Source organism: Rhizobium giardinii bv. giardinii H152, from assembly GCF_000379605.1.
Classification (GTDB): Bacteria; Pseudomonadota; Alphaproteobacteria; order Rhizobiales; family Rhizobiaceae; genus Pararhizobium; species Pararhizobium giardinii.
In genome coordinates, this window is record NZ_KB902735.1 from 164,774 (window position 1) to 221,320 (window position 56,547).

Here is a 56,547-nt window from a genome sequence, read left to right on the forward strand (position 1 = left end):
CCGGCCCGGCATCTCGATTGTCAGCCTGGAGAGCCGCGACGCTTCGACGGCGAGTGAGGCGGGCGAAGAACACCTTGTGACGCTCGCGGTCCGCACCGGCGAAGGCGGCAACCGGGCGGCGCAGGAAATTGCGGCGCGGGTGCGCGCTTTGTTGGATGACGCCGCGCTCGACCTTGCCGGCTTCTCGCTCGTCAGCCTGTTTCACCGGCGCACCCGCACCGGCAGGGACGCCAAGGCGAAGGGGCATGTCGCGGAAATGGTGTTTCGGGCGGTGACGGAGTGACGTTTCGCTGAGGAGCATGTTGTCGGCGCCCTTCGCGGGCGCTTTTTTCGTTTCAGGAAGGATCAGGGCATGGTGGCGCAGAAGGGGAAGGATCTTCTGTTGAAGATCGACAATGGCGGCAGCTACGTGACGGTGGCGGGACTTCGCTCCAAGCGGCTCGCGTTCAATGCCGAGACCGTCGATGCGACGGACGCGGAATCGGCGGGGCGGTGGCGGGAGCTGCTGGGCGGGGCGGGCGTGCAGCGGGCGTCGGTCTCCGGTGCAGGTATTTTCAAGGACCAGAGTTCGGATGCGCTGGTGCGTGCTGCCTTCTTCAACGGATCGATCCTCAGCTGGCAGATCGTCATCCCCGATTTCGGCACGCTGACCGGGGCCTTCCAGGTGACGGCGCTTGAATATTCCGGCCAGTACAATGGCGAGATCCTGTTCGAGATCGCGCTCGAATCCGCCGGCGCCCTGACCTTTACGACGCTCTGACGATGGCGCGGCACAATGTAGCTACAGGCCGGGCCAACCGGCATCGCGGCGAGGTGGAGGCGGTGATCGACGGCGAGCGGCGGGTTCTCTGCCTGACGCTCGGGAGCCTTGCCGAGCTGGAAACCGCCTTTGCGGCTGAAAACTTGATGGCGCTTGCGGCGCGTTTTTCCTGCGGGAGACTGAAGGCGGACGATATGATCCGCATACTTGGCGCCGGTTTGCGCGGCGGCGGCAATCTGGTCTCCGACGAGGATGTGGCGGTGATGAGCGTCGATGGCGGCATTGCCGGGCTGGCGCGGCTGACGGCCGAACTGCTGACGGCGACCTTCGGCGGGGCGGAGGATGCGCCAAACCCTTGAGGGCCGCAGCGGGCGAGGGGTATCAGCGGCCTCAGCCTTTTCCATGGGGCGCGGCGATGCATGCCGGCCTTTGCCTGCTGCGGCTACCAGCGAAGGACTTCTGGGCGATGACGCCGCGCGAGCTGCAGGCGGCGCTGGGCGGGTTGCGGCCGCGCGCCACGGCGCCGGCGCGTGCCGGGCTGGAAGCACTGATGGGGGCGTTTCCGGATGGGCAGTAGGCAGTAGCCAATAGCCAGTAGCCAGTAGGCGTTGGGCGGCCGTTATTGAAGCGTTCGTTGCGAGCTGCTGTCTGCTCCAACTGCTGCCGGCTACCAGCCGTTGGCCACTGCCACTGCCCACTGCCTACTGCCTACTGCCTACTGCCTACTGCCTACTGCCTACTGGCTTCACAGCGGAGAAACACGATGACCGACGAGATGGGGTTTTCGGACGTCACGGGCGATGCGGAGGCGTTGAGGGACGTGCTCGACGATCTGGAGCGGCGCTCCCGCTCGTTCGGCTCGGCGCTGACGGGGGCGCTGGCTTCGGCTACGCGTGGCGGCAAGGGGCTGGAAGATGTCTTGCGCAGCGCTGGCCTCCGGCTGACGGAGATCGCGCTTTCGGCGGGCTTGAAGCCGCTGGAGGGACTGCTTGGTTCGGCCCTGTCGGGGCTCACAGGGAGCCTTGGTGGGACGACAGCCTTTGCCGACGGCGGGGTGCCGGGCAGGGTGACGCCGTTTGCCGCCGGCGGCGTCGTTTCCACGCCCACCTATTTTCCGATGGGCGGAGAGATGGGGCTGATGGGCGAGGCGGGGTCGGAGGCGATCCTGCCGCTGAAGCGCGGCGCCGATGGCGCCCTGGGCGTGGCCGCTTCCGGCGCTGCGGCGCCGATGAATGTCGTCTTCAACGTCACGGCATCCGACGCGCAGAGCTTTCGCAAGTCGGAGGGCCAGATTGCGGCCATGCTGACGCGGACGGTCGGGCGCGGGCGGCGGGGGGTGTGAGGGCGCACACTGTTTCAAATGCTTCGCCATCTAACCCCAGCCCCCAACTAGAATGTGGAAAGCTGGTGGAGTGTCTGTCGAAAGTGGCAGTCGCTGAATTTTAGAGGGTTACGCTGCCCTCGATGCATGTCGCAACATTGCCGCCGATCCAAATTTCGTCACCGACTTGTTCCACATGGACGCGCCCCGCCCTCCCCAGAACAGTACCTTGGCTCGCTACATAGGCCGAAGGCGCGATGCCGCTGCCGATCAGCCACTGAGCGATGCCGGCATTCAGGCTGCCGGTCACGGGGTCTTCAAAACCGGCAGCTGTAAAAGCGCGCACCTCGAAATCGGCGTCCCGCCCATCTTTCCCGGGATTCCAGGGTGCAACGACACCTACCCGCAGGCCCGACACGACTGAAAAATCCGGACGTAGCGCCAGAACGTCGTCCTTGGAGCGTAACAGCAGTGCCAGCCAACCGGGGCCGTTATCCACCCAGTTCGCATCGATGACCATGTCGGGAGCAAGATGCAAACCATTGATAACCTGCGTCAGAATTTCGGGCTCCAGAGGCCCGGAACGGCGCAACTGCGGCGCCGCGAAGGAAAGCCGGTCCTTGTCTTGGCGTATGCGGATAAGGCCCGCTTCGCACTCCTGGACAATCTCGCTGCCGCTGAACTTCCCGCCGCAAGCCAGCCATACGTGGCAACTTCCCAAGGTAGGGTGGCCTGCGAAAGGCAGTTCACGCACGGGCGTAAAAATCCGGACGCGATAGTCTGCATGAGCCGCTTTCGGTTGCAGGAGAAAAGTCGTCTCGCTGAGGTTTGTCCAATTGGCAAAAGCGGCCATCTCCACGTCGGTCAATGCGTCGGCACCAACGACCACGGCTAGCGGGTTTCCTCGCAGAGGCCGCGAGGCGAAAACATCAACCTGTTGAAATGTGAATTTGGTAGTGCCTTGCCTCAACATAACCGCAGCTTGCTTTTCCAGGTGATAGCGTCGCGATTTCCCGATTGAAGCGGTACTTTCGCTTCTGATTTTCGCAACATCGCAAAATAGGACTTTTGCTGCAAGCTGGTGTTCAACTCCCCATTGCGCGTCGTTTGCATTGTCCCTCCTTTCAGCAGCGGAAGAGAACGTGCTTGATCAGGGGCTTGCCGCTGCCGTTCACGCAGCGATCTGTGAAGACTTTCGGCCAACCGATTCCAGACATAACGGAAAAACATCATGGCAACAGGATTTCACGAGGTCCGGTTTCCCTTGCGCCTGGCGCTGGGGACGAGCGGCGGGCCGGTCAGGCGGACGGATATCGTCAGCCTTTCGAACGGGCGGGAAAACCGCAACCGGCGCTGGCGCGATGCACGCCGGCACTATGATGCCGGTTCGGGGATCAGGTCGATCGCCGACCTTTATGCCGTGCTTGAGTTTTTCGAGGCGCGGGCGGGGCAGCTTCATGGCTTCCGGTTTCGCGATCCCGTCGATTTCAAGTCCTGTCCGCCCGGCGGCACGGTGAACGCGAACGACCAGGGGATCGGGACGGGGGACGGCGTGACTGCCACGTTCCAACTGATCAAGACCTATGGCGATACAGGCGGCGCGAGCATTCGCGAGATCGCAAAGCCGGTGGCGGGGAGCGTGGCGGTTTCGGTGGGTGGCGTGCTGGCGGGGCCGGGCGACTTTGCGCTCGATGTCACGACCGGCCGCGTGACGTTCATCCCCGCGAAAATTCCGGCAAGCGGTGCGGCAATTCGTGCCGGTTGCGAGTTCGATGTGCCGGTGCGCTTCGACACCGACCGGATCGATATCGATCTGGCGCAATTCCAGGCCGGGCGTATCCCGTCGATTCCTCTGGTGGAGATCAAGCCATGAGAACGCTTCCAACGGCGCTTGCCGCGCATCTTTCGGGTGACGTCACGACGATGTGCCATTGCTGGCGGGTGACGCGGCGGGATGGCGTCGTGCTCGGGTTTACCGAGCATGACCATGACCTCAGTTTCGCCGGGACCGAGTTTCTGGCCGCAAGCGGCTTCCAGGCGGCCGACAGCGAGGCAGCGAACGGGCTCTCGGTGGAGGCCGGCGAGGTTACGGGCGGATTTTCGAGCGCGGCGATCAGCGAGACGGATGTGCTCGCTGGACGTTATGACGGCGCTAAAGTCGAGGTGTTCCAGGTGAACTGGCAGGCGCCCGGGCAGCATGTGCTGCTCAGGGTGCAGGAAATCGGCGATGTAACGCGGGCGGGTGGCGCGTTTCGCGCGGAGCTGCGGCGGATGACGCATCGGCTGGATCAGGTGCAGGGACGGATTTACGGGCGACGCTGCGATGCCATGCTTGGCGACGGACGCTGCAAGATCGATCTTGACGATCCGGCCTATCGTAGCGAGGGAGCGGTTGCCGCCGTTCTTGGCGAGACGCGGCTGCGGGTGACGGGGCTCAATGCGGCGGCAACGGGGTTCTACCGATACGGGGTGTTTCGCTTCCTGACCGGAGCGAATGCGGGGCATGTTTGCGATATCGAGGACCACCGGAAGGAAGGCGGCGCGGTGACGCTGTCGCTCTGGCTACCGCCGCCTCTGCCGCTGGCCGTCGGGGATATGTTTATGGTGACGGCCGGCTGCGACAAGAGCTTTGCCACCTGTCGTCAGAAATTTTCCAATTCCGTGAACTTTCAAGGGTTCCCGCACATGCCCGGGACGGATTTCGCGTTCGGCTATGCGGATGGGGATACGGTGCATGACGGGCGGCCGCTCTATGAGTGAAGTGAGTTCGGCGGGTCATCCTGCGCTTCGCGCCGACCCTCCCCCTCGAGGGGAGTGTGTGTCCTCCGCATTTGCGGATCGGGTTATTGAAACGGCGCGAAGCTGGATCGGGACGCCGTATCGGCATCAGGCGAGCCTCAAGGGTGTCGGATGCGACTGCCTGGGGCTGGTTCGGGGCATCTGGCGGGAGATCCATGGCGCCGAGCCGGAAACGCCGCCGGCCTATCAGCCGGATTGGGCGGAACGCAGCGGCGAGGATCGGCTGCGGGACGCGGCACGGCGGCATTTCGGGGCCGAGCTTTCGGCGGCCGAGATGCGGCCGGGTGACCTGCTGCTGTTCTGCTGGAGACCGGAGCTGCCGGCCAAGCATGCCGGAATACTGAGCGCCTCCGACCGGTTCATTCACGCTTATGAGCAGGCGGCGGTGATCGAATCGGCGCTCGTGCCCTCCTGGCGGCGGCGGATCGCCGGGGTGTTTCGTTTTCCCGAAAAGGTCTGACATTCATGGCAACCATTCTTCTGCAGGCGGCGGGCGCGGCACTCGGCAGCGTGTTCGGCCCGGTCGGCGCGGTGCTGGGCCGCGCAGCCGGCGCGCTTGCCGGGTCGGTCGTCGACCGCTCGATCATCAACGGGATGACGACGATATCCGGCGCGCGCCTCGGCGATGCACGCATACCGGGGGCAGACGAAGGAACGGCGATCACGCGCGCCTATGGAACCGTACGGATCGGCGGCACGCTGATCTGGGCGACGCGGTTCGAAGAGGAGGTGCGCGTCGAGCGGCAAGGCGGCAAGGCGAGCGGGCCTCGCGTCGAAACATTCCGATATTATGCCAATTTCGCGCTCGGCATTTGCGAAGGCGAGATCGCCTGCGTGCGGCGGGTCTGGGCGGACGGGCGCGAGATCGACCTGACCGGGGTCGAGATGCGGCTCCATCCTGGAACGGATGACCAGCTGCCCGATCCGCTGATCGAGGCAAAGCAGGGTGCCGGCAAGGCGCCGGCCTATCGGGGTCTTGCCTATGCCGTGTTCGAGCGCTTTCCGCTGGATGGCTACGGCAACCGCATTCCGGTGATCCAGTTCGAGGTGCTGCGGCCGGTTGGCAGGCTGGAAAGGGCGATCCGGGCGGTGACGATCATTCCGGGCTCGAGCGAGCATGGCTACGATTCGTCCGTGGTCACGGAGAAGACGGGCGCGGGCGCGAGCCGGCTGATCAATCGCAATGTCTTTCACGCGAGCTCGGACTGGCGGGCGTCGATCGATGAGTTGCAGGCTCTGTGCCCGAACCTTAAGCGCGTCGCCCTGGTGGTTTCCTGGTTCGGGACGGATCTCAGGGCGGGCCATTGCCGCATCGTGCCCGGCGTCGAAACCCCGGTGCGCGACGACGAAAGCCGGCCCTGGTCGGTCTCGGGAATAGCGCGCGGCAGCGCGATGGTGGTCAGCCGGAACGACGGCGGGCCGGCCTATGGCGGCACGCCGAGCGATGCGAGCGTGGTGGCGGCCATCGCCGACCTGAAGGCGCGCGGGCTCAAGGTCTATCTCTATCCCTTTGTGATGATGGATATTCCGGCCGGCAACGCGCTGCCGAACCCCTATGGCGGAGCAGGTCAGCCGGCTTATCCGTGGCGCGGGCGCATCACGTCCTATCCGGCGCCGGGTTTGCCTGATAGCGCCGACCAGACGGCTGCGGCGCGAGCGCAGGTCGAAGCATTCTGCGGGGCGACGGACGCTGGCGATTTTTCGGTATCGGGCACCTCGGTGACGTCGGCGGCTGCCGACGAGGGGTATCGGCGCCTCGTTCTTCATTATGCGTTGCTGGCGGATGCGGCGGGTGGCGTCGATGGCTTCATCATCGGTTCGGAGCTGCGCGGGCTGACACAGTTGCGCGACGGGGCGGGCGCGTTTCCTTTCGTCGAGCAGCTGATTGGGCTGGCGGGCGATGTTCGGGCCATTCTCGGCGCGGGGACCAAGCTGACCTACGGCGCCGACTGGAGCGAGTATTTCGGCTATCACCCGGCTGATGGTTCCAGCGAGGTCCACTACAATCTCGATCCGCTCTGGGCATCGGCCGATATCGACGCCGTCGGTATCGACAACTACATGCCGCTGTCCGATTGGCGTGATGGCGATTTTTCCGCGGGCAACCCGGATGGGTTTGCGCTTGCCGAAGACGCCGACGCGATGCGGGCGATGGTCGCGTCCGGCGAGGGCTATGACTGGTACTATGCCGATGATGCGGACCGACGGGATCGCGTCCGCACAACGATCACGGATGGGCTGTCGGGCAAGCCGTGGGTCTATCGTTACAAGGACATCGCCAACTGGTGGGAGCAGGCGCATCGCAACCGGGTGGGCGGCGCAGAGCAGACAATGCCGACCGCATGGGTTCCGGCCTCCAAGCCCGTCTGGTTCACCGAACTTGGCTGCCCGGCGATCGACAAGGGGGCCAATCAGCCGAACGTCTTCACCGATCCGAAATCGTCCGAGACGGCGGTTCCGTATTTTTCGAACGGCGCCCGCTGCGACGCCATGCAACGGCGGTTTCTCGAAGCGCAGTATGCCTTCTGGCAGGGGCCGGATGCGCCTGAAGGCGTCGATCCGGACCACATGTTCGTCTGGACCTGGGATGCGCGGCCGGCGCCTGCCTTTCCGGAGAATACGGATCTCTGGTCCGATGGCGGCAACTGGCAGACCGGGCACTGGCTGAACGGACGGCTGGGGGCGTCGACGGCAGCGGACGTGATTGCCGCCATCCTTGCCGATCATGGTTTTGAGGTTGGCGACACGCGGCTCGTCAGCGGTGATCTCGGCGGCTATGTGCAATCGGAGCAGGCCTCGGCCAGGGACGTGCTGGAGCCGCTGATGGCGGCACTGCAGATCGATGCGGTGGAGGACGGCGCGACCCTGCGGTTTCGGTCGCGCATGAAGCAGGCGTCAGCGGCACGGCCGATTTCGGTGCTGGCGGACATCGACAGGCAGCCGCGGTTCGAGGAGATACGCGGCCACGACAGCGATTTCGGCGGTGAGGCCATTCTCGATCATCTGAATCCGGTGAATGCCTATGAGCGGGCAACGACCAGGTCGCGGCGCGTGATGCCTGCGAATGACCGGGTTTTGCGCCTCTCCGTGCCCGGCGTGATGCATGACGGTGCGGCCGCATCGGCCGTCGAGGATGCGCTTCGGGACGCGCCGCAGTATCCGGTTTTCGCTTTCGCCGGCGGCGATCGACATCGAGCCGGGCGATGTCATTGCATTCGACGACGGGGCGCTCGGTGACGCGCCGGCAGGAAACTTCATCGTCGGCCGGATCGAGGATGAGGCGGTGCGCTCCATCGAGGCACGGGCCTTCGTGCCGTCGAGTGGTGGCGGGCCGAGCCCGCAGCAGCGCTCCGTCGATCCGCCACGCACGCCCTCGGACGGGTTTTCGCCGATCGTGCATCTGATGGATCTGCCGCAATACGAGGCCGGCGAGGCGGCCAGCTTTGCCCGGGGCGCGGTTTTCGCGCGGCCGTGGCGCACCGCTTTGCTGTCGTCGTCCGCCACGACGGAAGGGTATCAGGCACGCGCGAGGTTGGACCAGCCGGCGCAGACGGGCGTCCTGGTGGAAACCCTGGCCGCAGGGGTGCTGGGCCGATTCGACGCGGCCCGGACGATCACGCTCGACCTGCATTTCGGCGGCCTGTCTTCCGCAGATCGTCTTGCCGTTTTGAACGGGCAGAACCGCATGGCGGTCCTGGCGGCCAACGGTGTGTGGGAAATCATCGGTTTCCGCGTTGCCGAGGAAATCGCCGGCGGGCGCTGGCGGCTTTTTGAGCTACTGCGCGGGCTCAACGGCACCACGGATGCGATGATGGCGGGTGCTGCCGCAGGCGCGCCGCTGGTCGTCATGAATGGGGCTCTCAAACCGCTCGGACTGAGTGTCGACGAGGCCGGGCGCACGATCAACTGGATCGTGGAGGCGGGTGGGCAGACGACCGGCCGGGTCGGGCCGTTCGCTTTCGCCGGTGGCTTGAGGGCCGAAACGCCGGTTGCGCCGGTGCACCTGCGGGCGCGGCGTTTAGAGAGCGGCGGCATCCGGATCACCTGGACCCGCTGCGCCCGGCGCGATGCCGATCACTGGCTGGACGGCGACATCGCGCTCGACGAACCGGTGGAGCGCTATCGTCTCGAAATTCTCGACGGCGGGACAGTGAGGCGGGCAGTGGATGTCTCCGAACCGGTCTTTGACTATCTGCCTGGTTCGCAAATCGCCGATTTCGGTGCGACGCGGACGGCTTTGTCGGTCCGCGTGCGACAGAAGGGGCAGAAGGTCGCCCTCGGGGTAGCGGCGCAGGCGGTGCTGAACCTGTGACGGAAACAACCAGCAAACTGGAAAGGCAAGATGCGATGGGTGAATTGAAGAACTGGTATATGTCGAAGACGGTGTGGGGCGGCGTGGTTGCGATCCTTGCGTCGTGCAGCCATCTTCTCGGTGTGGAGATAGCCCCAGACGATCAGGGCGGGTTGGTGGACAGCCTGACCGCGCTTGCTGCGGCGGCGGGCGGGCTGGTGGCGATCTGGGGCCGGATTTCGGCGAGAAAGCGATTGCGCTAGAGAATTGCCGCAACGCCTTGGGAAACCACGGCGTTAGCACGACATTCATTTGCCATTCAGACTGCATCGTTTATTAAATTTGCAATGATGCTTCCCAAGTTGAAAGTGCGTCCATGTCCTCACCCTTGATCATAGCAACGCTAGCAGCGGGCCTTTCCGGATTCGCGCCGCCAGCGATTGTCGTGCCATCGGCGGTTGTCGAGGTGGATGGCGATTGCGGGGAGGCTGCGGCCGAGGTCGTGGCCAAGACCGGCGGCGAACTATTGTCCGCGCAGCCGACCGGCGACGGTCAATGCGTCGTGACCGTGCTCATTCCCGGGAATGGCGGCCGCCCGAAGAAGGTCACGATGCGGGTGCCGATGTAGGAGCCGCAGGCACCGACATCGAAAATGTTCTCCAACCGGACCGAATAGGATATTCATTCGAGTCTCGTGTGGCAGCGCGCAGCTCAATCCGGCGGATGAGCGCTCGCTGAAGGGAAAAGGTCAGTTCATGCGCATTCTGGTGGTCGAAGACGACGTCAACCTCAACCGTCAGCTGACGGATACGTTGAAGGAAGCGGGCTATGTCGTCGATCAGGCCTTTGACGGCGAAGAAGGCCATTATCTTGGTGATGGCGAGCCCTATGATGCGGTCATTCTCGATATCGGCTTGCCCGAAATGGACGGTGTCACCGTGCTTGAAAAATGGCGCAGCGCCGGCAAGGCAATGCCTGTCCTGATCCTGACGGCGCGTGATCGCTGGAGCGACAAGGTCGCCGGCATCGACGCGGGCGCCGACGATTATGTGACGAAGCCGTTCCACGTCGAAGAGGTCCTGGCGCGCATTCGTGCGCTGATCCGGCGGGCTGCCGGGCATGCAAGCTCGGAGATCGTCTGCGGGCCTGTGCGGCTGGACACCAAGGGGTCCAAGGCGACGGTCGATGGCGTGGCGCTGAAGCTGACGTCGCACGAATTCCGGCTGCTCTCCTACCTGATGCACCATATGGGACAGGTGGTTTCGCGCACGGAACTGGTCGAGCATATGTACGACCAGGATTTCGACCGCGATTCCAACACCATCGAGGTTTTCGTCGGCAGGCTGCGCAAGAAGATCGGCAACGACCTGATCGAGACCGTGCGCGGCCTCGGCTATCGCATGCAGCCGCCGGGCATGGCCAGCAAGGAAGCCAAATCCTGAGCGGGATCGACATGACCGAAACCACCGGGTTTTCCACAATTGCTACGCCTGGGCATGACGCTCGCCGATGCGCTGGCCAGGCGCGAGAACCGTCTTTCCCTCCCCAGGATCGATCCTGCCCATGAGGCTGCGCCCGCAATCACTCACCGCGCGCGTGCTGCTCGTCTCGACCGTCTGGGCGGTCGCGGCGCTGGTGGTCATCGGCGTTGTGATCTCGGCGCTCTACCGGCAGGGCTCCGAGCGCGGTTTTCAGGATCTGCTGCGCGCGCAGCTCTACAACGTCATCAATTCGATCGTCGTCAACGACAAATCGGAGCTGGCCGGCAGCCCGCAGCTGGGCGACCTGCGGTTTTCGCAACCGCAGACAGGCTGGTACTGGATCGTCGAGCCGATCGGTGAATTCAATACACCGCCCTTGCTGTCCACATCGCTCGGCTCGGGCAAGCTGCCGATCGCAAGCCTCGACGAGGTTCCCTTCGATATTCGCTATGAGCGCTTCTATACGACGGTCGATTCCTTCAACAACGAAGTCGAAGTGGCCGAAACGGAGGTGGTCCTGGACATCCAGGGCCATACCGCCCGCTTCCGGGTTGCGGGCAATCGTGACGTGCTGGAAGCCGACATCAACGATTTCAACCGCAATCTCTATCTGGCGCTGTCGATCTTCGGCTTCGGCGGCCTCGGCATGAATGCGCTGGCGATCCTCTTCGGCCTCAGACCGCTCGATCAGGCGCGCCGCTCGCTCGAAAAGATCCGCGGCGGCGAGAGCGAGCGGCTGGACGGCGAGTTTCCGCGCGAAATCCAGCCACTGGCGAGCGAAGTCAACGCGCTGATCGACAGCAATCGCCGCATCATCGAACGCGCACGCATGCAGGTCGGCAATCTCGCCCATTCGCTGAAGACGCCGATTGCGGTTCTCATGAACGAGGCACGGGTGCTCGAGGCGCCACACGGCGACCTTATCAGGATGCAGGCCGAAGCCATGCAACTGCAGGTTCAGTCCTATCTCAACCGGGCGCGGATCGCCGCCCAGCGCGAATCGGTGCTGGCGCGCACTGAGGTCGAGCCGGTCCTGGAGCGGCTGGTGCGGGTCATGCGTCGGCTGCATCCGGAGAAGACCTTCCTGCTGACGGTCTCTCCACCCGGGCTGGTCCTCGCCATGGAGCAGCAGGACGTCGAGGAAACGGTCGGCAACCTACTCGACAATGCCGCGCGCTACGCCACCGAGCAGGTTCGCGTCACCGTGCAGAGCGCACCGGAGGGCTTGCAAGGCAAGGACCCGGGGCGGCGAAACTGGATTTCGATCGACGTGGACGACGACGGGCCGGGGCTCGAGCCGGAGCAGATTGCCGTTGCAGTCAAACGCGGCAGGCGGCTGGACGAAAGCAAGCCGGGCACCGGGCTCGGACTGTCGATCGTCAGCGAGATTGCCGGCGAGTATCAGGGGACGCTCGATCTGTCGCGAGGCGAGCGTGGCGGGTTGAATGCCCGCATCCTGCTGCCGGCTGTTTCATGACGGAACGCCGGTTAACGCGTGGCGTGACTTTTTTGACAGAGTTACGGGCAAAATCTCGAAACGGTTGAGCTTTGAGCTCGCCCTTTGTTGCTTGCCCGGGCGCGGAATGTAAAAAGATGGTCAGCCATGGAATCGGTGTTTCGCCGGCCGCGGCCTGCCGATGCAACGGAAATCGCGAGAGCTACCCCGCACGATGAAGAACCCGGCCCGTTTCACCACGCTCTTATCCGCTCCCGCACCCGCGTGTCTGATTGCCGTGTCGCTGCTGCTCAGCGGTTGCGGCACCGTGTCGCGTGATGCCCGCAAGACCGCTAGTACAATGACACCGGAAACCTCGGCGTCCTATATCGCGGCGCTGGGCGGCGGCGTCATCGGGCGCACGGCCGGTCTTTCGATCAGCAAGGCCGATCGCCAGCGGGCGCTGGAAGCCGAATACCGCGCCCTGGAAGTGGCGCGTGGCGGACAGCCGGTCGTCTGGGAGGGATCGGGCATCAGTGGCACGGTCGTGGCCGCGGCCCCCTATCAGGTCGGCTCGCAGAACTGCCGTCAATACAGCCATACAGTGACGATCAAAGGCCAGGAAAGCGTTGCGCGCGGTGCCGCCTGCCGCAATGCGAACGGCACCTGGACGCCGCTGACCTGACATAGCGGCTGCCTATTGCGGCGAAACGCCTCAAATCTCCGTCATTTAGCGTTTTCCGATTGGAATGGCGTGTCGCGCATAGTAATTGAGCGCACATGCTGTTCTGGATCCTCGTTGCCATCCTGACCGCGGCTGTTGCCGCCGTCCTGCTCCTTCCGCTGCTGCGTGCCGCCGCCGGCGCAGAGGTTCCGCAATCCCATGACGTCGAGGTCTATCGCGACCAGCTCGAGGAGCTGATGCGCGACGAGAAGAATGGCCTGATTTCCGGCGAGGATGCGGAATTCGCCCGCGCCGAAGTGGCGCGCCGACTGCTGGCGGCGACCGAAGCGGTAAAGGCAGCGGGACCCGCACAGCCGGCACGGCGGAGCAACCGGCTGGCGCAGATCGCCGTCGTTCTTGTTCTGCCCGCCATCGGCCTCTGTCTTTACCTGCGGACGGGAAATCCGGACCTGCCGGACGCGCCGCTGGCGGCGCGGTTGGCGAACCCGGGCGACGACATGAATATCCTGATCGCCCGCGCCGAGCAGCAGCTTGTCGCCAATCCGGAAGACGGGGCGGGCTGGGATGTTCTGGCGCCGATCTACTATCGCAGCGGCCGGATCGAAGATGCCGCCGCCGCGTTCCGCAACGCCCTTCGTATTCTCGGGCCGACGCCCGCGCGGCTCGGCGGCTATGCCGAAAGCCTGATTGCGCTTGCCGGCGGCTTGATCACCAACGAGGCGCAGGAGGCGCTGCGCAAATCGCTGGCGATCGAGCCGAACGATCCGCGCGCGCAATTCTATCTGGCGCTGGCGCTGAAGCAGGAAGGCAAGGCGCCGGAAGCGCTTGCGGCATTCCAGGAAATCATCAAGGCATCGCCGGCGGACGCGCCGTGGCTGCCGCTCGTCAATGAACATATCGCCAGCCTCAAGGCTGGCGGCGCTGCCGCCTCCGCTGAGCAGGCGGGTACCGCATTGGGCAACCCGACTGCCGACGACGTCGCGGCAGCGCAGACCATGAATGCAGGCGACCGCAACGCCATGATCGAGGGCATGGTCGCGAGCCTTGCCGAAAAACTGAAGAACGATCCGAAAAACTTCGATGGATGGATGCGGATCATCCGTTCCTATTCCGTGCTTGGCCAGAAAGACAAGGCCGCCGAGGCCTTGAAACAGGGTCTGAGCGTCTTTCCAGCCGAGGGCGAACAGGGCAAACAATTGCTGGCTTTGGCAGGCGAACTCGGCCTGACGGCCGATGGAGGCGTGAAGTGACCCGCAAGCAGAAGCGTCTGGCAATCATCGGCGGGGGCGTCAGCTTCATCATCGCTGCCGTGCTTCTGGTGATGTTCGCCTTCAGCCAGGCCGTTGCCTATTTCTATGTTCCCGGCGACCTTGCCAAGGCGCATCTGGCGCCGGGCACCCGCATCCGGCTGGGCGGGCTGGTCGAGGCGGGATCGGTCAAGCGCGGCGACGGCATGACGGTGAGCTTCAGCGTGACCGATACGCTCGATCGCGTGCCGGTGACATACACGGGCATTCTTCCGGATCTCTTTCGCGAGGGGCAGGGCGTCGTCGCCGAAGGGGCTTTCGTGGCCGGCAGCCCGGTCTTTGTCGCCGATACGGTGCTCGCCAAGCATGACGAGACCTATATGCCGAAGGATGTCGCAGACCGGCTGAAGGCGCAGGGCGTATCGCTCGGGGGCAAGGAAAACATCCAATGATCATCGAACTCGGTCATTACGCGCTGGTATTGGCGCTTGGCGTGTCGGTCCTGCAGGCGATCATGCCCGTCTTCGGCGCAGCGCGTGGCGACCGGGCGCTGATGGAGATCGGCACGGTCGCGGCGAAGGCGACCTTCCTGCTCGTCGCGCTGTCCTTCGGCGTTCTCACCTATGCCCATGTCACCTCGGATTTTTCCGTGCAGAACGTCTGGGAAAATTCGCATTCGCAGATACCGCTGATCTACAAGTTCTCCGGCGTCTGGGGCAATCACGAAGGCTCCATGCTGCTGTGGATGCTGATCCTGACGTTCTTTTCGGCCCTGGTCGCGGTGTTCGGGCACAACCTGCCCGACACGTTGAAGGCCAATGTGCTTGCCGTTCAGGCCTGGATCGCGAGCGCCTTTTCGCTGTTCATTCTCTTGACGTCGAACCCGTTCAACCGGCTCGTCGACGTGCCGGGCGAGGGACGCGACCTCAACCCGGTGCTGCAGGATATCGGGCTGGCCATTCATCCGCCGTTGCTTTACCTCGGCTATGTCGGATTTTCCGTCTGTTTTTCCTTTGCTGTCGCCGCCCTGATCGAGGGCCGCATCGATGCGGCCTGGGCGCGCTGGGTGCGACCCTGGACGCTCGCCGCCTGGACCTGCCTGACGGCGGGGATCGCGATGGGGTCCTACTGGGCCTATTACGAGCTTGGCTGGGGCGGCTGGTGGTTCTGGGATCCGGTCGAGAACGCCTCCTTCATTCCCTGGCTTGCAGGGACCGCGCTGCTTCATTCGGCGCTGGTGATGGAGAAGCGCGAAGCGCTGAAGATCTGGACGGTGCTGCTTGCGATCCTGACATTCTCGATGTCGCTGCTCGGCACGTTCCTCGTCCGCTCCGGCGTGCTCACCTCGGTTCACGCCTTTGCGACCGATCCGACGCGCGGCGTCTTCATTCTGGTGATCCTGATCCTCTTCATTGGCGGCGCCTTCTCGCTGTTTGCGTTCCGCGCCGCGCATCTCAAGGCGGGTGGGCTGTTCGCGCCGATTTCACGCGAGGGGGCGCTGGTTCTCAACAACCTGATCCTGACGACCGCCGCGGCAACCGTGTTGACCGGCACGCTCTATCCACTGGTGCTGGAAGCGCTGACCGGTGCGAAGATTTCGGTCGGCGCGCCGTTCTTCAACATGACTTTCGGGCTGCTGATGCTGCCGCTGCTTCTGGCGGTGCCGTTCGGGCCGTTGCTTGCCTGGAAACGCGGCGACCTGCTCGGGGCTGGTCAGCGGCTGTTCGCGGCGGTGGCGATCGGTCTGGTTGCCGGCTGCGCGATCTACTATGCGCAGCATGGCGGGCCGGTCATGGCGCTGGCGGGGCTGGTGCTGGGGGCCTACATGATCGCCGGCTCGCTGACCGAACTGTTCCTGCGCTCGGGCATCGGCAAGGTGGCGGGATCCGTGGCGGTTCGGCGCCTTGCGGGATTGCCGCGTTCGGTTTTCGGGACGGCGCTGGCGCATATCGGCCTGGGCGTCACGCTGATCGGCATCGTTGCGGTCACCGCCTTCGAGACTGAGCATATTGTCGAAATGAAGCCGGGGATGACGGCGGACGCGGGCGGATATACGCTGCGCTTCGATGGATTGCGGGACGGCAAGGGCCCCAATTACACCGAGCAGTCCGGGCATTTTAGCGTCATGCGGGCGGGCGTGATCGTTACCGAGATGTGGTCGTCGAAACGCCTTTACACGGCGCGGCGGATGCCGACGACCGAGGCCGGCATCAAGACGTTCGGCCTGAGCCAGCTCTATGTGTCGCTTGGTGATGGCATGGCGGATGGCGGCGTTGTCGTGCGGATCTGGTGGAAGCCGTTGATCCTCTGCATCTGGGGCGGCGCGCTCGTGATGATGATGGGCGGCGCGGTCTCGCTGAGCGACCGGCGCCTGCGGATCGGCGCGCCGTCGCGGGCGCGGAAACAGAAGAGACCGGTTCTGGAGCCTGCGCAATGATCCGGCGGCTGGTCTACGTTGTCTTGCTGTTGCTGTCCGCGTCGCCGGTCTTCGCCGTCAATCCGGATGAGGTCCTGGCTGACCCGGCGCTCGAGGCGCGCGCCCGGGCGCTTTCGGCGCAACTGCGCTGCATGGTCTGCCAGAACCAGTCGATCGACGATTCGAATGCGGAACTGGCCAAGGACCTGCGCGTGCTTGTGCGCGAGCGGATCACCGCGGGGGATTCGGATGAAGCCGTCATCGACTATGTCGTTTCGCGCTACGGCGAATTCGTGCTGCTCAAGCCCCGCCTGGAGACAAAGACGCTGCTTCTGTGGGGCGCGCCGATCGTTCTGCTGCTGGCGGGCGCGGCGGTGATGATCGTTTCCGCCCGGCGACGCAGCGGCAGGGCGACCGGAACGCCGCTCTCGGCAGAGGAGCGGGACAGGCTTGATGCCGTGCTGAAGGACAGTGAGTAGTGTCAGTGAGCCATTGCGACTGGCGATGAGACGCGTTTTTCTTCCACTACCCACTGCCGAGCCAACATTACCAAAAGTTCATTTTGCGGACACAAGTCGGTAAGGTGCGTTCGGCTATTCCTTTTCTCAACGGCTGTTCCTCCAGTCAGCCAGATACATGAAGAGAAAAGGCAAATCGGATGTTTACGACAAACGCACTGCGTCCCTCCCTCAAGACCGTTCTGAAGACCTCGACCGTCGCGGGTCTCGCGGCCGTCATGCTTTCAACCGGCATCCCCGCCGCCGTCACCCACTCCTTTGCCGCGGCCGTGAAAGTCGAAGCGCCGCAGGTTCCAAGCTTTGCCAATGTGGTTGATGCCGTTTCGCCGGCCGTCGTTTCCGTACGCGTCCAATCCCGCGCCAATCCTGTTTCCGACGAGGCCGGCGGCGGCTTCACTTTCGATTTCGGCGGCCGCGGCCTGGACGAACTGCCGGATGACCACCCGCTGAAGCGCTTCTTCAAGGAATTCGGCGGCCCGAACGGCGGCCAGGATAACGACAGGCGCGCCGAGCGAGGCCATGGCCCGCGCGACGGCAAGCCCGGCCGTCTGCGCCCGACATCACAGGGGTCCGGCTTCTTCATCTCCGAGGACGGCTATCTGGTCACCAACAACCACGTCGTTTCCGACGGTTCGGCATTCACCGTCATCCTGAACGACGGCTCAGAACTCAATGCGAAACTGGTCGGCAAGGACAGCCGCACCGATCTCGCCGTACTCAAGGTCGACGACAAGCGCAAATTCACTTTTGTCACCTGGGCTGACGACAGCAAGGTGCGTGTCGGTGATTGGGTCGTGGCCGTCGGCAACCCATTCGGACTTGGCGGTACCGTCACCTCCGGCATCATTTCGGCGCGTGGCCGTGATATCGGCTCCGGCCCCTATGACGATTACCTGCAGGTCGATGCAGCCGTGAACCGCGGCAACTCCGGTGGTCCGACCTTCAACCTCCACGGCGAAGTCGTCGGCATCAACACCGCGATCTTTTCGCCCTCGGGTGGCAACGTCGGTATCGCCTTTGCCATCCCGGCATCCGTTGCCAAGGACGTGGTGGCCGATCTGATAAAGGACGGCGAAGTTTCCCGCGGTTGGCTCGGCGTGCAGATCCAGCCGGTCGACAAGGATGTTGCTGAATCGCTCGGTCTTTCAGAAGCCAGCGGCGCACTGGTCGTTGAACCACAGGCCGGTTCCCCGGGTGAAAAGGCCGGTATCAAGAAGGGCGATGTGATCACTGCTGTCAATGGCGACACGATCAAGGGACCGCGTGAACTGGCGCGCAAGATCGCCATGATGCGCCCCGGCACGAGCGTCGATGTTGCCCTGTGGCGCGACGGCAAGGCCGAGAGCGTCAAGCTGGAAATCGGCGCACTGCCGGCCGACACCAAGGACGCCTCAGCCGGCACCGACCAGCAGCAGCAGGAAGAACAGCTGCCTTCGAGCGAGAAGGCGCTGGCCGACCTCGGCGTCACCGTGACGCCCTCGGAAGACGGCAACGGCGTGACCATCGCCTCGGTCGATCCGGACTCCGACGCCAGCGACCGCGGGCTGAAGGAAGGCGAGAAGATCGTTTCCGTCAACAATCAGGAGGTCAAGTCGGCTGACGACATCCTCAAGGTGATCGAGGAAGCCAAGAAGGACGGCCGCACCAAGGCGCTGTTCCAGATCGAGGCCGATAACGCCAGCCGCTTCGTGGCACTACCGATCAGCCAGGGCTGACGCGGCCCATCGAACAACCGGGCGCCGCGGACCTTCCGACAAGGTTTCGCGGCGCCCGGCGTTTCAGGCCATGCCTTGCCTGCTGCACGACGCGCAGGCGGACATGAGCTCGCCAAGGCAAACCGGTTGTGGAAGACAGGGGTCCGGGACTATGGTCACGCGCATGAAGATTCTGATTATTGAAGATGACCTTGAGGCCGCCGCCTATCTTGCGAAGGCGTTTCGCGAGGCGGGGATCGTCTCGGATCATGCCAGCGACGGCGAAAGCGGCCTGTTCATGGCCACCGAGAACACTTACGACGTACTTGTCATCGACCGGATGCTGCCGCGCCGCGACGGGCTTTCCGTTATTTCCGAATTGCGCCGCAAGGGCATCCATACGCCGGTGCTGATCCTGTCGGCCCTTGGCCAGGTCGATGACCGGGTGACCGGCCTGCGCGCCGGCGGTGACGACTACCTGCCGAAACCCTATGCCTTCAACGAGCTTCTCGCGCGCGTCGAGGTGCTTGGCCGCCGCAAGGGTACGCCGGAGCAGGACATGGTCTATCGCGTCGGCGATCTGGAGCTCGACCGCCTCTCGCATACGGTGCGCCGGCAGGGGCGGGAGCTTCTCCTGCAACCCCGCGAATTCCGGTTGCTCGAATATCTGATGAAGAATGCCGGCCAGGTCGTAACGCGCACGATGCTGCTGGAGAATGTCTGGGACTATCATTTCGATCCGCAGACCAACGTCATCGACGTACACGTGTCGCGGTTGCGCTCGAAGATCGAGAAGGACTTTGACCAGCCGCTGCTGCGCACCGTCCGCGGTGCCGGCTACATGATCAAGGAAGACGGACGCACGGACGCATGAGCAGACTGCGCGTCCTTTTTCGCACGACTGCCGTTCGCCTGTCGGCGCTGTATCTTCTGCTGTTTTCGCTTTGCGCGGCCTTTCTCGTCTTCTACGTCACGGCGATGTCGCAACGGCTGCTGGAACAGCAGACGAGGGATGCCGTGACGGCGGAAGTTTCCCAGATCGAGGAGATCTACAGCCGGGCGGGCGTCAATGGCTTGCTGCGGACGCTGGAGCGCCGGGCGCGGCAGCCCGGTGCCAATCTCTATGTCATTGCCGGGCCGACCGGCGAAATCCTTGCCGGCAACGTTGCTTCGCTGCAGCCTGGGTTTCTCGACCAGGAGGGCTGGACGGGCGAAGCCTTCCGCTATCAGCGCTACACTGACGAAAGCCGCAAGGAAACCCATGTGGCGCTTGCGCATGTTCTGGTGCTAAACAATGGGCTTCGCATCCTCGTCGGCCGCGACCTGCAGGAACCGGAGAAATTCCGCGTGCTTGTGCGCCAGGCGCTGGTCGTTGCTCTCGGCATCATGGGGATCGGCGCGCTGATCATCTGGTTTGCCATCGGTCGCAACGCACTGAAGCGGATCGACCGCATGTCGGACGCCAGCACGCGGATCATGGCGGGCGACCTGTCGCAGCGGCTGCCCATGAGCGGCTCCGGCGATGAGTTCGACCGGCTCTCGGAATCTCTCAACGCCATGCTGGGCCGGATCGAAAAGCTGAACGAAGGCTTGCGCCAGGTCTCCGACAACATCGCCCACGACCTGAAGACGCCTCTCACGCGTCTGCGCAACAAGGCCGAAGCCGCACTGGCGCACAAGGCGACGAATGCCGGTTACCGCGCTTCACTGGAAGAGATCATCGGCGAATCCGACCAGCTGATCCGCACGTTCAACGCGCTCTTGATGATTTCGCGCGTCGAGGCGGGTTCGGCGGCTGCGGAAATGAGCGATGTCGACCTTTCACAGAGCGTTGCCGATTGCGTCGAGCTCTATGAGCCGCTGGCCGACGAACAGGCGCTGAAACTGGAAGCCGACGTGCCGCCCGATATCCACGTGTCCGGCAATCGCGAACTGATCGGGCAGGCGCTCGGCAACCTGATCGACAACGCCATCAAATATTCCGAGGGCAGCGACAATCCGCTGATCAAGGTCAGCCTTGCGAAACGGGATGGGACGATCGCGGTTTCAGTGGCAGATCATGGGTCCGGCATTCCGGCGGACAAACGCGGCGATGTCGTCGGGCGCTTCGTACGGCTGGACGAAAGCCGCAGCAAGCCCGGAACCGGTCTTGGCCTGTCGCTCGTCGAAGCGGTGATGGAGATGCATCAAGGGCGCCTCGAATTGAGCGATACGGTGCCGGATGCTGAAAACAATCGCGGTTTGACGGCCAGCATGGTTTTCGCGCCGCCTTCCGGCTGATAGGCATGGGGAGCAGGGAGCGGCTAAGATTTCCGAAACCTGCCTGGGAGGGCGACGATGCAGACGGATATGCGGCGTTTGGCGGATATTGCCACATGCACCCTGCGGCCGATGAGCCAGGCGGATGCGAAGTCCGTCCTCTCCAGCCTCAAGGATATCGGCAAACAGCATCCCGAAATTGCCAGCCTGCTGGCCTCGCAAACGCCGCTGAAGGACTTCATCGTCGCGGCCTTCTCGCTTTCTCCCTATCTGCGTGATACCGCGGTCGCTCATCCGCAAGTGCTCGTTCGGGCTCTTGCCGAGCCGATCACAGACCATCTCGGCGCCTGTATCGAAACGGCCCGCAACGCCTGGAAGGGGGGCGAGGGCGGCAAGGCCCTGTCGGATGCCGAGATCATGGCGCGGCTGAGAAATGCCAAGCGCGACATCGCATTCACCATGGCACTCGCCGATCTTTCACGCCTGTTCGATGTGCGCGAAACCACACGTTGGCTGAGCGACTTCGCAAGTGCTGCCGTCTCGGCAACGATCAATCACCTGCTGTTCAGCGCGCATGATGCCGGCAAGCTCAACGTCGTCGATATGCAGCAACCGAGCGAAAGCTCCGGTCTCGTGGTTCTCGGCATGGGCAAGCTCGGCGCCTTCGAGCTGAACTATTCTTCCGATATCGATCTCGTCGTCTTCTACGAGCCGCAGGCGCCGCTGATCATCGATCCCCAGGACGCGCCGGAGACTTTCGGCCGGTTGCTGCGCCGGATGATCCGCATATTACAGGAGCGAACCGGTGACGGTTATGTCTTCCGCACGGACCTGCGGCTGCGGCCCGACCCCGGCGCGACACCGCTCGCCATTCCGGTGGATGCCGCCATGCTTTACTATGAGAGCAGGGGGCAGAACTGGGAGCGTGCAGCATTCATCAAGGCGCGGCCTGTTGCTGGCGATCTGAAGGCCGGCGAGGCGTTCCTGCGCGAACTCACGCCGTTCGTGTTTCGCAAATATCTCGACTATGCCGCGATCGCCGACATTCACTCGATCAAACGGCAGATCCACGCTCACAAGGGGCATGGCGAGATTGCCGTCAAAGGTCACAACATCAAGCTGGGGCGTGGCGGCATCCGCGAGATCGAATTCTTCGTCCAGACGCAGCAGCTGATCGCCGGCGGGCGAATGGCGGAACTCAGGCAGCGCGCGACCGAGCCGATGCTCGAAGGATTGGCGCGGGCCAACTGGATCGATGGGAAAACGGCCGAGGAACTGATTTCTGCCTACTGGTTCCTGCGCGATGTCGAGCACCGCGTCCAGATGGTCCGCGACGAGCAGACGCATGTGCTGCCAACGACGGAGGCGGAGCTCAAGCGTATCGCCTATATGATGGGTTTTGCCGATGTCACATCGTTCTCGGCAGAATTGTCGCGTGTGCTGAAAACGGTGGAGCGGCGTTATGCCCAGCTTTTCGAGCAGGAGGCGAAACTTTCGGCGGAGACGGGCAACCTCGTCTTCACCGGCCAGAGGGACGATCCGGACACTCTGGAAACCCTCAGAAAACTCGGCTTTGAGCGGCCGCAGGACATTTCCCGGACGATCCGCACCTGGCACTATGGCCGATACCGCGCGACGCAATCGGTGGAGGCGCGCGAACGGCTGACGGAACTCACACCGCAGCTTCTGCGCGTCTTCGGGGAAAACAAGCGGGCCGACGAGGCGCTGCTCCGTTTCGACCATTTCATCGCCGGTCTGCCGGCCGGCATCCAGCTTTTCTCGCTGCTCGGCAACAATCCGGGGCTGCTTTCGCTGATCGTCAACATCATGTCTTCGGCGCCGCGACTTGCCGATATCATCGCCAGCAAGCCGCACGTCTTCGACGGCATGCTGGATCCGCGCCTGCTCGTCGAGTTGCCGACGCGGGACTATCTGGCGGAGCGCATCAACGGCTTCCTTTCCGGCGCCCGCCACTACGAGGACATTCTCGACCGATTGCGTATCACGGCGTCCGAGCAGCGATTCCTGATCGGGATCCGGCTCCTGACAGCGGTGATCACCGGCGTGCGGGCTGGGTATGCGCTCACCGACCTTGCCGACCTGATCATCGCGGCAACACTTGAGGCCGTGCTGCTTGAGGTGGAAGCCGCGCACGGAAAGTTCCCCGGAGGGCGCGTCGCCGTCGTCGGCATGGGCAAGCTCGGCAGCCACGAACTGACCGCCGGCTCGGATGTTGATATCATCCTGCTCTACGACCATGACGAGACGGCATTTGAATCCAATGGTCCAAAGCCGCTCGATTCCGTCCGCTATTTCACGCGCATCACGCAGAGGCTGATCTCGGCCCTCTCGGCCCCCACCGCCGAAGGCGTACTCTATGAAGTCGATATGCGGCTGCGCCCCTCGGGGAACAAGGGACCGGTTGCGACGCGCATCAATGCCTTCGCAAAATACCAGCGGGAAGAAGCGTGGACCTGGGAGCACATGGCGCTGACCCGCGCGCGCGCGCTCTGCGGCGACGATAGTCTGATCGCGGAGGCGAACACGATTTTTCGCGAAGTGCTTGGCCAGACGCGTGATATCGGAAAAATCGCGGCGGATGTCGCGGAGATGCGCGAGCTGATCGACAAGGAAAAGCCACCGAGCGATGTCTGGGATTTCAAGCTCATTCCGGGCGGGCTGGTCGACATCGAATTCATCGCCCAATATCTCATGCTGGTCGCACCGGCGCGGGGCAGCGACGTACCGCCGAGCGGGACGTCGACGGCCGATGTGCTGCAGGCGCTTGGGCCGGCGTTGATCGCACCTGCCGATCTGGAGACCGTGCAGGAGGCGCTGACGCTCTTTACCAGCCTGTCGCAGATCGTCAGGCTGTGCCTGGACGGTGACTTCGAGATGAAGGACGCTCCGGCGGGCCTGATCGATCTGCTCTGCCGCGCGGCCGACATGCCGGACGTCAAGGTGCTGGAGGCGGATATTCGTCGCCTCTCCAAGGCCGTGCGCCGGATATTTCAGGCGGTCGTCAAGCCCTGCAGCGCCGCGCACCAGACATGACCGCAAACGACGCTGCACCACTTTGAAACTGCTGGATAATTCCCTTAAATCGATGCCGATTTGAGGAATTATGCGGTAGCGCACCCACCTCCGGCGCTCGGATCCGTATCGGGGATGCGCAGCGAGATGATCGTGCCGATGTTTTCCACCGAATGAATCCGCATCGCCCCGCCATGCAGGCTCGTCAGCGACCGCGAAATGGCAAGGCCGAGTCCGGAGCCGCCCTTGCTCTTGGCATACTGGCTCTGCACCTGTTCGAAGGGCTGGCCGATTTTCTGGAGCGCCGCCCGTGGGATGCCGATGCCGGTGTCGGCGATGGTGAGTGTGACCGCGCCCGCCACCTTGCGGGCCCTGAGCGAAATCTTGCCGCCTTCATTGGTGAACTTCACGGCATTCGACAGGAGATTGAGCAAGATTTGCTTCATCGCCCGCCGATCCGCGACAAGCGTCAGGCCGGAGGAAACCTGCTGGTCGACGCAGATGCTCTTCTGCTTCGCCGGAATGGTGGTGAAGCGCAGCGTCTCCTCGATCAACGGGGCAAGATCGATCGTCTCGCGGTTGATCTTCATCTGCCCGGCCTCGATCTTCGACATGTCGAGGATGTCGTTGATGACGTTCAGCAGATGTTTGCCGCTGTCATGAATGTCGTGGGAATATTCGTCGTATTTCTCGGAGCCGAGCGGGCCGAACATCTTGTTCTGCAGGATTTCGGAGAAGCCGAGAATGGCGTTAAGCGGCGTGCGCAGTTCATGCGACATGTTGGCAAGGAACTCGGACTTGGCCCGGTTGGCCGCTTCGGCCCGTTCCTTCTCTGCCTGATAATTGGCATTGGCAATCGAGAGTTCGGCCTTCTGGCGCTCGAGCGTGATGCGCGAGGTCGAGAGGTCGCCGATGGTCGCCATGAGGCGGCGCTCGGATTCGCGCAGGCGAACCTGGTGGCGCTTCAGCAGCGTAATATCCGTGCCGACGGAGACCAAACCGCCATCGCGGGTACGCCGGTCGTTGATCTGCAGCCAGCGCTGGTCGGCGAGCTGGACTTCGGATGTCTGCGAATGATTGGAACGGTCGGGATCGGCGATCCGCCGCTCGATGATCGGGCGGGCTGCGGCCGCGTTGACGACGGAGCGTTCGGTGCCGGGCACGAGAACGTGGTCAGGCAGGTTGTATGCCTGCTGATAGTGGGTGTTGCACATGACGAGGCGATCGTTCTTGTCCCACAGCACGAAGGCCTCGGAGGTGCATTCGATGGCGTCGGCCAGCCGCTGATCGGCTTCCGCGTAGCGCTGGGCAAGCCGATGCTGCTCGGTGACGTCCATGGCGATCCCGATCAGATGCACGCGGCCTGACGCCGTGCGGATCACCTGCGCGCGGGCGCGCATCCAGACATAGTGGCCTTCGGCATGGCGCATCCGGAAGATCTGGTCGATCTGTCGGGCGTCGCCCTTGGCGATGGTACGCGCAACCTTGTAGATGCTGCCGTCATCCGGATGCATCAGCCGGGCGGCGTCGCCGAAGGAGAGCACGCTGCTCTGCGGCGCCATGCCGAGCATCTCGTACATCGACCGCGACCAGAAGAGGCGCCGGTTCGGCATGTCGAAATCCCAAAGGCCGCAGCGGCCGCGCGACAGCGCCGTTTCGACGCGCAGGTTGCTTTCGGCAAAAATCTGGTCCGCATCGCGCGCCCGCTTGGCCTGGATGTAATAGGCATAGAGCACGACGAGCAGGATGGCCGAGATGCCGGCAAACAACGTGACGTTCAACGAAACCTCGTCGCGCCACAGCTTTTCGATCCGCGACAGCGGCGTCGCAACGAGCAATGTCCCGGCACCGCCGGGCACCTGCATCAGCGCCACGACATGCTCGACGTCGCCGATGAAGGTTTTCATCACCGTCGAGCGCTCGCCGAAATACTGAAAGGCGGCGATTTCCGGGGCGATGGCCGCAAGCGTGCGGCCGGTATAGGCGGCGCCCTCCGGGGAACTTGCGAAAATTCGCCCGTCATTGCGGATGGTCAAAACGAAGGCGCCGGGCTCGAGCATATCGGGTGGCAGGAACGTGCCGAGCCGCTGCTCCACATCCCACCTTTGCGCCTTGTCGAACAGGGCAACGGCGTCTTCCTGCAGGGCCGCGCTCGCCGTTGCGGCGGCGAGAACCGTCGCCTGGCGCGAACTTGCCTCCATGCGGGCATGTTCGACCATGATGCCGTTGACGCGGGAAATTGCGACGACGAGCAGAAAGGCGGTAATCAGGATCGGGATGGAACGCTTCAGCAGCGGCTCTGCGCGCGCAAGGCGCAGCGCTGCCGGCTCCCTGAAAATCCGTGCGTGCTGGATGACGTCCTTGTCCAGGTTCAGGAAACCTGGAAATCTTGGCCGCAACCGCTCACCGGCCGCGCGTCCCCGCTGCGCTTCCGCCATCTTCGTCAATTCTGTAGGTCCTCATGTGATTCGATGCGCCGCTCGCTCGAACCTGACCCAATGAATCAATTGTGATTCGGCTTGTCCAGAGGAAAATGTAAAACTTTATTAACCATTTATCGTCATTGGAAAATCATACTCCCGCCGCCAGAGACGAAAAAACCCCGCGATTGCGGGGTTTAAGGCGGCATCCGCTTGATAATTCCTACCCTTTGAGCATCCGCTCGACGATGTCGCTGACATCGACGGAGAGCTTCGGCGCGGCGGCGATCTCGCGCAGTGCGTTGCGCGCATGCTCGGCGCGTACGTCCTCCAGCGACCGCCACGAGCGCATCGAGGTCAGGATGCGTGCTGCCAGCTGCGGATTGCGCGGGTCGATGTCGAGGATCTGGCGCGCGAGGAAGCGGTAGCCTTCGCCGTCGGCCCGGTTGAAGCCGGTCGGGTTGGAGAAGGCGAAGGTGCCGACCAGTGCCCGGACCCGGTTCGGATTGGTGCTGTTGAACAGCGGATCGGCCATCAACGTCCTGACGCGGCCGAGCGCATCCGCCCCGGGGATCGTCGCCTGGATGGTGAACCACTTGTCGATGACCAGCGCATTGTCGCCAAAGCGCGCCTTGAAGGCGGAAAGCGCTTCGACCGTCTTCCTGTCGTCAGGGAAACGGTGGGCGAGGATGGTCAGTGCCTGGCTGAGATCGGTCATGTTGTTGGCCGATTTGAATGCGTCCAACGCGCGGTCGGGCTGGTTTTCGGCATAGACAAGATAGGAGAGGGCCGTATTGCGCAGTGCCCGGCGCCCGGCACTTGCGGCATCCGGGCTGAAGGGGCCATCGACCACCATTTCGTCCGCGAGCGTCGAAAAGATATCCCGACCCGCTTTCGCGATTGCCGTCATGATGTCCTGACGTCCGGCGTGGATGGCATCCGGGTTGTTGTTGCTGCCGATCTCACGCGCGACGTCGGCTTCGCTTGGCAAAGCCAGTGCCTGAGCCCGGAAGGCGGGCTCGAGCCTTGCATCGGCCGCCGCCGCGAGCAGCGCGTCGATCAGCGCCCGGTCGCATTCTGCCTTTGCGCCTTCCCTGGCAATGGCCGTCGCTGCGACCAGATTCGGCAGGGCGAGGTCGTTCAGGGCCTGCCAGCGGGCGAAGAGGTCGCTTTCATGCCGGGCAATATGGGCGCGATCGGCCGGCGTCTGCTCGAAATGCAGGTTGATCGGCGCGGAGAAGCCGCGGTTGAGCGACAGTACCGGCCGCGAGACGATGCCGGTGAAGGTGACGGTTTGCTTGCGCTCAACGAGGTGAATGACGTCGCCGGTGACTTCGGCGCCGGTGGCGGAAGAAAGGACGGCTTCTGAGCCGTCTTCCAGCAACAGTCCGAGCCTGAGCGGAATGTGCATCGGCTCCTTGGTGCTCTGCCCGGGCGTCGGTGGCACCATCTGCTCGAGCGACAGCGTGAAAATCTGTTTGGCCGCGTCATAGGCGGTCGAAGCCGTGACCAGCGGCGTGCCGGCCTGATGATACCACAGCGAGAACTGGGTCATGTCGCGCTTGCTGACTTCGGCAAAGCAGGCGACAAAATCCTCGATCGTCACCGCCTGGCCGTCATGGCGGTCGAAATAAAGGTCCATGCCTTTCTTGAAGAGGTCCGCGCCGAGCACCGTCGCGAGCATGCGCGTGACTTCGCTGCCCTTTTCGTAAACCGTCGTCGTGTAGAAGTTGTTGATTTCGCGGTATTTTGTCGGACGAACCGGATGGGCCAGGGGCCCTGCGTCCTCCGGGAACTGTTCCGCCTTCAGGTGGCGAACCTCGGCAACCCGCTTGACCGTGCGGGAGCGCTGGTCGGCGGAGAATTCGTGGTCGCGATAGACGGTCAGGCCTTCCTTGAGGCACAGCTGGAACCAATCACGACACGTGATGCGGTTGCCGGTCCAGTTGTGGAAATATTCATGCGCGATGATCGCCTCGATATTGGCGTAATCGGCATCGGTCGCGGTCTCGGGATGGGCAAGGACGTACTTGTCGTTGAAGACGTTCAGCCCCTTGTTCTCCATCGCGCCCATGTTGAAGTCGGAGACGGCGACGATCATGAAGATGTCGAGATCGTATTCGCGCCCGAAGACTTCCTCGTCCCACTTCATGGAGCGCTTCAGCGCGTCCATGGCATAGGCCGCGCGCGGCTCCTTGCCATGCTCGACGTAGATTTTCAAGGCAACGTCGCGGCCGGACATGGTTGTGAAGGTGTCCTCGACGACGCCGAGATCACCGGCGACCAGCGCGAAGAGGTAGCTCGGCTTCGGGTGCGGATCGAACCAGGCCGCGAAATGCCGGCCGTCGCCCATACTGGCGCCACCGAGATAATTGCCGTTCGCCAGAAGCAGCGGCGCGGTCTGCTTGTCCGCGATGATGTTGACGGTATAGACCGCGAGCACGTCGGGGCGGTCCGGGAAATAGGTGATGCGGCGAAAGCCCTCGGCTTCGCACTGGGTACAATAGACATGGCTGGTGCGATAGAGCCCCATCAGCTTGGTATTGGCTTCCGGATTGAGTTCCGTCGTGATGGTAATCTCGAAGGGGGCAGTTGCCGGGAGGTTGCGGATGGTCAGGCTGTCGTCGGCCACATCGTAATTTGCCGCCAGGATTTCTTCCTGATCGAACAGCAGGCCCGTCATCTTCAGTTCGTCGCCATCGAGGATCAGCGGCGCATCCGGGCTGACGCCCTCGCGCCGGTGGAAGATCAGCCGCGCTTCGACCTTGGTTTCCCTGGGGTCAAGTTCAAAGGTGAGATCCACTCTCTCGAGGACGAAATCCGTTGGCCGGTAGTCTTCCAGATGAATGATTTCGCCCGTATCTGTCCGCATCGTTTGTCCCGCTGGCATCTCCCGCTATATCATGCTCGGGAGGAGGCTTGGTCGTCGTGAAGAGGCTGCGCATCCTGCGGAGCTTCGGGTGGTGGGATTGGTTATTCTCGGTGGCCGGTGCTGTGTTCCGGTCTGTCCGATCTGTCCCGCTCCCAGTTTTGCATCAGAGACTTACGAAATTCGCCCTAACAATATTTAAATCGGGCGCGTCTTTTTGGCACAGATTGCGCAAATTTCCTTGCGCAGACGGATCACAGTGCTTCTGCTGCCGGTTCCAGCGTAGGCCATTGACGCGGAGGCATCAAATATTTCCGCTTCACATCAAGAAAATTGATCGCCCTTTCCGTTCATCGCGCGCTAGACTAACCCCGCCTGAGCGACGGATTCTCCGCTCGCATCCTCCCCTCGCAGCCCGTCGTGCTTTTGCTTTCGGCTCGCTGCCGTCTTGTCCGCTGAGCGTGCCGCCTATGGATGCCGAATTTTCTCACCCGATGAAGGGCATTTCCCTCAAGGTCCTGTCCGTACTGGTCTTCGTCTGTATGTCGACGCTGATCAAGGCGTCCGGTACGGGGATCGCCACGGGCCAGATTACCTTCTACCGCTCGGCCTTCGCCATGGTGCCGATCCTCGGTTACCTGGCTTTCAAGGGCCACCTGCGCACAGCCTTTCACACCAAGGATATTTTCGGCCATCTGGCGCGCGGCTTCATCGGCATCCTCTCCATGAGCTGCGGCTTTTATGGCCTGGTGCATCTGCCGCTGCCGGAAGCGATCGCCATCGGTTATGCGATGCCGCTGCTCGCTGTCGTCTTTGCGGCGGTCTTTCTCAAAGAGACGGTGCGGGTCTATCGTTGGTCGGCGGTCCTGATCGGCCTTGTCGGCGTCGTGATCATCACCTGGCCGCGCCTGACATTGCTGCGCGACGGCAATATCGGATCCGGCGAGGCGCTTGGCGCACTATCGGTGCTTTTATCGGCAACGCTCGGCGCTGTCGCGATGGTGCTGGTGAGAAAACTGGTCGCCAAGGAGCGCACGCACACGATCGTGCTCTATTTTTCGCTGTCGGCCTCCTGTTTCTCGCTGCTGACGCTGCCCTTCGGCTGGGAGCCGCTGCCGTGGAACTCCTTCCTGCTTTTGATGGCGGCCGGTTTCTGCGGCGGCGTCGCGCAGATCCTGTTGACGCAGAGCTACCGCTATGCCGACATGTCGACCATCGCACCCTTCGAATACACGTCGATCATCCTCGGCCTGATCATCGGCTATTTCCTCTTCGACGATGTGCCGACCGGTGTCATGCTGATCGGCACGGCGATCGTGGTGGGCGCGGGCATTTTCATCATTTTCCGGGAGCACCAACTCGGTCTCGAGCGCAGGGGCGCGCGCAAGCACGTCACGCCACAGGGATAAACGCCGGGATGGCAGCGTCAGGATGACGTAACCGGGGCCGTATCGTCTTCGACGAGGCCGGCCGGGCGTATCGCCTGGTTCATCGCGTTCACCGCTTCCGTGCCCGGCGTCGGCACGGTGTTTGCCTGGAAGTCGGTCTTCGCGACCAGGCCGTCCCTTTGGCTGCGCCGGGCGATGCGCAATGTCGCATAGGCCGCATAGAGCGCGAAATAGAGCGCAAGCACGATGAAAAGAGCAGGGGGGCCGAAGCGGTCCATCACGGGGCCGACCATCAGCGGGCCTGAAATCGTGCCGATGCCATAGGTAATCATCATGCCGGAGGAGACCTCGACATATTCGTTGGGCCGGGCAAGGTCGTTGGCATGGGCGACATTGAGCGCATAGATCGGAAACAGCACCGAGCCGACGAAGGCGGCGATCACGTAAAGCACCATCGGGCTAGCTTCGACGAAAGCCACCATGGCGAGGCAGGAGACGACCCCGACGATACCGCAGGCGACCATGACGATGCGCCGGTCCATTCTGTCGGACGCCCGGCCGATCGGGATCTGCGAGATCGCGCTGCCGGTGAGAAGGGCTGCCAGCAAGGTCGCGCCTTCGGCGGTCGAAAGCCCGATTTTCTGGGTGAAGACGCCGCCGAGATTGAGCCAGGCACCGGCCATGGCACCGGCAAGGAAGGCGCCGACGACCGCGACCGGCGAGCGACGGAAAAGGCCCGGCACGTCGAAATTGGCCTGTGCCGGCGGCGCCGGCATGGCGGACGAGGATAGCGCCGTCGGCAAAAGTGCCAGCGAAAACAGGACGCCGCAGAGAATGAAGAGCGAGGAATTCGTAGGGTCGCCCAAGGGCACGAGATATTGCCCGCCGATCGTGCCCACCATGGTGGTGATCAGATAGACGGAAAACAGCATGCCGCGGTTTTCGTTGGTCACCCGTTCGTTCAGCCAACTCTCGATGACCAGATAGCTTCCCGAAATGGCAAAGCCGGAGATGGCGCGAAAGAAGATCCAGGCGCGCCAGTCGACCACGAGGCCGCACATCAGGATGGCGATGCTGAGCAGCGTGATCAGCGCGGCAAAAACCCGGACATGACCGACGCGCGCCACGAATTTCGGCGTAACGATGCAGGAGAGGGTGAAGCCGAGCGTATAGCCGGTGGCGATCAGCGAGATGGTCAGCGTCGACCAACCCTCGATTACCGAGCGCACCGGCAGTACATAGCTCGCCAAACCGAAGCCGATCATCATCAAGAGCGTCGACAGGATCAGGCTGAACACGGATCTGAGGCTGGCCAGCATGGACGCTCCCGGGGCGCATTCGCCGGCTGCTTGATTATTGTCAAGCGGTCAGGCAGGCGCTGAAAACAGGTTGGAGCGGATTGCGTGGTCAGAACGGTTGGAATTGCACGGCATGCCGCCCTTGGATTCGAAGGACGAGTGTGGCTCTAACCAATTTCTCCTGCCTTGTCGATTGCGACAGGCCGTGGCGCAGAACAGGCGATCGGGACGCCCATGCGTGATGACGGACTTATTTCGGCAGGAACGCGCTGTTGGCGAGCCGGTCTGCCTGCATCGCCCGTGCATCCAAGCTCAGGCGGCTATATTCGCGCGAGGCACGCACGGCAGTGCCGATGTCTGCGACGGTGTCGATCAGGGCGCGGATGGAAGCGGACATGAACGGGCTTTCGAAAACCTTGGGAGCGAAGGCCGCGCGCAAGCGCGGCGGCAAATCAACGCTGGATGAATTCGGAAAAGATCTGCGCCGGGCGCGTGCTGCGGCCATAGCCTGCGGCAGTCATCTGTTCGTTCGCAGCCGAGCCGAAGCTGGCGAAGGGCGTACGAAGCGCCGAGCCGGCGTAGCGGAGCGTCTCGAAGCCGCTGTGCAGAGGACGAAAACGGGCGGTCATGGTTCAGTTCCTTATTCCAGTCCTCCCGTGATCGTATATTGCGATGCAGCATCGATTCCGCAATGCATTATTTCGCGTTGCTGATATGCGCCGGCCGCATGGCTCAATTCATTGTTTGTTCACAAATCAGGCAGACTGCCGTTCAGACGCCCTTAACCACGAATCCGCGCGCGAAACGCCAGCAGGTCCTGCCAGGCCAATCGCTTGCTCGCCGGGGCTGACATCAGGTCCTGCGGATGGAGCGTGGCAAGCGCCGGAATGGTCAGTCCGCCGACCGGCCCGCCAACTGAAATGTCGCGCCATTCGCCGCGCATGTGGTGGATCGTGTCGCTGCCGCCGAAGAAGAACCGGCCGGCGAAATTGCCGAGAATGAGCAGATGCCGGGGCTCCGCCAGCAGGATCTGGCGCTCGATAAACGGCCGGCAGATGTCGGTTTCGCGCGGCGACGGCACGCGATTTCCCGGTGGCCGCCAGGGAATGACGTTGGTCACAAGCACCGCCGTCCGGTCCAGCCCGATCGCCGCCAGCATGCGGTCCAGCATCTGGCCCTGCTTTCCGGAAAAGGGAACGCCCTCCCGGTCGTCGTCGCCGTTCGGCATCGGCCCGATCACCATGATGCCGGACGACGGGTCTCCGTCGGCAAACACCATGTTGCGGGCGCTGTTTTTGAGATTGCAGCCGGAAAAGGCCTCCATGGCGCTCTTCAATTCGGCAAGCGAACGGGCCGCTTCGGCCGCGAAACGGGCTTCGGCGATTGCCTGCTCGTCCGGTATTGCCATCTGCGGCGCGCCGGCCGGTGGCGCGGTGACGCGATTGCCGGATGGACCGGGAGTGTCCCGATTTGCGACCGGGCGTGGCGTGTCATTCTGTCCGGAGGTGTGCGTTTTTTGCACGGCTTGCGAGCCGGCGTTGCCACGCGCCACCCTTGCCTGCGCGAACTCCGCGAAACGATCGACCGGATCCTGTTCCAGCAGCCATTCGACGCCCGCTTCCGCATGGAAATGCAGAAGGGCGGCAAGTTCGGCCGGGCTCATCCTGTCTGTGGAGATCATGCTCTATCTTCTATCGAAGTGCCGATCGCCGGGAAAGCGGAAAAGTCCCGCATCCTCTGCCATTTCAGGCGGCCATGGCCGTCCAGCGCTCGATATCGTCGCGCTCGCCGATCAGCGCCAGTCCGTGGGCGATCGACAGCAGCTCGCCGCCGCTTTCGATGCGGTCGCCGGCGAATCGGTTCTCGAAGAGCCGGCGGATGGCGGGCACGAAGGATGTGCCACCGGTCAGGAACACCTTGTCGATACTGCCGGCCGGCGTGTTCGTCGTCGCCAGTACCTCGTCCAGCGCCTCCTCGATCCGGGCGAGATCGGGCGCGATCCAGCGTTCGAAATCGCTGCGGCGCACGGTTCGCCGGCTCTTTTCGCCGAGCGGGGCGAAGTAGAACTCGGTTTCCTCCTCGCGCGACAGCCGCATCTTGGTGGCCGAAACCGCCTGGTAGAGCGGATAGCCCTCGTCGTGCTCGACGAGATCGATGAAGGTTTCGAGCTTTTCCGGCTCGACCGCCGAGCGCACCAGTTGCTTCAGGTCGGCAAAATCCTTCAGCGTCTTGAAGATCGACAGCTGGTTCCAGCGGCCGAAATTGGCGTAGTAGCTGGAGGGCACGTCGAGCAGCTTGTCGAAGCTCCGGAACTGGCTGCCCTTGCCGATCAGCGGCGAAACGACATTGTCGATGATGCGGAAGTCGAAATGATCGCCGGCAACGCCGACGCCGGAATGGCCGACCGGAACGGCGGTGAGTTCGCCCGCATGGCTTTCGAAGCGGATGATCGAATAGTCCGTCGTGCCGCCGCCGAAATCGGCGACCAGCACGGTCGCATCGTTCTTGAGGTTCTGGGCGAAGTAGAAGGCCGCCGCCACCGGTTCGTAGACATAGTGAACCTCGGGAAAATCGAACGACGACAGCGCCCGGCCGTAGCGTTCGAGCGCCAGTGATTCGTCCGGGTTGCTGCCGGCAAACCGCACCGGCCGGCCGACGACGATGCGGCCGTACTCCTGCTTCCAGCCTTCGCCGGCATAATCTGCGATCCGCGTGAGGAAGGAGCGCATCAGGTCCTCGAAGCCATGGCGCCGGGCAAAGATCAGCGTACCCTGGAAGAGCGGGCTTGCGGCAAAGGTCTTGATCGACTGCAGGAAGCGCACTTCGCCCGGATTGTCGATGAACTGCTGGATCGCCGCCTGTCCGGCCTCGATCTTCACCGCCGCAGCGCCCAGCTGCGCGTGCTTCATGAAGGACAGGGCCGTGCGCATGGAATCATTCGTTCCGGCGCTGCTGGTAAAGCTCAGCGATTGCGTCGTGTTGCCATGCGAGGCGGCGAGCACCGAATTGGTCGTGCCGAAATCGAAGCCGAGGGCCTTGGCCATGAGTGTCTCCGTCTTGGGTTCCCGCCGGTAGGGCGGCGAACTGTCTGGCAGCCAACGCGCGTCAGGCCCGAATGCCTTGTCGGCAGCCGGGATGGGTTGATGGCGCGGGGCTGGTCTATTTGGAGGGCGCCTCTTCGCATGGGCTGTGGGCCAAAGCAAGGCGGGATCGCGTGACGAAAATCCTGGCGCATCAGATATTGCTTCGAACCCAGATGGCACGGCAGTCAGCCTGCTCTGTCACAATGTATTCGACTGCTACGGCGCTTGGGCAAATATGTTACTACCATATGGATGAGTGGACGTGACCACGCGAACTCCTTACGAGCAAGTTCAGATCGCGATCATTGTCGTAAGCGACACGTCATCGTCGCACCTCATGCGGAGGCCAACGGATATCTGCAGCGAGGAAGAAATACGGTTTTCAGCCTAACGGTAAACAGCGCCATTTTGACGTTTACGTGCACGTAAAATATTTGTATCCTTGCTGCATGACCTCATGCGCAAATGCGCGCGGCCGCTGTCGCAGACCGGCTCGACAAGTCGGGCCGTATTTGCCATGACGGAAGGCAGAATTGGGAACAAAACCGGGCAAGAATTCCGGGTACAGGACTGGAGACTTTCTGATGACCGAGCAAGAGCTGCCCGAACGCGAGAGCATGGAATTCGACGTCGTGATCGTCGGCGCGGGGCCTGCAGGTCTTGCGGCCGCCATCCGGCTGAAGCAGGTCAATCCGGAGCTGTCCGTCGTCGTTTTGGAAAAGGGCGCTGAGGTCGGCGCGCATATTCTCTCGGGCGCCGTCGTCGATCCGATCGGCATCGACCGGCTGTTGCCGGGCTGGCGCGAGGAGGAGGGGCATCCCTTCAAGACCGAGGTCAAGGACGACCAGTTCCTGCTGCTCGGCCCCGCCGGCTCCATCCGCCTGCCGAACTTTCTGATGCCGCCATTGATGAACAATCACGGCAACTATATCGTCTCGCTCGGCCTCGTCTGTCGCTGGCTCGCCGAAAAGGCGGAAGCGCTCGGCGTCGAGATCTATCCGGGTTTTGCCGCCACCGAAGTGCTCTACAATGAGGCGGGCGCGGTGATCGGCGTTGCTACCGGCGACATGGGTATCGAGAAGAACGGCGAGCCCGGCCCGAACTTTGCCCGCGGCATGGAACTCATCGGCAAATACACGCTGATCGGCGAGGGCGTGCGCGGCTCGCTCGCCAAGCAGCTGATCGCCAAATACGACCTTTCCAGGAACCGCGAGCCGCAGAAATTCGGCATCGGCATCAAGGAGCTCTGGCAGGTCAAGCCGGAGAACCACAAGCAGGGTCTGGTGCAACATTCCTTCGGCTGGCCGCTCGGCATGAAGACCGGCGGCGGTTCGTTCCTCTACCATCTCGAAGACAATCTCGTCGCCGTCGGCTTCGTCGTCCACCTCAACTACAAGAACCCCTATCTCTACCCGTTCGAGGAATTCCAGCGCTTCAAGACGCACCCCGCCATCCGCGGCACGTTTGCGGGCGGCAAGCGGCTGTCCTACGGCGCCCGCGCCATCACCGAGGGCGGTTACCAGTCGGTGCCGAAGCTTTCCTTCCCGGGCGGCGCGCTGATCGGCTGTTCGGCCGGTTTCGTCAACGTGCCGCGCATCAAGGGCAGCCACAATGCGGTGCTGTCCGGCATTCTTGCGGCCGAAAAGCTCGCAACCGCAATTGCGAGCGGCCGCGCCAATGACGAGGTCATCGAGATCGAGAACGGCTGGCGCGACAGCGCCATCGGCCAGGACCTGAAGAAGGTGCGCAACGTCAAGCCGCTGTGGTCGAAGTTCGGCACGGCTGCCGGCGTCGCGCTTGGCGGTCTCGACATGTGGACGAACACGTTGTTCGGCTTCTCCTTCTTCGGCACGCTGAAGCACGGCAAGACCGACGCGCAGTCGCTGGAACCGGCGTCGATGCACAAGCCGATCGCTTATCCGAAGCCGGATGGCGTGCTCACCTTCGACCGCCTTTCCTCGGTGTTCCTGTCGAACACCAACCACGAGGAAGACCAGCCGGTGCACCTGAAGGTCAAGGACATGGAGCTGCAGAAGCGCTCCGAGCACGACATCTATGCCGGCCCGTCGACCCGCTACTGTCCGGCCGGCGTTTATGAATGGGTGGAGAAGGACGGAGAGGACGTCTTCGTCATCAACGCCCAGAACTGCGTCCACTGCAAGACCTGCGACATCAAGGACCCCAACCAGAACATCAACTGGGTGCCGCCGCAGGGCGGCGAGGGGCCGGTCTATCCGAATATGTGACCGTCGCACGGTCGAAACAAGCAGGCCGGAAAGGGCGCCGGGCAGCGGCCGCTCCTTCCGGCTTTTTTGTTTGCGCTCGGCCGGGAAGCCGCGCCGAGGCCTGCGTTTCGCAGATTTTAACCATGCATTAACCATGTTTTTCTTAACGTCGGTCGCGTCAACCGGATCTTAAGGACCACCTCATGTCGCTCACCCGCCGCGGCCTGCTTTTGAGCTTATCTGGTCTTCTTGCTGGCTGCGCCGCCAGCGGCCCGAACCATGCAGCCAACTACGCAGCCCGGCCGGCAGAGCAGTTTCCCTTGCCAGCCATGCCACTGGAAAGAATCAAGCCTGAACTGCGGCGCCGCGAAGTGGCCTACGAGACCCGATATGAGGCCGGCACCGTCGTCATCGATACGCCGGCGCGCCGGCTCTACTACGTTCTCGGTGACGGTCGGGCGATGCGCTACGGCATCGGCGTCGGGCGAGAGGGCTATGCGCTCGCTGGTTCGGCCTATATCGGCCGCAAGGCGGAATGGCCGAGCTGGACGCCGACGGCAAACATGATCCGCCGCGATCCGGAACGGAACCTGCGATATGCCGGCGGCGTGCCGGGCGGGCTGCACAATCCGCTCGGTGCCCGTGCCGTCTATCTCTACCGCAACGGCCACGACACCATGTTCCGCATCCACGGCACCAATCAGCCGCAGACCATCGGTCAGGCCGTGTCGAGCGGCTGCATCCGCATGCTCAATCATGATGTTATCGATCTCTATGAACGCGCCGAGGTCGGCGGTCGGGTGATCGTGCTGCAGGCCTGATCGGCGGACAAAAATTTGCTCGTTTCAAACCATGACCGGTGCCGATCGGCGCCCGTACGCCATTGTTTTTGCATCCCGCCGCGATAATCTAACTGGAATGGCGCAGTTGGAGCAGGGGCAGGCGCAAGGTGAGCGGCATTCCCCTGTATAGCTGCAAAAGTTGATGGTGGAGGCAGGAGGGACGTGATCTCGCCTGTCCGGATCATGAAGCCGGCTGCGGCGGTGCTGCCGGATCTCGTGGGCGTCACATACACCGCCTATAAAGAGGGAACCGACATGAAACATCTTCTTGCAACGACCAGTCTCGCCTTCGGCCTGCTGGCGCTCGGCAACGCGGCTTTTGCCGCCGAATGCGGCGACGTGACGATCGCCAGCATGAACTGGCAGAGCGCCGAGGTCATGGCGAACCTCGACAAGTTCATTCTGACCGAGGGTTACGGCTGTAATGCGGACATCATCGTCGGTGATACCGTGCCGACGATCACCTCGATGATCGAAAAGGGCGAGCCGGACGTCGCGCCGGAAGGTTGGATCGACCTGCTTCCCGACGTCGTCAAGCGCGGTTTTGACGAAGGAAAGCTGGTCGGCGCCGCGATGTCGCTGTCCGATGGCGGCGTGCAGGGCTGGTGGATTCCGAAATACATCGCTGACGCCCATCCCGATATCAAGACGATCGATGACGCATTCAAGCATCCTGAACTCTTCCCGGACCCGGAAGACAAGAGCAAGGGCGCGGTGCACAACGGTCCGCAGGGCTGGGGCGGCACGGTCGTCACGTCGCAACTCTACAAGGCCTATGGCGGTGAAGCTGCCAACTTCAGCCTCGTCGACACCGGCTCTGCCGCCGGCCTCGACGGGTCGATCGCCAAGGCCTACGAAGGCAAGGAAGGTTGGGTCGGCTACTACTGGGCTCCGACGGCCCTTCTCGGCAAATATGCGATGGTCAAGCTCGATCACGGCGTTCCGGCGGATGCGGCCGAATGGAAACGCTGCAATACGGTTGCCGAATGCCCGGATCCGAAGAAGAACGACTGGCCGAAGGACCGGGTTCAGACCCTGGTTACCAAAGGCTTTGCCGACCGCGCCGGCGAGGATGTCATGGCCTATCTCAACAAACGCGCCTGGACGAATGATACGGTCAACGGCCTGATGGCCTGGATGACCGACAACCAGGCAAGCGGTGAAGACGGCGCCAAGCATTTCCTCGAGGAAAACGAAGCGCTGTGGACGCCGTGGGTCTCGCCGGAAGCTGCCGAGAAGATCAAGGCTGCACTCTGATCCAATGATGAAGGTCCGGCGCGCCTTTGTGGTGCGCCGGACCTTCTGTTTCTCCGGTGCCCGGCTTCAGGAAAGGCCGGCGTCGATGCATAACGAATAAGGGGACCGGCATGGATTGGCTCACCAAATTTCCGCACATGAATGACGATTCGCTGCGCAATCTGAAAAAAGTCATCGACGAAGGCTTTCGCGCCTTCACGCGCGCCTATGGCGATGGAATCGAGGCGATCTTCGAGCCGCTGCAATTCTTCCTGATCTACTCCGAACGCTTCATGACGCGCACGCCATGGCCGATCATCCTGGTGTTGATCGCGTTGGTCGCGTGGTTTGCGAGCCGGAACTGGAAGATTGTCGCAGCCTGCATCGTGACGCTCCTCCTCATCGGCTATTTCGACATGTGGGACGATACGATGAAGACCGTATCGATGATTTTCGTCTGTACGGTGCTTTCGATCGCGATCGGCATCCCGATCGGCATTGCCATGTCGCGGTCCGACCGGCTGCAGAACGCGGTCAATCCCGTGCTCGATGTGATGCAGACCATGCCCAGTTTCGTCTATCTGATCCCCGTCGTCATGCTTCTCGGCATTGGCAAGGTACCCGGCCTGATCGCCGTGGTCATCTATGCGATCCCGCCGATGATCAGGCTCACCAATCTCGGCATTCGCCTTGTCGACAAGGATGTGCTCGAGGCTGCCGATGCCTTCGGCTCCTCCAATTGGCAAAAGCTGAAGAACGTGCAGATGCCTCTTGCGCTGCCCACCATCATGGCCGGCATCAACCAGACGATCATGATGGCGCTCGCCATGGTGGTCATTGCCTCGATGATCGGGGTGCAGGGTCTCGGCCAGCCGGTTCTCAAGGCTATTGCCAACCAGTATTTCACGCTCGGCATTTTCAACGGTCTGGCGATCGTCGGCATCGCGATCATCTTCGACCGGGTCAGCCAGGCGTACGGAAAAAGGCTGCAGCGTCACCGCGAAATCATCCACGGCTGACGATCGATACGGGAAAACGCCGCCAACGAAGAGCTGGCGGCGTTTGCGTCCTTCGTGACTGATCAAGGCGCCCAAGACGCGGCGATGCAGTCAGCCGGAACAGTTCAGTGTTTCGGCGAGAAAAGCCCGGTCGACATCGCCACGCCCAGGCCGGTGATGACGGCCGCACTGATCTCGAACAGGCCAATCTCCTCTCCCAGCAACACTCCACCGCCCAACGTGGCAAGGACCGGCGTAATCGCCGTGAAGGCCGCGGCCTGCGTACCGCCCAGCGCCCGCACGGCCATGCCATAGGCAACCATGGCCGTCAGTCCCGACAGGACGCCTTGGCTCATCACCTGCAGGGCGATTTCATTGGCCGGGGTGACAGCGAGCGACGTTCCATGGATCAGCGCCAGGCCAAGATGGATCAGGAACGACCAGAGGGCGATGACGGCACCGGCTTCCACCGCGGTCAGTCCCGAGCGCTTGAACGCGTGGGTGTAGCTTGCCCAGAGAAGGGCAGCGCCGGGCAGCAGGATGAAACTCGTCCAGGGAATGCCGGCGCTCGACAGGCTGCTGGACAGAAGAATGCCGACGCCCGCGACGATGGCGGCAAGGCCGAGCCAGCGGCCGGCATCGGGCCGTTCGCGGAAGACGAAAACGCCGATCAGCGCGGCCGCAAGCGGCATCGATCCCCCAAGCAGGATACCGGCGGAGGCGGCCGGCGTGGCGTGGATCGCAAAGGTGGTCAACTGGAAGAACAAGGCGCCGGAGCCGGCGACCATCAGGGCGAGAAGCGAGAGCGGAACGCCCTTCGGCAAAAGCCCGAGGCGCCACCAAACCGGCGCGAGGACCACGGCGGGGACACCATAGCGAATGAGGCCGATATCGATCGTCCCGAGTGGCGTCGCGGCGCTGTGACGGGTCGCCAGAATCCAACTCGCCCAAATGAGGACGGTGACGCTTCCGCCGATGTAACCGGTCGTGGTCGAGGGCGAATTCATGCGGGCAAGGGCGAGCGTGTTCATCGGGCCAACCTTTCTTTCTTTGTGAAAATCTGTCCGTCTGAAAGAAAATTTAGCGCCAAAGGAGGAGGCATGTCCTTGCGATTTATGCTTATGAAATTATGCTACAAGCAATAATCTGCCAATAATTTGAATCTGAGTTGATGAGTATGCCAAATCTGGATAAATTCGATATTGCCATCCTGCGCATCCTGCAGGAGGACGCGCGCGCGACGAATGTGGAAATCGCCGAGCGGGTGAACCTGTCTCCGTCGCCGTGTCTGAGGCGGATCCGCAATCTGGAAAAATCCGGCGTGCTGCGCGGCTATCGGGCCGATATCGACCGCAAGCAGGTTGGCCTCGGGCTCACCGTCTTCGTCGAAATCAAGGTCGGGCGCCACAGCCAGGAAAATGCACGCTTGCAGCAGGAGGCGCTGCTCGCCATCCCGGAGGTCGTCTCCTGTTTCCTGATTTCCGGCAGCGCCGACTTTCTGGCGGAGGTGGTGGTTGCCGATCTCACAGCCTATGAAACCTTGTTGACCGAAACCCTGCTTGCCCTGCCGGGTGTCGCCGACATTCGCTCCAATTTCGCCATCCGTACGATCAAGACCGGCGGAACGCTGAAGCTGCCTGAGCCGCGCTGACAAAATCGCCTGCGGAAAACCATCCGGCAGGTGATTCAATCGGGCTTGAGTTCAGCAGCGTTACGCGTTGCGTTCCGCGAAATCCGGCCGTGAAACAGCCGCGCCCTCGCGCTTTGGTGCCGATTTCCAGGCAACCACCATCAGGCCGCCGATCACGGTGATGTGCTCCATGACCACGTAAAATTCGAGCGTCTTGATCGGCTCCTGCATGGTCCAGAAGGTGTGGGCGATCGGGATCGTGAGCAGGGTAAAGACAGCAAGCGCGCCGGCGCCGAGCCAGGTCCAGCGGTTGGCGATGATCAGCGCCGATCCGCCGAGCTCGGTGACGATAACGGCTGTGTTGAAGAGCGTCGCGGGTTCGAGCCCGAAATGCGACATCTCGGCGACGCCGGCGTTGAAATCGATGAGCTTGGCAAGGCCGCTTGCCCAGAACATGTAGGTCAGGATGGCGCGCGCCAGATAGCCGAACGGGCGGGATCCGACAATGGAATTAATAAGGGAAGGCATTTTTCTCTCCGGTGACAGGTGAAAAAACGCCCCGGAACCGGTCGCTTGTCGCGGGCTTTCGACCGGTCCCCGGGGCAGCGCAGCGTCACCGGTTCGGGAGGCTCCCCGGTGTGCCGCGCTGTCTCCTGTTTATGCGCCCCAGAGAGAATCGGGGGTTCCTGCGGGAACTGCGGAAAGCCTCGTTCGGGACGCGTCCGACGCCTGGTTTGCACCAGCCGATCAGGGTTTTCGCACCCAGGCAAAACCGAAATGGAAAAGATCGCCGCCGCTGCCATAGATGAAGGGCAGGGCAATCGTCTGCGGTTGCAGCGGTGGAAGCACGCCGACGCGCTGCTTGAGGCGGTCCTCGAGCCGCGCGGGGACCCGGGGCCTATCGTTTCCGTCATGACGCCAGACCAGAAGAATAGGGCTGTCCTTTGACCACGAGAAGGGCGGGCTGTAGAGCCGGTAGGTTTCCGTATCCACCGGCGTGTGCGGCAGTTGCATGCGGATATTGCCAGCCATGAAAGCGTCCTCCGCGATCACCAGGGCGGGGGCGACGGCCGGTTTCTTGACGGTTTCCTCGGTGAATGCCTGATAGGGCACGGTCAGTTTCGGATGCGAGTTCATCACGCCCGCGGCCGTGATGCGCAGGACCAGCGACGCTGGAATGAGGATCATCAGCATGAGAATGACCGGCATGAAACGCCTCAGGAAATCACCAATCGGTGCGCCCGAGGCGTCGATCTTCATGCACAGGTACATCGGCAGCAGGAACAGCACGGGCGACACCCAGCGGACCTTCATCTGCGCGGTGCCCATGAACAGCACCATGAAAAGCAGGAAGACGAGCAGGATCAGAAACATCGTCTCGATCAGTCGCGTCCTGGCGTTCCCCGCCCGCATCGACGGCCAGAAGCCGGCGCGAAAGGTCGAAGCATATACCACGACGGTCAGTGCACAGAAGCTCAGCAGCGTCACCGGAAGTTCCCCGAGACCGCGGGCGATCTGCGCCAGCGTGCCGCCCTCGGCATCTGCCGCCAGCTTTCCGACCGTGTCATGCGAGGCGATCTCGAAATTCTGGAACAGCCAGAACGCATGCGGCAGAACGATCGCCAGCGCCACCGCGGCAGTGACGAGAATGCGCGGATCGAACAGCCGCGAACGATAGGCCGGGCTGACAAGCACGGCGATAAAGGCGCAGAAGCACAGGATGGAGAAATTATATTTCGATATCAGCCCGACGCCGATGGCGATGCCGGTCACCAGATAGGTGGCGAGCGTCGGCCGCTCGAGCGTGCGGAACAGGCCGTAGACAAACAGACAGGCTGCGAAGAGCGAGGCGTTCGAATGGGTGAGATCGCGTTGCGCCAGCCAGCCGATTTCCGGAATGGTCAGCAGGCCAAGGGCAGGGGCGACGGCAAGGGACTTGTTCGCGAGCACCTGCCGGGCGGCGAGGTAGTAGAAGACATAACTCAGGAACAGGAAGAGGTTCTTGACCAGGCTCAGGGCAAAAAGGGACTGCCCGATGCCGTCGATGACCGCATGCTGCACCCAGTTGAAGAACGGCGGCTGCGTGTCATAGCCGAGAGCGTACCACTGGCTCATCAGGATTTGCCCGGCCTCGTCCATTTCCAGGGAATTCGGCAGACAGATGCGAACGATGAGATTGAGCAGGAAATAGGCGCCGATCAGCAGGACGAACGTGCTGGGTCGCGTTTCGAGTTTTTCGACAAGCGAATTCATGCTGGATGGCCTTTTGCGCAGGGATCGCGCGGGGTTCTACCACACGGGGTCGTCGTGACAACAGCCGGCACGTTTCCATACCTGCGATCGGTTCTTCCCCTCCATTTACGCTTCAGCCGCGGTCGCTTGCCGTTTAAGCCCTGATAATTGGCGGCGCGAACCCCATATGGTGTTTGCCGGCATGGCGGTCGTAAGGACAACGGATGAAGATCAAGGCCATTTTCAATCGAGACGGAGGAACCTTCCGGGCGACGGATATGGAAGCCTACAGCCGGAGGGCCGAGGAGGTTTTCCGCGCAAGGGGCCACGAGATCGAAATCGTCGTCGTCTCCGGTAGCGAGATGGGCGAAACCCTCGAAAAGGCGGCAAGACGCGATGACCTCGATGCCATGATCGCTGGCGGCGGGGATGGCACGATCTCCGGGGCGGCCGGCGTTGCCTGGAAGAACGGCATGCCACTGGGTGTCGTTCCGGCCGGTACCATGAACCTGTTTGCCCGATCGCTGAAACTGCCGCTCGACATCTGGAAGGTGCTGGAGGTGCTGGCTGACGGCAGGATCACCGAAGCCGATATCGGCAGCGCCGATGGCCGTGCTTTCGTGCATCAGTTTTCCATGGGTTTGCATGCCCGCATGATACGCTATCGGGAATCCTACAGCTTTGCCTCGCGGCTCGGCAAAATCCGCGCCAGCGCGCGCGCTGCAGTCGGCGTGATCTTCAATCCGCCGGAATTCGAGATCGAGTTCGATGTCGATGGTATTCATGAACGGCGCGAAGTCTCGGCCATTTCCATCTCCAACAATCATTTCGGCCCGAACGCTCTGATGTTTGCCGATGACCTGACCAGTGGGCATCTCGGCTTCTATACCGCGCCGCCCCTGAAGCCGGCTGGGGTCGCCAAGCTGGTCTTTGACATCCTGCGCGGAAAATTTCGTGAAAGCCCGCTGATCACCGAAATGAGCGTAACGGCCGTCGACCTGCATTTTCCCATCGCGCGGCACAAGACCAACTGCGTCATCGATGGCGAATTGCTGCCAGTCGGCCGCGACGTCGCCCTGCGCATCCATCCGGGCGAGTTGAAGGTACTCGTTGGACGATAGCCTGCCGCCTTCAGGCGGCAGGTTCGTTCAAGTGTTCGGAGCGTCCCCGCTGAAGACCTTGCGCACGATGTAGGGGGGCGTGTCGTTTTCGCCCGAATAGATGCGCGCCATCATCTCCGCGAGAATGCCGGTGGTGATGAGCTGGACGGAGGAGAGGAACAGCATGACCCCGACGATCAGCATCGGCCTTCCGCCGATATCGTTGCCGAGCAGAAACTTGTCGACGAAGAGGTAGAGCAGGATGATCGTGCTGAGCGCGCCCGCTGCAAGGCCGATCGAGCCGAAGAAATGCCCCGGCCGCGCCTTGTAGCGCATGAAGAACAGCACGGAGAGCAGATCGAGGATGACGCGGAAGGTCCGCGAAATCCCGTATTTCGATGTGCCGTGCTGGCGGGCATGATGGGTGACCGGCATTTCGCCGATCCGGCTGCTCGGCACGACGCCTGCGACCCAGGCCGGAATGAATCGGTGCATTTCGCCCATCAGCTTAACCTGCTTGATGATCGATGCCTGGTAGATCTTCAGGCTGCAGCCGTAGTCGTGCAGCTTGACGCCGGTAATCTTGCCGATCAGGTAGTTGGCGCACCAGGAGGGGATCTTGCGCAGGAAAAGCCCGTCCTGCCGGTTCTTGCGCCAGCCGACCAGGAGGTCGAGCTCGCGTGCCTCGATCGCTTCGACCATGGCCGGGATATCGCGCGGATCGTTCTGCAGGTCGCCGTCCAGCGTCGCAATCAACCGCCCGGTGGCGGTATCGATGCCGGCCTGCATCGCTGCGGTCTGGCCGAAATTGCGCTGCAATTCCACGATCCGCAGGCGCACGCTGGAATCGGCGAGTTCCTTGCGCGCATTCGCCAGCGTCGCGTCGGTGCTTCCGTCGTCGACGAGAATCAGCTCCCAGCTGCGTCCGAAATTGGCCATGGCCTCGCGGATGCGCACGACCAGCGGACCGACGCTTTCCTCCTCGTTATAGATCGGCACGACAACGGACAATTCGATCGCGTCAGTCACGACGGTTTCCGCCCTGTTTGCTTGCAAGATGGGGTCCAATATCCAAAGCCTTTAAAAAACGCCGCCGGTTCTCTTGCCCGGGTTCTCGTGATAACCACCGATGATCCCATAGCACCGGACAGGAAAGTAGCAAATATATGAATGCAGAAGGGGATGCCAGCCGGGGCGCGTGGCTTGTCCGCAACCGGATGACCTTGGTCTCGCTGCTGGCCGTCGCTGTTTATGCCATCTTCGTCCAGTGGATCTGGGGCTGGCCGACGCTTTTCCGGCAATGGCTGGAGATCGGCATTGTCCCGGTGCTTTCGGCGCTGGCACTGCTGGTCGCCACCTATTTCATCCGCTGCTACCGGATCTACGATTATTTTCCCAAGGAGACCCGCGGCCGCTTCCTCCAGCTTCTGCGCGTGACGCAGGTCCACAATCTTCTGAACATCATGCTGCCTTTCCGCGCGGGGGAAACCAGCTTTCCCTTGCTCATGCGCTCGGAATTTGCCGTTCCGCTGGCGCGCAGCACCTCGGCATTGCTGCTCATGCGCATGCTCGACCTGCATGCCCTGTTTGCCGCAGCCGGGGTCGGCCTTGTGCTGGAACACGATGATCTGCGTCTCGGCTGGCTTCTGTGGGGAATGTTCCTGGTGTCGCCGCTGCTTCTGTTTTTCCTGAAGGGCAGCGCCCTTGGGTTCGTCGAGCGCCGGCTGCCGGAAAAGCTCGGCAAGCTGCTCGAAGACATAGAGGCCGGCCTGCCGGCGAATGCTGTTGTCTTCGTGCGGGCATGGCTGATGACGGTTCTCAACTGGTCGACCAAGGTCGCGGTGCTTGCCTGGGTGCTGTTCACCATGGGCGTTGCGCCGCTCGGCGCCTGTTTCGGTGGCGCTCTCGGCGGCGAGTTGTCGTCGGTGCTGCCGGTTCACGCGCCGGCCGGTGTCGGCACCTATCCGGCCGGCATCACCGCGGGGGCGATCTCGTTCGGCGCATCCGCGAAGGGGGGCGCTTTTGATCTGCTCGCCAGCGCCAGTGTCAACGCGCATCTGCTGATCATCGTGTCGGCGGTTGCCGGCACGCTGCTGTCGATTGCGCTGTCGCCGCGGCGCTGAGGCGTTACTGGAACGCCGTCTCGAAGAAGCTGCGCAGTTTGCGCGAATGCAGCTTTTCCTTCGGCATGGCCGCGAGCTTCTGCAAGGCCAAGATACCGATCTGAAGATGCTGGCTGACCTGAGTCTTGTAAAAAGCCGTCGCCATGCCCGGCAGCTTCAATTCGCCGTGCAGCGGCTTGTCGGAGACGCAGAGCAGCGTTCCATACGGCACGCGGAAGCGGAAGCCGTTGGCCGCAACAGTGGCCGATTCCATGTCGAGCGCGATGGCGCGCGATTGCGACAGCCGCTTCACCGGGCCGCGCTGGTCGCGCAGTTCCCAGTTGCGGTTGTCGATCGTCGCGACCGTTCCCGTCCGCATGATCCGCTTCAGATCGTAGCCTTCATAGCCAGTGATTTCCGCCACTGCGTCCTGCATCGCCACCTGAACTTCGGCGAGTGCCGGGATCGGTACCCAGACAGGCAGGTCGTCGTCGAGCACGTGGTCCTCGCGCACATAGGCGTGTGCCAGCACGTAGTCGCCGAGCGTCTGGCTGTTGCGCAGGCCCGCGCAATGGCCGAGCATCAGCCAGGCATGGGGCCTGAGCACCGCGATGTGGTCGGTTATCGTCTTGGCATTGGAAGGTCCGACGCCGATGTTGACGAGGGTGATGCCGCCATGGCCCTTCTTCTTCAGATGGTAGGCCGGCATCTGCGGCAGGCGGGCGAGCGTCAGGTCCGATTCGGGCTTGTCCGATCCGGCAGGCGTGATGATGTTGCCCGGCTCGACGAAGAAGGTGTAGCCGTTGCCGCCTTCCGCCATCTGCTGGCGCGCCCAGGCGCAGAATTCATCGACGTAGAACTGGTAGTTGGTGAACAGCACGAAATTCTGGAAATGCGTTGCGCTGGTTGCCGTATAGTGGCTGAGGCGAGCGAGCGAATAGTCGATGCGCTGGGCGGTGAACGGCGCCAGCGGCGAGGGCTCGCCCGGGCCCGGCTCGTAGGAGCCGTTGGCGATCTCGTCGTCTGTGGTCGTCAGGTCCGGCGTGTCGAACAGGTCGCGCAGCGGCACGTCGATGTTTTCAGCCATCGCGGCTTCGACATAGGCGCCTTCCTTGAAGGCGAAATGCAGCGGTATCGGCGTCGCCGATTCGGAGACGGTGACACCGATACCGTGGCTGCGAATCAACAGGCCGAGCTGTTCCTTGAGGTAGTGCCGGAACAGTTCCGGCCGGGTGACCGTCGTCGTATAGACGCCCGGCGCGCTGACATAGCCGTAGGACAGGCGCGAATCGACATGGCTGAAGCTGCTGGTCTCGATGCTGACCTGCGGATAGCAGGCGCGATAGCGCGAGATCGGCGTTCCGGTGCGTCCGAGTTCGGTAAAGGCATCGACCAGGAATTTGGTGTTGCGCTCGTAGAGCGCCGACAAGGCCCCTACGGCGGCGGCGGGGTCATCGAACGTCTGCGGCTCGAAGGCATCCGGGGTGGCGACGGAAAGGGCGGAGAGGGAAGAGATTCGTTTGTTCATGCGGCATTATAGGATGGCGTCTTTTACAAGCAAACGACAAGATTTGAATGCACAGGCGCCGTTCGGCAAAAGCCGCTCAACGCGGGCCGGCAAGGATGATGGCGGTGCCGGCAATGGCAAGCGCCACGCCGCTCATATCCCAGCGATCCGGCCGCACGCCCTCGACGATCCATAGCCAGGCCAGAGAGGCGGCGATATAGATCCCGCCATAGGCGGCGTAGGCGCGTCCGGCAGCCGTCGTATCGATCAACGAGAGGAGCCAGGCGAAGAGCGCGAGGCTTGCCATGCCGGGCAAGAGCCACCACATGGGCTTGTCGAGCTTCAGCCACGCCCAGAAGGCGAAGCACCCGGCGATTTCCGCAAGAGCGGCAAGGGCATAGATGGCGAATGCTGCGATGGGCATGGTGTTCCTTCCTTGGCGCGACATAGGAAGGCAGAAGATTTAAGCGCGCAAGTGCGTCACTTGCGCCGACAGCATCAGGTCATGGACTGGCGCTGAAGTGTAACAAAGAGAACGAGGCCGGCTCCCTGCTTGTCGATGCCGAGCCCGGAGGCCTTGCTGTAGGCGATTGCACCCACCGGCGCCATCAGCAGGGCTGCAAGCGTCAGCATGCGCAGGGCGATGGTTGCGGAACGGGCGAGGGAAGACATCGTTTCTGGCCTTTACAGTTTGGCTTGTTCGCAGAACTGCGCGGTATGCACGGTGCAGTCGGCGAGCGAGCCTGCAAAGTTGTGGCGGCGGCGCTGTGTGTCGGCGCTGACAGCGGCCGCAAGCGTGATCGCGAAGACGACCATGAGCATGCTGATGATGGTGAGGCGGCGTGCGAGAATGTCCATGGCTTTGTCCGTTTGTCGGGTTTGTCGGTCGGGGTTCAACGCGATGATGGCTTTTTCGCACAGGCAAACTGAACTGTTGCTGATACCTCGGTTCATCTCCCGTTCATCTTCGCGCCGTGCGGCGGATGGCTGCCTTATCGCACTCTTCTGCTGGCCAACCTCTGACGGCTGGAAGATACCGTCATGCGCGATGAATTGGGCATTCACCACGAGGTAAATACACATATCGGAAAGGGCGAGCAGTTCGCGCCGGGCTCGGGCGTCCAGAGGGGGCGATGTCTCGACAGGGCTCGACAGGGAAGAGCGGGAGCGGCAGAGGCACCTGTCGGAAGACAGGCAAGCCCGGAAAATTCTGTTCCGGCAGAAGGCCCGCTGAAAATGAAGTGACATCCGGCCGGCCGCGCCGTGCCGGATGTCCTGATTGATTACATCCGCGTCCAGGTTTGCGACTTGCAGAGCACCTTCAAGACACAGCCCTGCATTTTCAGCGAAGTGCCCTGGATCGACGCCGAACCGCTATAGGTCTTGTCATTGGCGGGATCGGTGATCTCGCCCGTATAGCTGTCGCCACTGCCGTTCATGTTGCCGATGCGCTTGCCGGCGTGCTTTCCTGTCTTCAACGTGATGCAGTAAGCACCGCCGCAGGACGCGATGGTGGCCGTCTCGCCGCTCGCCGTCTTCCAGTCGCCGACGATCGGCTCGGCGGCAAAGCCCGCGGTGCTCGCGCCCAGCGTCATGGCTGCGGCCAGAATGAATGTGCGGATCATGTAGTTCCTCCCATAAAGCTCGCCGGATGACCATCCGTTCCCCGCATGGCCTGGGCGAAATGTTGCCAGAGCCGGTCTCCTTACCGCTCAACGCCCGGAAAAATAGCTTACGCGGACGTAAACGTAAATACGGGGAGGGCCTGTTTCGGCCTGAAATTCCGCAGAACAAGGCGTCTCCCACGCCCCGGCGTTTTTTGGTTTGCTGCAGGCGACCGTTTTGCGTGGTTAGCGATTGGTTGAAAAGGGGAATTGAATTTTCTGTAAAGATTGAGACAAAAGCCAACGTTTCAAGGCGGTCCGATGTTTAACGAAAACCCAATTTTACCAATCGTTTGAACTTTGTTTGGTTCAAATTAATCATGCATTTTAAGCGTGTATTGAAACCACTGCGGCATACTCAAACCCATAAGACGAGCAGGGGGAAACACCCCGCCGGACACCCTTGGGAACCGAAAGCCGCAGAAGACGGCTCGGCCCCAAGGCGCCTGAAAAGGCAAGAAAAACAGGGACTGCGCTGAGTAACCAACCAGGCAAACAGGGACATAGAAAATGGCACGCTTTGACATTCAGAATGCTTCGGATGCCGCAATGGGTGGCGAAAACCGCGCGGACGTCTTTTGCGAAATGGGCTTGATGTATGCAACCGGGCGTGGTTGCGACATCGATCTTGTCGCCGCACACAAGTGGCTCAACATCGCAGCGATCAAGGGCTCCGACCGCGCAGCGGCGCTGCGCGCGGATCTGGCGATGACCATGAGCAAGACCGATCTTGCCACGGCCCTGCGCGCCGCCCGCGAATGGATGACCATGCATTGAGGGGAAGTAGGCAAAGTAGGCAATAGGCAGCGGCGACTGCTAGCCACCGAAATCCTACTGCCTACTGCCTACTGCCTATTGGCCCTTATCGCCTATTGCCGCGATCACCTTCGGCAACGCTTCCTCCAGAAGCGCCATATCCGCCTCCGGCCCGGTGCTGATGCGGATGCAGCGGTTGAGCGGCGCAACGCCCGGCATGCGGATGAAGACGCCGTGATCCTCCATCAGCCGATCGATGATCGCGCGCGCAAACACTGCGTCTCGGCCGCAATCGATGGTGACGAAATTCGTCGCCGAGGGCAGGGGCTGCAGCCCGTTCTTGAGGGCGATCCCGGCAATCCTGTCGCGCGACGCAGCGATGTTCCCCAGCACTTCCGTCAGGTAATCGCCGTCCGCCAGCGCCGCGAGCGCTGCTGCGGTGCCGATCCTGTTCATGCCGAAATGGTTGCGGATCTTGTCGAACGCCTGCGCCGTTCCCGGCGTGCTGATGACATAGCCGACGCGCGCACCCGCCAGGCCATAGGCTTTGGAGAAGGTACGGGTGCGCACCACGTTCGGCATGTCGATCAGCGATGCGATCGAGGGAATGGTGCCCGCCGGCGCGGTCTCTCCATAGGCTTCGTCGAGCACCAGCAGGCATGTCTCCGGCAGCGCCTTGGCAAAGGCGACGACGCTGTCGGCATCCCACCAGCTGCCGATCGGATTGTCCGGATTGGCGAAGTAGACGAGCGGCGCGTCCTCTTGTCTGACCGCCGCCAGCAGACCGTCGAGATCCTCGCGGTCATCGACATAAGGCACGGTCACCAGCCGACCGCCATGACCGGCGACGTGGAAGTTGAAGGTGGGGTAGCCGCCGAGCGAGGTGACGACCGGCAGGCCGGGCTCGATCACCATCCGGACGATCTGCCCGAGAAGTCCGTCGATGCCTTCGCCGATAGCCAGGTTCTCCGGCGCAGTGCCGAGATGGCGGGCGAGCGCCTGTTTCAGATCGAAATTTTCCGGGTCGTTGTATTTCCAGACGCCGGTTGCCGCCTCGCTCATGGCTTTGAGAACCGAAGGAGCCGGACCGAAGCCGTTTTCGTTGGCGCCGATCCGCGCCTTGACCGAACGGCCGCGCTGTCGCTCGATCGCTTCGGGTCCGACAAAGGGAATGGTGGAGGGCAGGGAGGAAACGAGTGGCGTAAAGCGGGAAAATGCGGACATGCTGTGATCGAGCCTGACGATGGATGAAACCGCAGCGGACACTAGCGACGTTTGATCGCTATGGAAACCGAATCCATGTCCGAAATGCCGCCCCGCGTCCCTCTTCGTCGGTGAGCTGTCAGTGTTTTTTCAGATTGTTCCCGGTGAAGAACTCATAGCGGACGATTTCATGCAGGAATTCCTCGTCGATCGGCTTGATGAAATGCACCTGGATGCGATGGTCGCTGCGGAAGATTTCGGCGCAGCCGATGCGCCTCTTGGTGCCGACGATGGTGAGATAATAGTGCTGGGGCAAGCCGATCGTGGTGTTGACCATGAAGGCGGCGCCGCCGCGTGAAATTTCCAGCATCTTGCAGGTGCGGGTCGACACGCCGCCCAGCGCCGGCCGCACGGCCATCAGCGTGCCGGCCTGCCCGATGGAGAATCGCTCGAAGCGCTCCTCATAGAGCTTGGAGCCAACCACGGAGTACATCGTCGAATTCTGCATCACCACTCCTCGGTAGCGATGGGCTGCGGATCATGGATCAAGAGCTGCCCCGCCGTTCGCATTTCTCCGCCCTTGCCTCCTCCTGACTGCAACGGCGGTGCATACAGAATCCTTCACGGATATTGCAATCCTTTGAAAGCATTCGCTAAAAATTTAATGAGGGTTTAATTTGCCGGACAATGTCGTTTCGGCGTGGCGGTTCTCAGCGCCGATTCGGCACACAATGACGGCCGCAGGGCAGGGCTCTCAGTCAGAGCAGGCCGCTGGTAAAGTTCATTCGGATCAGCCGGCTGATGAATTCGGGCGCCAGTTGCATGTTGAAGCGCACGCCGAGTTCGAAATTGTAGCGGTGAACCTGCGAACAGCCGATTTCTTCCCGGAATCCGTCGATCTCCAGGAAGAAGTGCTTCGGCAAGAGAATATTGGCGTTGAAATCCAGCATCGCGCCGCCGATGGATATGTGGCGCAGCAGGCACTGGTATTTCGTCTTGGTCTTCAGGTGCTGCCCGATGACAAGGATGCGGCACGGGCGCTCGATATAATAGTGCTTGTGGCTTGTGCTCAGTTGGCCCGGCTTTGCCTCGGCGAGATGCATCACCATCGACATCGGAAACTCCGGAAAAGATGACGGCGCTTTGCCGCTTCTGCTGGTTTCTGCAATTTCTGCTGGGGGCGCGCATCGCGTTTGAGCCGCTCCATATTGTTATGGTAGCAGTTTCTGCGACCAGCCTTGTCCTGACCTTGCGGCTTTCACGGTCTTGTCTTCTGGCTTGCTTAAAAAAGCGCAAAAGCGGACATTGAAACAGGGTGGGCCATACGTAATACTTTCATGAAAGCGCGGCGGCGGTAAAATCCGCGCGAAAATCTGGGAAATATGTTTGTGCGGTTTGCGGGGGCGCGAAACGTCCGTGCCTGCTGCGCAAGCGCGGAGGGAAAATCATGTTCGAAGCTTATTCTCGGCGCTGGGTGCCGATCCTTGTTCTGTCACTTTCTGTTTTCGTGTTTCAGGCCGGCGCCGCCGAGGCGGCAAAGCGGGTCGCGCTTCTGATCGGCAACGAAAAATATGAGGCGACATCGCAGCTGAACAATCCCGCCAACGATGTCGAATTGATGAAGGCCTCCTTCGAGGAGGCCGGCTTCGACGAGGTCAAGACGGTTCACGACGTCGACCGCGCCTCCATGGTTCGGGCCCTGCGCGATTTCGAAGATGCGGCCACCGGTGCCGAAGTCGCGATCATCTACTACTCCGGTCATGGCATGGAGATGAACGGCCAGAATTTTCTCCTGCCGGTCGATGTTGCCTTGAAGAGTGACAAGGATGTGGAAGACGAGGCCGTTCCGCTCGATCGCGTCCAGCGCTCGCTTGAGGGCGCGACGCGGCTGAAGCTGGTCATTCTCGACGCCTGCCGCAACAACCCGTTCGAGCAGTCGATGACGCGGTCGATCTCGACCCGCGCCGTCAGCCGCGGTCTCGCCCGCGTCGAGCCTGAATCGGCCGATCTGCTGGTTGCCTTCGCCTCGAAGGCCGGTACTGTCGCCATGGACGGCGAGGGCAAGAACAGCCCGTTCGCAACGGCACTGTCCAAATATCTGACGGAGCCCGGCGTCGATGTGCGCATCGCGCTCGGCAAGGTCCGCGACGAGGTGGTGTCCGTCACCAATCGCGGCCAGGAACCCTTTGTCTATGGCTCGCTCGGCGGCGCCCAGATCTTCCTCAACATCAGGGAGGTCAACGTCAACGTCACCAACAACGGCAATACGCAGGAGGAAGTCTCGCCGAACGGGCAATCGGCGGCTGCCGCCGACTGGCAGAACATCCGCGATCTCGCCGACAAGGACCTGATCGAGGTCTTCCTCGCCAAGCATGGATCGGACCCGGTCTACAAGATGCTGGCTGAAAAGAAGCTGAAGCTTTTGACCGAAGCGGAGCAGACCTCGACCGCCACGCCGGACGAGATCGCCTGGGACGCGCTGAAGCAATCGACGGACGCGGCCGCGCTCACCCGCTTCATCGAGCGTTATCCCGACAGCAGACACAAGGCCGAGGCTGAAACGCAGATCGCCGCGCTCGAGCCGAAGAAGGGGCTCAATATCTCCCAGACCGGCAAGGACACGCAGGCATCGCGCGACTGCTATCTGCTGGCGGGCGAGCCGCAATCCATGCCGGGCTTCCTCGGCGTCAATTTCCTGAAGATCGATTCGGCCCGCGCGCTCACCGCCTGCGCCCAGGCGGTCAACGAAAATCCTGACGACATGATGCTCGTCAATATGCTCGGCCGCGCCCATGACGCCGGCCGCAATTACGTCGAAGCGCGGCGCAATTACCAGAAGGCCGCCGACGGCGGCAATATGTACGGGCTGACGAACCTCGCCTGGTTCTCGATCTACGGCACGGATGGCCCCGTCGATATCGAAAAGGGCAAGCAGATGTTCGAGCAGGCCGCCAATGCTGGCAATTCCTATGCCCAGGCGTCGCTCGGCTGGCTCTACCGCGAAGGTTACGGCGGCGTGCCGCAGGATTATGCCGAGGCGCTGAAATGGTACCAGGCATCGGCCAACCAGGGCTATGCCAATGCCATGGCGACGATCGGCTGGTTCTACCGCGAAGGAAACGGCGTCGCGAAGGATTTCAACCAGTCGCTCTTCTGGTATCAGAAAGCGGCCGATGCCGGCGATGCCAATGCCATGTCCTCGCTCGGCTGGGCCTACCAGAACGGGCTGGGGACGACGCAGGACTATACCGAAGCCAAGAAGTGGTACGAAAAGGCCGCCAATGTCGGCGATTCCTATTCGATGGCGCTGCTCGGCTGGTTCTACGACGTCGGCAACGGCGTGCCGCAGGACTATGTGCAGGCCCGCAACTGGTACGAAATGGCTGCGAATGCCGGCAGCGCCTATGCCATGGGCAATCTCAGCCGCCTTTATGATTTCGGCCTCGGCACGAAGGCCGACGCCAAGGAAGCGGCCCGCTGGGCAGCGGCCAGCGTCGAAGGCGGCGATCCGGCAAAGCTGCAGGAGATGAAGACTTCGCCGAACAACTTCACACCGGCGTTCCGCAAGGAAATCCAGGCGCTGCTGAAGGAGCGCGGCTACTATAGCGGCCCGCTCGACGGCGACTTTGGCGCAGCCACCCAGAATGCGATGGATCGATTGGCGAAAAAGAGCTGAGCGATATCACATAGATTGAAAAAACCAGGGCCGGGCCTGAGGAATGAGGCTCGGCCCTGGTGCGATCCGACGACGAGGGCTGCGGCTAGCGCTTGTTTTCCAAAGCCCTGAGTGCCGCCTGTCCGGCAGCATGCGCCTGCAATTGGCTGGTGAACTGGCCGGTGGCGGGATAAACCACGGCGCCGCGCTTGATGACGAAAGCCCAGCGCCCGTTGCGGCGTTTTTCGATCGTCACCCGAGTTTCCGGTTTGCTGTCGCTGTTCACATTATGCTCCCAAGGTGTTTTTCACGGCCCGCAGCTTCGGGCGAGGGCGGACTTCAAAGGTAGCACTACCGCAAAACACCGGCGGCGGGCAATTGGCCGAAGAGGGCGCACAGG

The 56,547-nt window shown here is 62.4% G+C and carries 54 protein-coding genes and 1 pseudogene (2 of these 55 only partly in view); 32 read left to right on the forward strand and 23 right to left on the reverse strand.

The annotated features are described in order from the left end of the window. The 5 genes from A3AY_RS0131085 to A3AY_RS0131105 all read left to right on the forward strand — a co-directional run. Positions 1-283: the 3' portion of a DUF3168 domain-containing protein gene (locus tag A3AY_RS0131085; RefSeq protein ID WP_018329575.1), read on the forward strand. 116 nt of this gene lie to the left of the window's left edge; 283 of the gene's 399 nt are visible here — the last part of the coding sequence; its start codon lies beyond the left edge, outside the window; its stop codon occupies positions 281-283. Positions 284-352: 69 nt separating this feature from the next. Then, positions 353-760: a phage major tail protein, TP901-1 family gene (locus tag A3AY_RS0131090; protein WP_018329576.1), complete on the forward strand. Its 408-nt coding sequence runs from the start codon at positions 353-355 to the stop codon at positions 758-760. A gap of 2 nt (positions 761-762) precedes the next feature. After that, on the forward strand, positions 763-1,119 hold the full coding sequence (locus A3AY_RS0131095; RefSeq protein ID WP_018329577.1) for a gene transfer agent family protein: 357 nt from the start codon (positions 763-765) through the stop codon (positions 1,117-1,119). Further along, complete coding sequence (locus tag A3AY_RS38440; RefSeq protein WP_083926070.1) at positions 1,116-1,337, forward strand: rcc01693 family protein; 222 nt, start codon at positions 1,116-1,118, stop codon at positions 1,335-1,337. The genes A3AY_RS0131095 and A3AY_RS38440 overlap by 4 nt, the downstream gene beginning before the upstream one ends. Positions 1,338-1,523: 186 nt before the next feature. Continuing rightward, entirely contained in the window at positions 1,524-2,102 is a 579-nt protein-coding gene (locus tag A3AY_RS0131105) for a phage tail tape measure protein (RefSeq protein ID WP_018329579.1), read from the forward strand. Between the two features lie 100 nt (positions 2,103-2,202). Here A3AY_RS0131105 and A3AY_RS0131110 read toward each other — a convergent pair whose 3' ends face one another. Together A3AY_RS0131110 and A3AY_RS39510 are read right to left on the reverse strand one after the other, a co-directional pair. Continuing rightward, positions 2,203-3,054: a PhzF family phenazine biosynthesis protein gene (locus A3AY_RS0131110; RefSeq protein ID WP_040669425.1), complete on the reverse strand. Its 852-nt coding sequence runs from the start codon at positions 3,052-3,054 to the stop codon at positions 2,203-2,205. Continuing rightward, positions 3,048-3,194, reverse strand: a complete 147-nt coding sequence (locus A3AY_RS39510) for a hypothetical protein (RefSeq protein WP_154663354.1) — start codon at positions 3,192-3,194, stop codon at positions 3,048-3,050. The genes A3AY_RS0131110 and A3AY_RS39510 overlap by 7 nt, the downstream gene beginning before the upstream one ends. A gap of 118 nt (positions 3,195-3,312) precedes the next feature. On the opposite strand from A3AY_RS39510, the gene A3AY_RS0131120 reads away from it, so the two are divergent. The 17 genes and pseudogenes from A3AY_RS0131120 to A3AY_RS0131200 all read left to right on the forward strand — a co-directional run bounded on the left by A3AY_RS0131120 (position 3,313) and on the right by A3AY_RS0131200 (position 23,960). Then, positions 3,313-3,954: a TIGR02217 family protein gene (locus A3AY_RS0131120; protein ID WP_018329582.1), complete on the forward strand. Its 642-nt coding sequence runs from the start codon at positions 3,313-3,315 to the stop codon at positions 3,952-3,954. Next, positions 3,951-4,841 (forward strand): DUF2163 domain-containing protein, encoded by an 891-nt coding sequence (locus tag A3AY_RS0131125; RefSeq protein WP_018329583.1) that lies wholly within the window; start codon positions 3,951-3,953, stop codon positions 4,839-4,841. The genes A3AY_RS0131120 and A3AY_RS0131125 overlap by 4 nt, the downstream gene beginning before the upstream one ends. A 58-nt stretch (positions 4,842-4,899) precedes the next feature. Continuing rightward, positions 4,900-5,340 carry an NlpC/P60 family protein gene (locus tag A3AY_RS0131130; RefSeq protein WP_018329584.1) on the forward strand — a complete coding sequence of 147 codons (441 nt, stop codon included), beginning with the start codon at positions 4,900-4,902 and terminating at the stop codon, positions 5,338-5,340. A gap of 5 nt (positions 5,341-5,345) precedes the next feature. Further along, positions 5,346-9,192 (forward strand): annotated as a pseudogene (locus tag A3AY_RS36630) (baseplate multidomain protein megatron). A 35-nt stretch (positions 9,193-9,227) separates the two neighbouring features. Next, positions 9,228-9,434 carry a hypothetical protein gene (locus A3AY_RS0131140; protein ID WP_018329585.1) on the forward strand — a complete coding sequence of 69 codons (207 nt, stop codon included), beginning with the start codon at positions 9,228-9,230 and terminating at the stop codon, positions 9,432-9,434. A 113-nt stretch (positions 9,435-9,547) separates the two neighbouring features. Beyond that, the gene (locus A3AY_RS0131145; RefSeq protein WP_018329586.1) at positions 9,548-9,799 is read left to right on the forward strand and encodes a hypothetical protein; all 252 of its coding nucleotides are present in this window, start codon (positions 9,548-9,550) and stop codon (positions 9,797-9,799) included. Positions 9,800-9,926: 127 nt separating this feature from the next. Beyond that, on the forward strand, positions 9,927-10,613 hold the full coding sequence (locus A3AY_RS0131150; protein WP_018329587.1) for a response regulator transcription factor: 687 nt from the start codon (positions 9,927-9,929) through the stop codon (positions 10,611-10,613). A gap of 127 nt (positions 10,614-10,740) precedes the next feature. Then, a complete protein-coding gene (locus tag A3AY_RS0131155) occupies positions 10,741-12,129 on the forward strand; it encodes an ATP-binding protein (RefSeq protein ID WP_026204019.1) in 1,389 nt (462 codons plus the stop codon). Positions 12,130-12,322: 193 nt separating this feature from the next. Continuing rightward, positions 12,323-12,772, forward strand: a complete 450-nt coding sequence (locus tag A3AY_RS0131160; protein WP_018329589.1) for a hypothetical protein — start codon at positions 12,323-12,325, stop codon at positions 12,770-12,772. A gap of 95 nt (positions 12,773-12,867) precedes the next feature. Then, positions 12,868-14,022, forward strand: coding sequence for a c-type cytochrome biogenesis protein CcmI (gene ccmI / locus A3AY_RS0131165; protein ID WP_018329590.1), 1,155 nt, complete (start codon positions 12,868-12,870; stop codon positions 14,020-14,022). Continuing rightward, on the forward strand, positions 14,019-14,471 hold the full coding sequence (ccmE, locus tag A3AY_RS0131170) for a cytochrome c maturation protein CcmE (RefSeq protein ID WP_018329591.1): 453 nt from the start codon (positions 14,019-14,021) through the stop codon (positions 14,469-14,471). The genes ccmI and ccmE overlap by 4 nt, the downstream gene beginning before the upstream one ends. Further along, positions 14,468-16,456 (forward strand): heme lyase CcmF/NrfE family subunit, encoded by a 1,989-nt coding sequence (locus A3AY_RS0131175; RefSeq protein WP_018329592.1) that lies wholly within the window; start codon positions 14,468-14,470, stop codon positions 16,454-16,456. Before ccmE ends, A3AY_RS0131175 begins: the two co-directional genes overlap by 4 nt. Further along, the gene (locus A3AY_RS0131180; RefSeq protein WP_018329593.1) at positions 16,453-16,914 is read left to right on the forward strand and encodes a cytochrome c-type biogenesis protein; all 462 of its coding nucleotides are present in this window, start codon (positions 16,453-16,455) and stop codon (positions 16,912-16,914) included. Before A3AY_RS0131175 ends, A3AY_RS0131180 begins: the two co-directional genes overlap by 4 nt. A 179-nt stretch (positions 16,915-17,093) precedes the next feature. Beyond that, a complete protein-coding gene (locus tag A3AY_RS0131185) occupies positions 17,094-18,668 on the forward strand; it encodes a Do family serine endopeptidase (protein WP_018329594.1) in 1,575 nt (524 codons plus the stop codon). 151 nt (positions 18,669-18,819) lie between these two features. Then, entirely contained in the window at positions 18,820-19,521 is a 702-nt protein-coding gene (locus tag A3AY_RS0131190) for a response regulator transcription factor (RefSeq protein ID WP_018329595.1), read from the forward strand. Beyond that, positions 19,518-20,927, forward strand: a complete 1,410-nt coding sequence (locus A3AY_RS0131195) for an ATP-binding protein (protein WP_018329596.1) — start codon at positions 19,518-19,520, stop codon at positions 20,925-20,927. Before A3AY_RS0131190 ends, A3AY_RS0131195 begins: the two co-directional genes overlap by 4 nt. Before the next feature lie 57 nt (positions 20,928-20,984). Beyond that, on the forward strand, positions 20,985-23,960 hold the full coding sequence (locus tag A3AY_RS0131200) for a bifunctional [glutamine synthetase] adenylyltransferase/[glutamine synthetase]-adenylyl-L-tyrosine phosphorylase (protein WP_018329597.1): 2,976 nt from the start codon (positions 20,985-20,987) through the stop codon (positions 23,958-23,960). Between the two features lie 68 nt (positions 23,961-24,028). Here the strand turns inward: A3AY_RS0131200 and A3AY_RS36635 are convergent, their stop codons facing one another. Both A3AY_RS36635 and pepN read right to left on the reverse strand, forming a co-directional pair. Beyond that, positions 24,029-26,377 (reverse strand): PAS domain-containing sensor histidine kinase, encoded by a 2,349-nt coding sequence (locus A3AY_RS36635; RefSeq protein WP_018329598.1) that lies wholly within the window; start codon positions 26,375-26,377, stop codon positions 24,029-24,031. 205 nt (positions 26,378-26,582) lie between these two features. Beyond that, complete coding sequence (gene pepN, locus A3AY_RS0131210; RefSeq protein ID WP_018329599.1) at positions 26,583-29,231, reverse strand: aminopeptidase N; 2,649 nt, start codon at positions 29,229-29,231, stop codon at positions 26,583-26,585. Between the two features lie 467 nt (positions 29,232-29,698). Between pepN and A3AY_RS0131220 the strand changes: the two genes are divergently transcribed. Continuing rightward, the gene (locus A3AY_RS0131220) at positions 29,699-30,637 is read left to right on the forward strand and encodes a DMT family transporter (protein ID WP_018329601.1); all 939 of its coding nucleotides are present in this window, start codon (positions 29,699-29,701) and stop codon (positions 30,635-30,637) included. 17 nt (positions 30,638-30,654) lie between these two features. On the opposite strand, the gene A3AY_RS0131225 is transcribed toward A3AY_RS0131220, so the two are convergent. From A3AY_RS0131225 to A3AY_RS0131245, 5 genes are all read right to left on the reverse strand, one after another. Beyond that, a complete protein-coding gene (locus A3AY_RS0131225; protein WP_018329602.1) occupies positions 30,655-31,935 on the reverse strand; it encodes an MFS transporter in 1,281 nt (426 codons plus the stop codon). 229 nt (positions 31,936-32,164) lie between these two features. Further along, on the reverse strand, positions 32,165-32,311 hold the full coding sequence (locus A3AY_RS39935; RefSeq protein WP_085995084.1) for a hypothetical protein: 147 nt from the start codon (positions 32,309-32,311) through the stop codon (positions 32,165-32,167). 55 nt (positions 32,312-32,366) lie between these two features. Beyond that, positions 32,367-32,543 (reverse strand): hypothetical protein, encoded by a 177-nt coding sequence (locus A3AY_RS38775; RefSeq protein ID WP_018329604.1) that lies wholly within the window; start codon positions 32,541-32,543, stop codon positions 32,367-32,369. Between the two features lie 152 nt (positions 32,544-32,695). Next, positions 32,696-33,595, reverse strand: a complete 900-nt coding sequence (locus A3AY_RS0131240; RefSeq protein ID WP_018329605.1) for a uracil-DNA glycosylase — start codon at positions 33,593-33,595, stop codon at positions 32,696-32,698. 64 nt (positions 33,596-33,659) lie between these two features. After that, the gene (locus A3AY_RS0131245; RefSeq protein WP_018329606.1) at positions 33,660-34,958 is read right to left on the reverse strand and encodes an Hsp70 family protein; all 1,299 of its coding nucleotides are present in this window, start codon (positions 34,956-34,958) and stop codon (positions 33,660-33,662) included. Positions 34,959-35,581: 623 nt separating this feature from the next. Between A3AY_RS0131245 and A3AY_RS0131250 the strand changes: the two genes are divergently transcribed. The 4 genes from A3AY_RS0131250 (at position 35,582) to A3AY_RS0131270 (ending at position 40,319) form a co-directional block, all read left to right on the forward strand. Then, positions 35,582-37,243 (forward strand): electron transfer flavoprotein-ubiquinone oxidoreductase, encoded by a 1,662-nt coding sequence (locus A3AY_RS0131250; protein ID WP_018329607.1) that lies wholly within the window; start codon positions 35,582-35,584, stop codon positions 37,241-37,243. A 182-nt stretch (positions 37,244-37,425) separates the two neighbouring features. Next, entirely contained in the window at positions 37,426-38,043 is a 618-nt protein-coding gene (locus A3AY_RS0131255) for a L,D-transpeptidase (RefSeq protein ID WP_018329608.1), read from the forward strand. A gap of 276 nt (positions 38,044-38,319) precedes the next feature. After that, a complete protein-coding gene (locus tag A3AY_RS0131260; RefSeq protein ID WP_026204020.1) occupies positions 38,320-39,321 on the forward strand; it encodes an ABC transporter substrate-binding protein in 1,002 nt (333 codons plus the stop codon). A 110-nt stretch (positions 39,322-39,431) separates the two neighbouring features. Beyond that, on the forward strand, positions 39,432-40,319 hold the full coding sequence (locus A3AY_RS0131270) for an ABC transporter permease (protein WP_018329611.1): 888 nt from the start codon (positions 39,432-39,434) through the stop codon (positions 40,317-40,319). A gap of 104 nt (positions 40,320-40,423) precedes the next feature. Here the strand turns inward: A3AY_RS0131270 and A3AY_RS0131275 are convergent, their stop codons facing one another. Continuing rightward, on the reverse strand, positions 40,424-41,329 hold the full coding sequence (locus A3AY_RS0131275) for a DMT family transporter (RefSeq protein WP_018329612.1): 906 nt from the start codon (positions 41,327-41,329) through the stop codon (positions 40,424-40,426). Positions 41,330-41,475: 146 nt separating this feature from the next. On the opposite strand from A3AY_RS0131275, the gene A3AY_RS0131280 reads away from it, so the two are divergent. Further along, on the forward strand, positions 41,476-41,949 hold the full coding sequence (locus tag A3AY_RS0131280; RefSeq protein WP_018329613.1) for an Lrp/AsnC family transcriptional regulator: 474 nt from the start codon (positions 41,476-41,478) through the stop codon (positions 41,947-41,949). Positions 41,950-42,009: 60 nt separating this feature from the next. On the opposite strand, the gene A3AY_RS0131285 is transcribed toward A3AY_RS0131280, so the two are convergent. Both A3AY_RS0131285 and A3AY_RS0131290 read right to left on the reverse strand, forming a co-directional pair. After that, positions 42,010-42,456 (reverse strand): DoxX family protein, encoded by a 447-nt coding sequence (locus A3AY_RS0131285; protein WP_018329614.1) that lies wholly within the window; start codon positions 42,454-42,456, stop codon positions 42,010-42,012. 219 nt (positions 42,457-42,675) lie between these two features. Beyond that, positions 42,676-44,181: a glycosyltransferase family 39 protein gene (locus tag A3AY_RS0131290; RefSeq protein WP_018329615.1), complete on the reverse strand. Its 1,506-nt coding sequence runs from the start codon at positions 44,179-44,181 to the stop codon at positions 42,676-42,678. Between the two features lie 203 nt (positions 44,182-44,384). Between A3AY_RS0131290 and A3AY_RS0131295 the strand changes: the two genes are divergently transcribed. Further along, complete coding sequence (locus tag A3AY_RS0131295) at positions 44,385-45,281, forward strand: diacylglycerol/lipid kinase family protein (protein WP_018329616.1); 897 nt, start codon at positions 44,385-44,387, stop codon at positions 45,279-45,281. A 27-nt stretch (positions 45,282-45,308) separates the two neighbouring features. On the opposite strand, the gene A3AY_RS0131300 is transcribed toward A3AY_RS0131295, so the two are convergent. Next, a complete protein-coding gene (locus A3AY_RS0131300; protein ID WP_018329617.1) occupies positions 45,309-46,316 on the reverse strand; it encodes a glycosyltransferase family 2 protein in 1,008 nt (335 codons plus the stop codon). A gap of 110 nt (positions 46,317-46,426) precedes the next feature. On the opposite strand from A3AY_RS0131300, the gene A3AY_RS0131305 reads away from it, so the two are divergent. Beyond that, positions 46,427-47,383 carry a lysylphosphatidylglycerol synthase domain-containing protein gene (locus A3AY_RS0131305; RefSeq protein WP_018329618.1) on the forward strand — a complete coding sequence of 319 codons (957 nt, stop codon included), beginning with the start codon at positions 46,427-46,429 and terminating at the stop codon, positions 47,381-47,383. 4 nt (positions 47,384-47,387) lie between these two features. Here the strand turns inward: A3AY_RS0131305 and A3AY_RS0131310 are convergent, their stop codons facing one another. The 5 genes from A3AY_RS0131310 to A3AY_RS0131330 form a co-directional block, all read right to left on the reverse strand. Beyond that, positions 47,388-48,890 carry an AMP nucleosidase gene (locus A3AY_RS0131310; RefSeq protein WP_018329619.1) on the reverse strand — a complete coding sequence of 501 codons (1,503 nt, stop codon included), beginning with the start codon at positions 48,888-48,890 and terminating at the stop codon, positions 47,388-47,390. 76 nt (positions 48,891-48,966) lie between these two features. Continuing rightward, the gene (locus tag A3AY_RS0131315) at positions 48,967-49,287 is read right to left on the reverse strand and encodes a YnfA family protein (RefSeq protein ID WP_026204023.1); all 321 of its coding nucleotides are present in this window, start codon (positions 49,285-49,287) and stop codon (positions 48,967-48,969) included. An 80-nt stretch (positions 49,288-49,367) separates the two neighbouring features. Next, positions 49,368-49,541, reverse strand: a complete 174-nt coding sequence (locus tag A3AY_RS39940) for a hypothetical protein (protein WP_018329621.1) — start codon at positions 49,539-49,541, stop codon at positions 49,368-49,370. 12 nt (positions 49,542-49,553) lie between these two features. Continuing rightward, a complete protein-coding gene (locus tag A3AY_RS39945; RefSeq protein ID WP_162709237.1) occupies positions 49,554-49,937 on the reverse strand; it encodes a hypothetical protein in 384 nt (127 codons plus the stop codon). A gap of 215 nt (positions 49,938-50,152) precedes the next feature. Next, the gene (locus tag A3AY_RS0131330) at positions 50,153-50,494 is read right to left on the reverse strand and encodes a DUF2147 domain-containing protein (protein ID WP_018329623.1); all 342 of its coding nucleotides are present in this window, start codon (positions 50,492-50,494) and stop codon (positions 50,153-50,155) included. Positions 50,495-51,043: 549 nt separating this feature from the next. On the opposite strand from A3AY_RS0131330, the gene A3AY_RS0131335 reads away from it, so the two are divergent. After that, on the forward strand, positions 51,044-51,310 hold the full coding sequence (locus A3AY_RS0131335; RefSeq protein ID WP_018329624.1) for a sel1 repeat family protein: 267 nt from the start codon (positions 51,044-51,046) through the stop codon (positions 51,308-51,310). Between the two features lie 75 nt (positions 51,311-51,385). On the opposite strand, the gene A3AY_RS0131340 is transcribed toward A3AY_RS0131335, so the two are convergent. The 3 genes from A3AY_RS0131340 to A3AY_RS0131350 form a co-directional block, all read right to left on the reverse strand. Further along, complete coding sequence (locus tag A3AY_RS0131340; protein WP_018329625.1) at positions 51,386-52,513, reverse strand: pyridoxal phosphate-dependent aminotransferase; 1,128 nt, start codon at positions 52,511-52,513, stop codon at positions 51,386-51,388. A 118-nt stretch (positions 52,514-52,631) separates the two neighbouring features. After that, positions 52,632-53,000 (reverse strand): hypothetical protein, encoded by a 369-nt coding sequence (locus A3AY_RS0131345; RefSeq protein WP_018329626.1) that lies wholly within the window; start codon positions 52,998-53,000, stop codon positions 52,632-52,634. A 250-nt stretch (positions 53,001-53,250) separates the two neighbouring features. Beyond that, positions 53,251-53,607 (reverse strand): hypothetical protein, encoded by a 357-nt coding sequence (locus A3AY_RS0131350; protein WP_018329627.1) that lies wholly within the window; start codon positions 53,605-53,607, stop codon positions 53,251-53,253. A gap of 332 nt (positions 53,608-53,939) precedes the next feature. Here A3AY_RS0131350 and A3AY_RS37250 point away from each other — a divergent pair, with 332 nt between their 5' ends. Further along, positions 53,940-56,168 carry a caspase family protein gene (locus A3AY_RS37250; protein WP_051108448.1) on the forward strand — a complete coding sequence of 743 codons (2,229 nt, stop codon included), beginning with the start codon at positions 53,940-53,942 and terminating at the stop codon, positions 56,166-56,168. A gap of 85 nt (positions 56,169-56,253) precedes the next feature. Here A3AY_RS37250 and A3AY_RS0131360 read toward each other — a convergent pair whose 3' ends face one another. Together A3AY_RS0131360 and A3AY_RS39515 are read right to left on the reverse strand one after the other, a co-directional pair. Beyond that, positions 56,254-56,433 carry a hypothetical protein gene (locus A3AY_RS0131360; RefSeq protein WP_018329628.1) on the reverse strand — a complete coding sequence of 60 codons (180 nt, stop codon included), beginning with the start codon at positions 56,431-56,433 and terminating at the stop codon, positions 56,254-56,256. A 1-nt stretch (position 56,434) separates the two neighbouring features. Further along, on the reverse strand, positions 56,435-56,547 hold the 3' end of the coding sequence (locus A3AY_RS39515) for a hypothetical protein (protein WP_154663355.1). The gene runs 151 nt beyond the window's last position; only the last 113 of its 264 coding nucleotides appear in the window; its start codon lies beyond the right edge, outside the window; its stop codon occupies positions 56,435-56,437.

Coding starts and splice junctions, on each gene's coding strand:
- A3AY_RS0131180 (WP_018329593.1), top strand. CDS start 16,453: ATGATCCGGCGGCTGGTCTACGTTGTCTTGCTGTTGCTGTCCGCGTCG.
- A3AY_RS0131340 (WP_018329625.1), bottom strand. CDS start 52,513: ATGTCCGCATTTTCCCGCTTTACGCCACTCGTTTCCTCCCTGCCCTCC.
- A3AY_RS39940 (WP_018329621.1), bottom strand. CDS start 49,541: ATGTCTTCCCTCGCCCGTTCCGCAACCATCGCCCTGCGCATGCTGACG.
- A3AY_RS0131125 (WP_018329583.1), top strand. CDS start 3,951: ATGAGAACGCTTCCAACGGCGCTTGCCGCGCATCTTTCGGGTGACGTC.
- A3AY_RS38775 (WP_018329604.1), bottom strand. CDS start 32,543: ATGACCGCCCGTTTTCGTCCTCTGCACAGCGGCTTCGAGACGCTCCGC.
- A3AY_RS36635 (WP_018329598.1), bottom strand. CDS start 26,377: ATGGCGGAAGCGCAGCGGGGACGCGCGGCCGGTGAGCGGTTGCGGCCA.
- ccmI (WP_018329590.1), top strand. CDS start 12,868: ATGCTGTTCTGGATCCTCGTTGCCATCCTGACCGCGGCTGTTGCCGCC.
- A3AY_RS0131345 (WP_018329626.1), bottom strand. CDS start 53,000: ATGCAGAATTCGACGATGTACTCCGTGGTTGGCTCCAAGCTCTATGAG.
- A3AY_RS0131110 (WP_040669425.1), bottom strand. CDS start 3,054: ATGTTGAGGCAAGGCACTACCAAATTCACATTTCAACAGGTTGATGTT.
- A3AY_RS0131290 (WP_018329615.1), bottom strand. CDS start 44,181: ATGAATTCGCTTGTCGAAAAACTCGAAACGCGACCCAGCACGTTCGTC.
- A3AY_RS0131220 (WP_018329601.1), top strand. CDS start 29,699: ATGGATGCCGAATTTTCTCACCCGATGAAGGGCATTTCCCTCAAGGTC.
- A3AY_RS0131275 (WP_018329612.1), bottom strand. CDS start 41,329: ATGAACACGCTCGCCCTTGCCCGCATGAATTCGCCCTCGACCACGACC.
- A3AY_RS39935 (WP_085995084.1), bottom strand. CDS start 32,311: ATGTCCGCTTCCATCCGCGCCCTGATCGACACCGTCGCAGACATCGGC.
- A3AY_RS0131255 (WP_018329608.1), top strand. CDS start 37,426: ATGTCGCTCACCCGCCGCGGCCTGCTTTTGAGCTTATCTGGTCTTCTT.
- A3AY_RS0131195 (WP_018329596.1), top strand. CDS start 19,518: ATGAGCAGACTGCGCGTCCTTTTTCGCACGACTGCCGTTCGCCTGTCG.
- A3AY_RS0131270 (WP_018329611.1), top strand. CDS start 39,432: ATGGATTGGCTCACCAAATTTCCGCACATGAATGACGATTCGCTGCGC.
- A3AY_RS0131185 (WP_018329594.1), top strand. CDS start 17,094: ATGTTTACGACAAACGCACTGCGTCCCTCCCTCAAGACCGTTCTGAAG.
- pepN (WP_018329599.1), bottom strand. CDS start 29,231: ATGCGGACAGATACGGGCGAAATCATTCATCTGGAAGACTACCGGCCA.
- A3AY_RS0131200 (WP_018329597.1), top strand. CDS start 20,985: ATGCAGACGGATATGCGGCGTTTGGCGGATATTGCCACATGCACCCTG.
- A3AY_RS0131150 (WP_018329587.1), top strand. CDS start 9,927: ATGCGCATTCTGGTGGTCGAAGACGACGTCAACCTCAACCGTCAGCTG.
- A3AY_RS0131105 (WP_018329579.1), top strand. CDS start 1,524: ATGACCGACGAGATGGGGTTTTCGGACGTCACGGGCGATGCGGAGGCG.
- A3AY_RS0131330 (WP_018329623.1), bottom strand. CDS start 50,494: ATGATCCGCACATTCATTCTGGCCGCAGCCATGACGCTGGGCGCGAGC.
- A3AY_RS0131280 (WP_018329613.1), top strand. CDS start 41,476: ATGCCAAATCTGGATAAATTCGATATTGCCATCCTGCGCATCCTGCAG.
- A3AY_RS39510 (WP_154663354.1), bottom strand. CDS start 3,194: ATGCAAACGACGCGCAATGGGGAGTTGAACACCAGCTTGCAGCAAAAG.
- A3AY_RS0131335 (WP_018329624.1), top strand. CDS start 51,044: ATGGCACGCTTTGACATTCAGAATGCTTCGGATGCCGCAATGGGTGGC.
- A3AY_RS0131090 (WP_018329576.1), top strand. CDS start 353: ATGGTGGCGCAGAAGGGGAAGGATCTTCTGTTGAAGATCGACAATGGC.
- A3AY_RS0131120 (WP_018329582.1), top strand. CDS start 3,313: ATGGCAACAGGATTTCACGAGGTCCGGTTTCCCTTGCGCCTGGCGCTG.
- A3AY_RS0131245 (WP_018329606.1), bottom strand. CDS start 34,958: ATGGCCAAGGCCCTCGGCTTCGATTTCGGCACGACCAATTCGGTGCTC.
- A3AY_RS0131350 (WP_018329627.1), bottom strand. CDS start 53,607: ATGTCGATGGTGATGCATCTCGCCGAGGCAAAGCCGGGCCAACTGAGC.
- A3AY_RS0131260 (WP_026204020.1), top strand. CDS start 38,320: ATGAAACATCTTCTTGCAACGACCAGTCTCGCCTTCGGCCTGCTGGCG.
- A3AY_RS0131250 (WP_018329607.1), top strand. CDS start 35,582: ATGACCGAGCAAGAGCTGCCCGAACGCGAGAGCATGGAATTCGACGTC.
- A3AY_RS0131305 (WP_018329618.1), top strand. CDS start 46,427: ATGAATGCAGAAGGGGATGCCAGCCGGGGCGCGTGGCTTGTCCGCAAC.
- A3AY_RS0131310 (WP_018329619.1), bottom strand. CDS start 48,890: ATGAACAAACGAATCTCTTCCCTCTCCGCCCTTTCCGTCGCCACCCCG.
- A3AY_RS0131295 (WP_018329616.1), top strand. CDS start 44,385: ATGAAGATCAAGGCCATTTTCAATCGAGACGGAGGAACCTTCCGGGCG.
- A3AY_RS0131190 (WP_018329595.1), top strand. CDS start 18,820: ATGGTCACGCGCATGAAGATTCTGATTATTGAAGATGACCTTGAGGCC.
- A3AY_RS0131145 (WP_018329586.1), top strand. CDS start 9,548: ATGTCCTCACCCTTGATCATAGCAACGCTAGCAGCGGGCCTTTCCGGA.
- A3AY_RS0131225 (WP_018329602.1), bottom strand. CDS start 31,935: ATGCTGGCCAGCCTCAGATCCGTGTTCAGCCTGATCCTGTCGACGCTC.
- A3AY_RS0131285 (WP_018329614.1), bottom strand. CDS start 42,456: ATGCCTTCCCTTATTAATTCCATTGTCGGATCCCGCCCGTTCGGCTAT.
- A3AY_RS0131095 (WP_018329577.1), top strand. CDS start 763: ATGGCGCGGCACAATGTAGCTACAGGCCGGGCCAACCGGCATCGCGGC.
- A3AY_RS37250 (WP_051108448.1), top strand. CDS start 53,940: ATGTTCGAAGCTTATTCTCGGCGCTGGGTGCCGATCCTTGTTCTGTCA.
- A3AY_RS0131140 (WP_018329585.1), top strand. CDS start 9,228: ATGGGTGAATTGAAGAACTGGTATATGTCGAAGACGGTGTGGGGCGGC.
- A3AY_RS0131160 (WP_018329589.1), top strand. CDS start 12,323: ATGAAGAACCCGGCCCGTTTCACCACGCTCTTATCCGCTCCCGCACCC.
- A3AY_RS0131175 (WP_018329592.1), top strand. CDS start 14,468: ATGATCATCGAACTCGGTCATTACGCGCTGGTATTGGCGCTTGGCGTG.
- A3AY_RS0131240 (WP_018329605.1), bottom strand. CDS start 33,595: ATGATCTCCACAGACAGGATGAGCCCGGCCGAACTTGCCGCCCTTCTG.